At 72.4% G+C, this 57,671-nt stretch carries 45 protein-coding genes and 1 pseudogene (1 of these 46 running past the window's edge); 29 read left to right on the forward strand and 17 right to left on the reverse strand.

What is annotated here, in order from left to right; genetic code table 11:
• Positions 1–141 precede the first annotated feature (141 nt).
• Complete coding sequence (locus tag ACIDOF_RS18800) at positions 142–1,488, forward strand: FAD-binding oxidoreductase (protein ID WP_409007078.1); 1,347 nt, start codon at positions 142–144, stop codon at positions 1,486–1,488.
• Positions 1,489–1,620: 132 nt separating this feature from the next.
• Here ACIDOF_RS18800 and ACIDOF_RS18805 read toward each other — a convergent pair whose 3' ends face one another.
• The gene (locus ACIDOF_RS18805; RefSeq protein WP_409007079.1) at positions 1,621–2,205 is read right to left on the reverse strand and encodes a biotin transporter BioY; all 585 of its coding nucleotides are present in this window, start codon (positions 2,203–2,205) and stop codon (positions 1,621–1,623) included.
• 282 nt (positions 2,206–2,487) lie between these two features.
• Here ACIDOF_RS18805 and ACIDOF_RS18810 point away from each other — a divergent pair, with 282 nt between their 5' ends.
• The 3 genes and pseudogenes from ACIDOF_RS18810 (at position 2,488) to ACIDOF_RS18820 (ending at position 6,591) form a co-directional block, all read left to right on the forward strand.
• A complete protein-coding gene (locus ACIDOF_RS18810) occupies positions 2,488–3,909 on the forward strand; it encodes an amino acid permease (RefSeq protein WP_409007080.1) in 1,422 nt (473 codons plus the stop codon).
• A 121-nt stretch (positions 3,910–4,030) separates the two neighbouring features.
• A pseudogene (locus ACIDOF_RS18815) lies at positions 4,031–5,416 on the forward strand (amino acid permease); the annotation flags it as partial.
• A 530-nt stretch (positions 5,417–5,946) separates the two neighbouring features.
• On the forward strand, positions 5,947–6,591 hold the full coding sequence (locus tag ACIDOF_RS18820) for a superoxide dismutase (RefSeq protein ID WP_409007081.1): 645 nt from the start codon (positions 5,947–5,949) through the stop codon (positions 6,589–6,591).
• 140 nt (positions 6,592–6,731) lie between these two features.
• Here ACIDOF_RS18820 and ACIDOF_RS18825 read toward each other — a convergent pair whose 3' ends face one another.
• The gene (locus ACIDOF_RS18825) at positions 6,732–7,394 is read right to left on the reverse strand and encodes a DsbA family protein (protein ID WP_409007082.1); all 663 of its coding nucleotides are present in this window, start codon (positions 7,392–7,394) and stop codon (positions 6,732–6,734) included.
• Positions 7,395–7,537: 143 nt separating this feature from the next.
• On the opposite strand from ACIDOF_RS18825, the gene pepN (ACIDOF_RS18830) reads away from it, so the two are divergent.
• Complete coding sequence (gene pepN, locus ACIDOF_RS18830) at positions 7,538–10,108, forward strand: aminopeptidase N (protein ID WP_409007083.1); 2,571 nt, start codon at positions 7,538–7,540, stop codon at positions 10,106–10,108.
• 224 nt (positions 10,109–10,332) lie between these two features.
• A complete protein-coding gene (locus tag ACIDOF_RS18835; RefSeq protein WP_409007084.1) occupies positions 10,333–11,385 on the forward strand; it encodes a hypothetical protein in 1,053 nt (350 codons plus the stop codon).
• Between the two features lie 132 nt (positions 11,386–11,517).
• On the opposite strand, the gene ACIDOF_RS18840 is transcribed toward ACIDOF_RS18835, so the two are convergent.
• From ACIDOF_RS18840 to ACIDOF_RS18865, 6 genes are all read right to left on the reverse strand, one after another.
• Complete coding sequence (locus ACIDOF_RS18840; protein ID WP_409007085.1) at positions 11,518–12,672, reverse strand: serine hydrolase domain-containing protein; 1,155 nt, start codon at positions 12,670–12,672, stop codon at positions 11,518–11,520.
• An 89-nt stretch (positions 12,673–12,761) separates the two neighbouring features.
• The gene (locus ACIDOF_RS18845) at positions 12,762–14,513 is read right to left on the reverse strand and encodes a TIGR03767 family metallophosphoesterase (RefSeq protein WP_409007086.1); all 1,752 of its coding nucleotides are present in this window, start codon (positions 14,511–14,513) and stop codon (positions 12,762–12,764) included.
• 290 nt (positions 14,514–14,803) lie between these two features.
• Positions 14,804–15,241 carry an NUDIX hydrolase gene (locus ACIDOF_RS18850; RefSeq protein ID WP_409007087.1) on the reverse strand — a complete coding sequence of 146 codons (438 nt, stop codon included), beginning with the start codon at positions 15,239–15,241 and terminating at the stop codon, positions 14,804–14,806.
• A gap of 20 nt (positions 15,242–15,261) precedes the next feature.
• Positions 15,262–15,783, reverse strand: coding sequence for an HPP family protein (locus ACIDOF_RS18855; protein ID WP_409007088.1), 522 nt, complete (start codon positions 15,781–15,783; stop codon positions 15,262–15,264).
• Between the two features lie 2 nt (positions 15,784–15,785).
• Positions 15,786–16,703, reverse strand: coding sequence for a pyridoxamine 5'-phosphate oxidase family protein (locus tag ACIDOF_RS18860; protein WP_409007089.1), 918 nt, complete (start codon positions 16,701–16,703; stop codon positions 15,786–15,788).
• 48 nt (positions 16,704–16,751) lie between these two features.
• The gene (locus ACIDOF_RS18865; RefSeq protein ID WP_409007090.1) at positions 16,752–17,207 is read right to left on the reverse strand and encodes a VOC family protein; all 456 of its coding nucleotides are present in this window, start codon (positions 17,205–17,207) and stop codon (positions 16,752–16,754) included.
• Between the two features lie 193 nt (positions 17,208–17,400).
• Here ACIDOF_RS18865 and ACIDOF_RS18870 point away from each other — a divergent pair, with 193 nt between their 5' ends.
• From ACIDOF_RS18870 to ACIDOF_RS18880, 3 genes are all read left to right on the forward strand, one after another.
• Positions 17,401–17,964, forward strand: coding sequence for a CGNR zinc finger domain-containing protein (locus ACIDOF_RS18870; protein WP_409007091.1), 564 nt, complete (start codon positions 17,401–17,403; stop codon positions 17,962–17,964).
• 231 nt (positions 17,965–18,195) lie between these two features.
• On the forward strand, positions 18,196–21,429 hold the full coding sequence (locus ACIDOF_RS18875) for a S8 family serine peptidase (RefSeq protein ID WP_409007092.1): 3,234 nt from the start codon (positions 18,196–18,198) through the stop codon (positions 21,427–21,429).
• 171 nt (positions 21,430–21,600) lie between these two features.
• Complete coding sequence (locus tag ACIDOF_RS18880) at positions 21,601–22,617, forward strand: aspartate-semialdehyde dehydrogenase (RefSeq protein ID WP_409007093.1); 1,017 nt, start codon at positions 21,601–21,603, stop codon at positions 22,615–22,617.
• Between the two features lie 180 nt (positions 22,618–22,797).
• Here ACIDOF_RS18880 and ACIDOF_RS18885 read toward each other — a convergent pair whose 3' ends face one another.
• Positions 22,798–23,973 (reverse strand): MFS transporter, encoded by a 1,176-nt coding sequence (locus ACIDOF_RS18885; protein WP_409007094.1) that lies wholly within the window; start codon positions 23,971–23,973, stop codon positions 22,798–22,800.
• Positions 23,974–24,062: 89 nt separating this feature from the next.
• Between ACIDOF_RS18885 and ACIDOF_RS18890 the strand changes: the two genes are divergently transcribed.
• A complete protein-coding gene (locus ACIDOF_RS18890) occupies positions 24,063–24,941 on the forward strand; it encodes a LysR family transcriptional regulator (RefSeq protein WP_409007095.1) in 879 nt (292 codons plus the stop codon).
• A 9-nt stretch (positions 24,942–24,950) separates the two neighbouring features.
• Here the strand turns inward: ACIDOF_RS18890 and ACIDOF_RS18895 are convergent, their stop codons facing one another.
• Complete coding sequence (locus ACIDOF_RS18895; RefSeq protein WP_409007096.1) at positions 24,951–25,451, reverse strand: DUF1203 domain-containing protein; 501 nt, start codon at positions 25,449–25,451, stop codon at positions 24,951–24,953.
• 49 nt (positions 25,452–25,500) lie between these two features.
• The gene (locus ACIDOF_RS18900) at positions 25,501–26,250 is read right to left on the reverse strand and encodes an ABC transporter ATP-binding protein (protein ID WP_409007097.1); all 750 of its coding nucleotides are present in this window, start codon (positions 26,248–26,250) and stop codon (positions 25,501–25,503) included.
• A 135-nt stretch (positions 26,251–26,385) separates the two neighbouring features.
• Here ACIDOF_RS18900 and pepN (ACIDOF_RS18905) point away from each other — a divergent pair, with 135 nt between their 5' ends.
• From pepN (ACIDOF_RS18905) to ACIDOF_RS18935, 7 genes are all read left to right on the forward strand, one after another.
• Entirely contained in the window at positions 26,386–28,956 is a 2,571-nt protein-coding gene (gene pepN, locus ACIDOF_RS18905) for an aminopeptidase N (protein ID WP_409007098.1), read from the forward strand.
• 274 nt (positions 28,957–29,230) lie between these two features.
• Complete coding sequence (locus ACIDOF_RS18910; protein WP_409007099.1) at positions 29,231–30,892, forward strand: ATP-binding protein; 1,662 nt, start codon at positions 29,231–29,233, stop codon at positions 30,890–30,892.
• A gap of 35 nt (positions 30,893–30,927) precedes the next feature.
• Positions 30,928–31,314 (forward strand): roadblock/LC7 domain-containing protein, encoded by a 387-nt coding sequence (locus ACIDOF_RS18915; RefSeq protein ID WP_409007288.1) that lies wholly within the window; start codon positions 30,928–30,930, stop codon positions 31,312–31,314.
• Positions 31,311–31,670, forward strand: coding sequence for a DUF742 domain-containing protein (locus ACIDOF_RS18920; RefSeq protein ID WP_409007100.1), 360 nt, complete (start codon positions 31,311–31,313; stop codon positions 31,668–31,670). The genes ACIDOF_RS18915 and ACIDOF_RS18920 overlap by 4 nt, the downstream gene beginning before the upstream one ends.
• Positions 31,651–32,289 carry a GTP-binding protein gene (locus ACIDOF_RS18925; protein ID WP_409007101.1) on the forward strand — a complete coding sequence of 213 codons (639 nt, stop codon included), beginning with the start codon at positions 31,651–31,653 and terminating at the stop codon, positions 32,287–32,289. The genes ACIDOF_RS18920 and ACIDOF_RS18925 overlap by 20 nt, the downstream gene beginning before the upstream one ends.
• The gene (locus ACIDOF_RS18930; protein ID WP_409007102.1) at positions 32,286–33,623 is read left to right on the forward strand and encodes a cytochrome P450; all 1,338 of its coding nucleotides are present in this window, start codon (positions 32,286–32,288) and stop codon (positions 33,621–33,623) included. The genes ACIDOF_RS18925 and ACIDOF_RS18930 overlap by 4 nt, the downstream gene beginning before the upstream one ends.
• A 57-nt stretch (positions 33,624–33,680) precedes the next feature.
• Positions 33,681–34,997 carry a cytochrome P450 gene (locus tag ACIDOF_RS18935; RefSeq protein ID WP_409007103.1) on the forward strand — a complete coding sequence of 439 codons (1,317 nt, stop codon included), beginning with the start codon at positions 33,681–33,683 and terminating at the stop codon, positions 34,995–34,997.
• A gap of 172 nt (positions 34,998–35,169) precedes the next feature.
• Here ACIDOF_RS18935 and ACIDOF_RS18940 read toward each other — a convergent pair whose 3' ends face one another.
• The 5 genes from ACIDOF_RS18940 to ACIDOF_RS18960 all read right to left on the reverse strand — a co-directional run bounded on the left by ACIDOF_RS18940 (position 35,170) and on the right by ACIDOF_RS18960 (position 39,157).
• Positions 35,170–36,219, reverse strand: a complete 1,050-nt coding sequence (locus tag ACIDOF_RS18940; RefSeq protein WP_409007104.1) for a selina-4(15),7(11)-diene synthase — start codon at positions 36,217–36,219, stop codon at positions 35,170–35,172.
• 221 nt (positions 36,220–36,440) lie between these two features.
• Positions 36,441–37,361: a LysR family transcriptional regulator gene (locus ACIDOF_RS18945; protein ID WP_409007105.1), complete on the reverse strand. Its 921-nt coding sequence runs from the start codon at positions 37,359–37,361 to the stop codon at positions 36,441–36,443.
• 53 nt (positions 37,362–37,414) lie between these two features.
• Positions 37,415–38,359 (reverse strand): DMT family transporter, encoded by a 945-nt coding sequence (locus ACIDOF_RS18950; RefSeq protein ID WP_409007106.1) that lies wholly within the window; start codon positions 38,357–38,359, stop codon positions 37,415–37,417.
• 199 nt (positions 38,360–38,558) lie between these two features.
• Positions 38,559–38,798: a hypothetical protein gene (locus ACIDOF_RS18955; RefSeq protein WP_409007107.1), complete on the reverse strand. Its 240-nt coding sequence runs from the start codon at positions 38,796–38,798 to the stop codon at positions 38,559–38,561.
• 92 nt (positions 38,799–38,890) lie between these two features.
• Positions 38,891–39,157 carry a hypothetical protein gene (locus ACIDOF_RS18960; RefSeq protein ID WP_409007108.1) on the reverse strand — a complete coding sequence of 89 codons (267 nt, stop codon included), beginning with the start codon at positions 39,155–39,157 and terminating at the stop codon, positions 38,891–38,893.
• 306 nt (positions 39,158–39,463) lie between these two features.
• Between ACIDOF_RS18960 and ACIDOF_RS18965 the strand changes: the two genes are divergently transcribed.
• Positions 39,464–42,424, forward strand: coding sequence for a beta-N-acetylglucosaminidase domain-containing protein (locus ACIDOF_RS18965; RefSeq protein ID WP_409007109.1), 2,961 nt, complete (start codon positions 39,464–39,466; stop codon positions 42,422–42,424).
• A gap of 219 nt (positions 42,425–42,643) precedes the next feature.
• Here ACIDOF_RS18965 and ACIDOF_RS18970 read toward each other — a convergent pair whose 3' ends face one another.
• Positions 42,644–43,180 (reverse strand): HNH endonuclease, encoded by a 537-nt coding sequence (locus ACIDOF_RS18970; RefSeq protein ID WP_409007110.1) that lies wholly within the window; start codon positions 43,178–43,180, stop codon positions 42,644–42,646.
• A gap of 269 nt (positions 43,181–43,449) precedes the next feature.
• Between ACIDOF_RS18970 and ACIDOF_RS18975 the strand changes: the two genes are divergently transcribed.
• The 11 genes from ACIDOF_RS18975 to ACIDOF_RS19025 form a co-directional block, all read left to right on the forward strand.
• Positions 43,450–44,523 (forward strand): mechanosensitive ion channel family protein, encoded by a 1,074-nt coding sequence (locus tag ACIDOF_RS18975; protein ID WP_409007111.1) that lies wholly within the window; start codon positions 43,450–43,452, stop codon positions 44,521–44,523.
• Between the two features lie 178 nt (positions 44,524–44,701).
• Positions 44,702–45,955, forward strand: coding sequence for an ROK family transcriptional regulator (locus ACIDOF_RS18980; protein WP_409007112.1), 1,254 nt, complete (start codon positions 44,702–44,704; stop codon positions 45,953–45,955).
• An 84-nt stretch (positions 45,956–46,039) separates the two neighbouring features.
• Positions 46,040–47,368 carry an ABC transporter substrate-binding protein gene (locus tag ACIDOF_RS18985; RefSeq protein ID WP_409007113.1) on the forward strand — a complete coding sequence of 443 codons (1,329 nt, stop codon included), beginning with the start codon at positions 46,040–46,042 and terminating at the stop codon, positions 47,366–47,368.
• A 17-nt stretch (positions 47,369–47,385) separates the two neighbouring features.
• Positions 47,386–48,330 (forward strand): carbohydrate ABC transporter permease, encoded by a 945-nt coding sequence (locus ACIDOF_RS18990; RefSeq protein WP_409007114.1) that lies wholly within the window; start codon positions 47,386–47,388, stop codon positions 48,328–48,330.
• Positions 48,327–49,157, forward strand: a complete 831-nt coding sequence (locus ACIDOF_RS18995) for a carbohydrate ABC transporter permease (protein ID WP_409007115.1) — start codon at positions 48,327–48,329, stop codon at positions 49,155–49,157. Before ACIDOF_RS18990 ends, ACIDOF_RS18995 begins: the two co-directional genes overlap by 4 nt.
• 59 nt (positions 49,158–49,216) lie before the next feature.
• Positions 49,217–50,482, forward strand: coding sequence for a 6-phospho-beta-glucosidase (locus tag ACIDOF_RS19000; protein ID WP_409007116.1), 1,266 nt, complete (start codon positions 49,217–49,219; stop codon positions 50,480–50,482).
• Positions 50,473–51,465: an N-acetylglucosamine kinase gene (locus tag ACIDOF_RS19005; RefSeq protein ID WP_409007117.1), complete on the forward strand. Its 993-nt coding sequence runs from the start codon at positions 50,473–50,475 to the stop codon at positions 51,463–51,465. The genes ACIDOF_RS19000 and ACIDOF_RS19005 overlap by 10 nt, the downstream gene beginning before the upstream one ends.
• A 317-nt stretch (positions 51,466–51,782) precedes the next feature.
• A complete protein-coding gene (locus tag ACIDOF_RS19010; protein WP_409007118.1) occupies positions 51,783–53,165 on the forward strand; it encodes a hypothetical protein in 1,383 nt (460 codons plus the stop codon).
• 76 nt (positions 53,166–53,241) lie between these two features.
• Entirely contained in the window at positions 53,242–54,399 is a 1,158-nt protein-coding gene (locus ACIDOF_RS19015) for a glutamate ABC transporter substrate-binding protein (RefSeq protein WP_409007119.1), read from the forward strand.
• A 64-nt stretch (positions 54,400–54,463) separates the two neighbouring features.
• Entirely contained in the window at positions 54,464–55,828 is a 1,365-nt protein-coding gene (locus tag ACIDOF_RS19020) for a hypothetical protein (RefSeq protein ID WP_409007120.1), read from the forward strand.
• Positions 55,825–57,671 carry the 5' portion of a tetratricopeptide repeat protein gene (locus ACIDOF_RS19025; RefSeq protein WP_409007121.1) on the forward strand. The gene runs 742 nt beyond the window's last position, so 1,847 of the gene's 2,589 nt are visible here — the first part of the coding sequence; the start codon lies at positions 55,825–55,827; its stop codon lies beyond the right edge, outside the window. Before ACIDOF_RS19020 ends, ACIDOF_RS19025 begins: the two co-directional genes overlap by 4 nt.

The raw sequence follows: 57,671 nt of genomic DNA on the forward strand, positions 1-57,671 counted from the left end.
GCGGTCCCCTGAGCAGTCCCCGTACGCGCGCCCCCTCCGGTGAACCTCACCGCAGGGGGCGCCGTCGTACGTACGACAGGTCTCGCGGTCCGTCGGAAAAGTTGACGGAACTTGTCAGGTAATGCGGTGACAGTGGCCCGCATGAACGAGACCAGCAGCAGCACAGCATCCGTCGACCTCGACCTCCAGGGCCCGGTCCTCCTCCCCGGCGACGCCGGGTTCGACGAGGAGCGGCAGGGCTTCCAGACCGCGTACGCCCACCGGCCCGCGCTCGCGGTGGGCGCCGCGAGCGCCGACGACGTACGGGCCGCGGTGCGGTACGCCCGTACCCGTGGGCTCCGCGTCGCCGTGCAGTCCACCGGGCACGGGCTCTCCGTGCCGAGCGACGGCGGCGTGCTCGTCTCCACCGGCCGGATGAAGGGCCTGACCGTCGACCCGGCCGCCCGCACCGCACGCGCCGAGGCCGGGGTCGTCTGGGCCGAGGTGATCGAGGCGGCGGCGGAGCACGGACTCGCCCCGCTGAACGGCTCGGCGCCGGGCGTGGGCGTCGTCGGGTACCTCACCGGCGGCGGACTCGGCATCCTGGGGCGGCAGTTCGGCTGGGCCGCCGACCACGTCCACGCCTTCGACCTGGTCACCGCCGACGGCGAGCTCCGGCACGTCACGGCGGAGGACGAGCCCGAACTGTTCTGGGCGCTGCGCGGGGGCGGCGGCGGACTCGGGGTCGTCACGGCGGTGGAGTTCGGCCTGGAACCGCTCGCCGAGCTGTACGGGGGCGTGCTCGCCTTCGCCGACGAGCAGGTGCCGGGCGCGCTCGCCGCCTACCTGGAGTGGACGGCGGACCTGCCGGACGAGCTGACCTCGTCGGCGGCCCTGATGACGTGGCCGGACGCGCCCTTCGCGCCGGAGGCGTACCGGGGGCGGTACGTGCTCGCGGTGCGGGTGGCGTACACGGGGAGCGCGGCCGAGGGCGGGCGACTGGTCGCTCCGCTGCGGGAGTTGGGGCCGGTCGTCGACGACCTGCGGACGATGCCGTACGCCGAGAGCCACACGATCCACAGCGATCCGCCGTTCCCGCACCCGTACGACGGGGACAACGCGCTCGTCACCGCCGTACCGGAGGCCGCGCTCGGAGCGCTCACCGCGGAGGGCGTGCGGGCCGGGGTCGTCGTGCAGATCAAGCACTTGGGCGGCGCGCTCGGCCGCGAGCCGGAAGTGCCGAACGCGGTGGGGTGGAGGGGGGCGCGGTACTTGGTGACGGCGCTGTCGGGGCTGTTCGACCTCGACCGGGAGGCGGCGCGGGCGCTGCACGCGGAGGCGCTCGCACCGCTCGGGGGCGTCCGGCTGGGCCGGAACCTGAACCATCTGTTCGGGGAGCATCCGGTGGAGGTGGTACGCGAGGCGTACGAGCCGGGTGCGCTGCGGAGGTTGGGAGCCGTACGGGAGGCGTACGACCCTCAGGGGGTGTTCGGCTCGGGGCGGGTTTGATCCCCTCCCCGCCCCTTCCCGAAAGCCTCCGGCGGTGTCCGTTCGTCTGCGGCGCCGCTGGGGCTGGTCGCGCAGTTCCCCGCGCCCCTTTTCAGGGGCGCGGGGTCCGGGGGCCCAACCCCCGGGGAGGGCTCAGCTCTTACGGCCCGCGAGCTTCCACGCCGTGGGAAGCGCGCCCATCGCCAGCGCAGCCTTCAGCGCGTCGCCGACGAGGAACGGGACGACGCCCGCCGCGAGGGCGGCCGTGAGGGACAGGCCCGTCGACGCCATCAGCCACGGCACGCCGACCGCGTAGATCACGAGCGAGCCGAACGCCATCGTGCTGGCCATCCGCAGCGCGGACCGGTCGCCGCCGCGGCGGGCCAGCTCGCCGACCATCGTCGCGGCGAGCAGCATGCCGAGGATGTAGCCGAAGGACGCGCCGCCCCAGCCTGCGGTGCCGTCCTGGAACCACGGGACGCCCGCGATGCCGGCGAGCGCGTACACCGCGAGCGCGGCGAACCCGCGGCGGGCGCCGAGGGCGGTGCCGACGAGGAGGGCGGCGAAGGTCTGGCCGGTGACCGGGACCGGGGAGCCCGGCACCGGGACGACCACCTGGGCGGCGAGCCCGGTGAGCACGGCGCCGCCGACGACCAGCGCGGCGTCGCGGGTGCGCGAGGCGGGCAGCAGGTCGGCGAGGACCTGGCCGGGACGGGTGGTGACGGCTGCAGTGGCCATGGGGACTCCCTGGCAGGACGTGGTGCGACGGTGGTGGTACGGGACTGTGCGACGTTAGCCCACCGCCGTACGCGTGTTCACCATGAGGCGCTCACAAAGCGGCGGTTGGGGAGTTGGTGTGATCCACACAAAGACCGGAGCGCACACCCCGAACCGGCGTGACCCGCATCACGGGAGGCCAGCACAGACACGGCTGCTTTTGCGGAAAGCGGGCAGCCGGGGAGAGACTGTGGGGTCCCGCCAAATCGCGGAAGAGCCCCCATCGCGGAAGAGCGCCACCACATGCACGACTCCCAGGCCCGCGCGGCCGCGCCGCAGGACCCGAAGCCGCCCCTTCAGGAGTCGGAGCCGCTCTCCCACGCCCTGAAGCAGCGGCATCTGACGATGCTGGGCCTCGGCGGCGTCATCGGTGCGGGGCTGTTCGTCGGCTCCGGCGCGGGGATCGCCGTGGCCGGGCCCGGGATCGTTCTCTCGTATCTGATCGCGGGCGCGCTCGCGATGCTGGTGATGCGGATGCTCGGCGAGATGTCCGCGGCGATGCCGGCCTCCGGCTCGTTCTCGGTGCACGCGGAGCGGGCGATCGGGCGCTGGGCCGGGTTCAGCGTGGGCTGGCTTTACTGGATGATGCTCGTCGTCGTCCTCGCCGTGGAGGCGACCGCCGCCGCGCAGATCGCCCACGGGTGGGTGACCTCCGTCCCGCAGTGGGCGTGGGTGCTGATCTTCATGCTGTTCTTCACCGGCGCGAACCTGGCCGCGGTGCGGAACTTCGGCGAGTTCGAGTTCTGGTTCGCCGCGCTCAAGGTCGCGGCGATCGTGCTGTTCCTCGCCCTCGGCACGCTCGCGGTGTTCGGTCTCCTTCCGGACACGGACCCGGTCGGCCTGACGAACCTCAGCGGCGCGGGCGGCTTCCTGCCGAACGGCTGGGCGGGTGTGATCTCCGGGGTCCTCGCGGTCGTGTTCGCGTTCGGCGGTCTGGAGGTCGTGACGATCGCGGCCGCCGAGTCCGCCGACCCGGCCCGCTCGGTGGCCCGCGCGGTGCGCAGCGCGGTCTGGCGGATCCTGTTCTTCTACGTCGGCTCGATGCTGGTGATCGTGACGGTGCTGCCGTGGACCGCGCAGCAGCCGGGGCTCAGCCCGTACGTCAAGGTGCTCGACTCGATCGGGGTGCCGTCGGCCGGGCAGATCATGAACATCGTGGTGTTCGTGGCGCTGCTGTCGGCGCTCAACGCCAACCTGTACGGCTCGTCGCGGATGATCTTCTCGCTCGCCGAGCGCGGGGAGGCCCCGAAGTCGCTGCTCCAGGTGTCGGGCGGCGGGGTGCCGCGGCTCGCGGTGCTCGCGTCGGTGGCGTTCGGCTTCGTCTCCGTACTGCTCAACCTGAAGTGGCCGGACTCCGTCTTCAAGTACCTGCTCAACTCGGTCGGTGCGGTACTGCTGTTCGTGTGGGCGCTGATCGCCGTGTCCCAGCTGCGGCTGCGGCGGATGATCGAGCGGGAGGCGCCGGAGCGGCTCGTCCTGAGGATGTGGGGCTTCCCGTGGCTGACGTGGGCGGCGCTCGCCGCGATCGCCGCGGTCGTCGGCCTGATGCTGACGGACGCGTCGGCGCGGCCGCAGCTGCTGTGGTCGACGGGTGCGACGGCCGCCGTGATGGCGCTCGCGGGCCTGCGCGAGTGGCGAGAGCGACGGAACCACAACGCGCGGTAACCGACCGCACACTTCAGGTCAAAGAATTGTCCGGATAGCGAGCCAGATCTTCTGCTGAGCGGAGACGGCACTCACACTGGCGGGGCCTTCTACCGTCTCACGTACTGGACTCCCCTCGACCATGTCTCGGACAACTCTGGATAAAGAGCAAGATTCGGGTACCGCGACCGAAGCACGTCTCGGCAACGGCCTGAAGCAGCGCCACCTCTCCATGATCGCCCTCGGCGGTGTGATCGGTGCCGGACTGTTCGTGGGCTCCGGTGCCGCGATCTCCGCGGCCGGGCCGTCGATCATCATCGCGTACGCGATCTCCGGCGCCCTGGTCATGCTCGTCATGCGCATGCTCGGCGAGATGGCCGCCGCCAACCCGGCCTCCGGTTCCTTCTCGGTGCACGCCGAGCGGGCGATCGGACCCTGGGCGGGCTTCACCGCCGGCTGGTCGTTCTGGTTCCTGCTCTGCGTGGCCGTGGGCCTCGAAGGCATTGGCGCCGCGAAGATCGCGCACGGCTGGGTGCCGAGCGTGCCCGAGTGGGCCTTCGTCGCCCTGTTCATGCTGCTCTTCTGCATCACGAACCTGATCTCGGTGAAGAACTTCGGTGAGTTCGAGTTCTGGTTCGCCGCGCTGAAGGTCGGCGCGATCGTGCTGTTCCTCGGCATCGGCGTCGCCGCCATCGCGGGCGTCCTGCCGGACCACGAGCCGCCGGGCCTGTCCAACCTCACCGGTGAGGGCGGCTTCTTCCCGAACGGCAGCGAGGGCCTGATCGTCGGCCTGCTCGCCTCGGTCTTCGCGTACGGCGGTCTGGAGACGGTCACCATCGCGGCGGCCGAGTCGGAGCACCCGGTCAAGGGCGTGGCGAAGGCCGTGCGCACCGCGATGTGGCGCATCGCGATCTTCTACGTCGGCTCGATGGCGGTCATCGCCACCCTCGTCCCGTGGAACGACCCGCAGCTGCCCAACCCGGACAAGGGCTCGTACGTCGTGACCCTGGAGGCGCTCGGGCTTCCGGCCGCCGGCCAGATCATGAACGTGGTCGTCTTCGTGGCGCTGCTCTCCGCGATGAACGCCAACATCTACGGCGCCTCCCGCATGGCCGGCTCGCTCGTCGCCCGCGGCCAGGGCCCGAAGGCGCTCGGCAAGATCTCCGGCGGCGTCCCGCGCATCGCCGTGCTGACGTCCAGCGTCTTCGGGTTCGTCTGCGTGCTGCTCAGCTACTGGTACCCGGACACGCTGTTCGCCTGGCTCCTGAACATCATCGGCGCGATCATCCTCGTCGTCTGGTTCTTCATCGCCGCCTCCCAGCTGCGCATGCGCAAGAAGCTGCAGCGCGAGGCGCCGGAGAAGCTGGTCGTGAAGATGTGGCTCTACCCGTACCTGACGTGGGTGGCGCTCGCCGGCATGGCCGCGGTGTTCGTGCTGATGGCCCGCGAGGAGGGCACGCGGATCCAGCTGTACTACACGGGCGGTCTGACGCTCGTCCTGATGGTCGTCGGCTACATCCTGCAGCAGTACAACTCCGTGAAGGCCGCGCACGCCAAGGTCGACGGCCTGGCCGCCGAGCTGGAGCAGCTGAAGGCCGGCAACCTCCCGCCCGCCCCGGCGGGCGGCGACGCCGCGGCGGAGCCGGAGGCCCCCGAGGCCGCGGACAAGGCCGAGGCTTCCGAGGCTTCCGAGGCTTCCGAGGCGAAGGCCGAGCCGGCCGCCGACGCGAAGGCCGACAAGGCCGGCAAGGCCGAGAAGGCCGGCAAGTCCGACGAGGACGCCGAGCCGAAGGCCGACGCCGAGCCCGAGTCCAAGGACGAGGACAAGGCCGAAGCCGACGCCGAGGAAGAGCCCAAGGCCGAAGACGAGGACAAGGCCAAGGACAAGGCCGACGTGAAGGGCTGATCCCGCCCGACCCGCCTGTCGCACACACCGAAGGCCCCCGCCCGGACATCCGGGTGGGGGCCTTCGTCGTACGGGTCCGCCGCGCCCCGACGATCTCTTGCTGCTAACCTGCACTTGCAAGTTGATTGCAATAAGCGCCGGAGGGGACCACGATGGCCGTCTACACACTTCCTGAACTCCCGTACGACTACTCCGCGTTGGCGCCCGTGATCAGTCCGGAGATCATCGAGCTGCACCACGACAAGCACCACGCGGCGTACGTGAAGGGCGCGAACGACACTCTGGAGCAGCTGGCGGAGGCGCGGGACAAGGAGGCGTGGGGGTCGATCAACGGCCTGGAGAAGAACCTGGCCTTCCACTTGTCCGGCCACATCCTGCACTCGATCTACTGGCAGAACATGACGGGCGACGGCGGCGGCGGCGAGCCGCTCGCGGCCGACGGCGTGGGCGACCTGGCGGACGCGATCGCCGAGTCCTTCGGCTCGTTCGCCGGGTTCAAGGCGCAGCTGACCAAGGCCGCGGCGACCACCCAGGGCTCGGGCTGGGGCGTGCTCGCGTACGAGCCGGTGAGCGGGCGGCTGATCGTGGAGCAGATCTACGACCACCAGGGCAACGTCGGCCAGGGCTCCACGCCGATCCTGGTCTTCGACGCCTGGGAGCACGCCTTCTATCTGCAGTACAAGAACCAGAAGGTCGACTTCATCGACGCCATGTGGGCGGTCGTCAACTGGCAGGACGTGGCGCGGCGTTACGCCGCCGCCAAGGAGCGCTCGTACAACCTGCTGCTCGCCCCCTGAGGGCGGGACCTCCCGGAGAACGCCCCGCTCGTGATCGTCTTCTCAACCTTCACCGGGCGGGCGGATGAGAAAACGGAAGGCCCCCCGCGAGAACGTGACTCGCGGGGGGCCTTCCTGTGCTGTGCCGCCGGGCCGGGGCCTCAGTCGAGGTTGGAGAAGTCCGGGTCCTCGGTGCGCGTGCGCTTGATCTCGTAGAAGCCCGGGGTCGAGGCGACCAGGAGGGTGCCGTCCCAGAGCTTCGCGGCCGCCTCGCCCTTCGGGGCCGGGGTGACGACCGGGCCGAAGAAGGCGATCTGCTCGCCGTCCGCGCCGGGGACCGCGATGACCGGCGTGCCGACCTCCTGGCCGACCTTGTCGATGCCCTCCTTGTGGGAGGCGCGCAGCTCCTCGTCGTACTTGTCCGAGTCCGCGAAGTCGAGCAGCGAGGCCGGGAGGCCCACGTCCTGCAGGGCGCCGGCGATCGCCTCGCGCGTCGCGCCCTCGCCGCGGTTGTGGAAGCGGGTGCCCAGCGCGGTGTAGAGCTCGCCGACGACCTCGTCGCCGTGCAGCTGCTGCGCCGCCGTCACCACCCGGACCGGGGCCCAGCCGGTGGCGAGCAATTCGCGGTACTGCTCGGGCAGTTCGTCCAGGCGGTTCTCGTTCAGGACGCTGAGGCTCATCACGTGCCAGCGGACCTCGACCGGGCGGACCTTCTCCACTTCGAGCATCCAGCGCGACGTCATCCAGGCCCAGGGGCACAGGGGGTCGAACCAGAAGTCGGCGATGACCTTGTCCTGGGACTCGTGCGACGCCTTGGTCGTCATGTCTCTCCTCGTACGGAATCCGGTGGCCGTCATGACCGTCCGCAGCGCACAACAGCGGCCCGGGCCCGGGCATTCCCGGATGTTCCGGTGAGCGGGCACATGGCAGGATCGGGGGCAAATCGAGTGAGCCCAGAGGAGTGCCTGTGCCCGGTGAGAACCTGTCCCGCGACGAGGCCCGCGAGCGGGCCGCCCTGCTGTCCGTCGACGGGTACGACGTCGCCCTCGACCTGCGGTCGGCCGTCGGCGGCGACGAGACCGGGACGCGGACGTTCCGGTCGGTCACGACCATCAGGTTCCGCTGCAACGAGCCGGGGGCCGCGACCTTCGCCGACCTGATCGCGCCGTCCGTCACCGCCGTCTCCCTGAACGGCACGGACCTCGACCCGTCCGAGGTGTTCGACGGCTCCCGCATCCGCCTGGAGGACCTGCGCGCCGACAACGAGCTGGTCGTCGACGCGCAGTGCGCCTACAGCCGCACCGGCGAGGGCATGCACCGCTTCGTCGACCCCGAGGACGGCGAGGTCTACCTCTACACGCAGTACGAGCCGGCCGACTCGCGCCGGGTCTTCGCCAACTTCGAGCAGCCCGACCTGAAGGCCCCGTACCGGATGGAGGTCACGGCGCCCGAAGGCTGGACGGCGTGGTCCAACGGTGTCGGCGAACTCGTCGACGGGGTCTGGAAGTTCGCCGAGACCAAGCCGATCTCCACGTACATCACGGCGTTCGTGGCCGGCCCGTACCACTACGTCACGGACAGCTACGAGCGGACCTTCGAGGACGGTACGCGGCTGACGATCCCGCTGGGCGCGATGTGCCGCAAGGGCCTCGCCCCGTACTTCGACGCCGACGACGTCTTCCTCGTCACCAAGCAGGGCCTGGACTTCTTCCACGACCACTTCGACTACCCGTACCCGTTCGGGAAGTACGACCAGGCGTTCGTGCCGGAGTACAACCTCGGCGCGATGGAGAACCCGGGGCTCGTCACGTTCCGCGAGGAGTTCATCTTCCGCGGCAAGGTGACGCAGGCGTCGTACGAGCGGCGGGCCAACGTCATCCTGCACGAGATGGCGCACATGTGGTTCGGCGACCTCGTCACCATGCAGTGGTGGGACGACCTGTGGCTCAAGGAGTCCTTCGCGGACTTCATGGGCTCCTTCTCGATGGTCGGCGCGACCCGTTTCACCGACGGCTGGATCACCTTCGCCAACAACCGCAAGTCCTGGGCGTACCGCGCCGACCAGCTGCCCTCCACGCACCCGATCACGGCCGACATCCGCGACCTGGAGGCGGCCAAGCTCAACTTCGACGGGATCACCTACGCCAAGGGCGCGTCCGTCCTCAAGCAGCTCGTCGCGTACGTGGGGCAGGACGCGTTCCTGGAGGGCGCCCGGCGCTACTTCAAGCGGCACGCGTACGGGAACACCGAGCTCGGCGACCTGCTGTCCGCCCTGGAGGAGACCTCCGGCCGGGACATGGGCGAGTGGGCGCGGGCCTGGCTGCAGACCGCCGGCGTCAACTCCCTCACCCCGCTGGCCACGTACGACGCCGAGGGGCGGATCACCGAACTCGCCGTACTCCAGGAGGCGGCCGAGTCGCACCCCGAACTGCGGCCGCACCGCGTGGCCGTGGGCCTGTACCGCCGCAACGCCGAGGGCGAGCTCGTGCGGTACGCGCGTGCGGAGACCGATGTGCACGGGCCGCGCACCGTCGTCGCCGAACTCGCCGGTGAGGAGCGGCCGGAGCTGATCCTCGTCAACGACGACGACCTCACGTACTGCAAGATCCGCTTCGACGAGGGCTCGCTCGACACGCTCCGCGCCCACCTCGGCGACCTGACCGACCCCCTCGCCCGCGCCCTGTGCTGGTCGGCGCTGTGGAACCTGACGCGGGACGCGCTCATGCCCGCGCGGGACTTCGTCGGGCTCGTGCTGCGGTTCGCCGGGCAGGAGAGCGACATCGGCGTGCTGCAGATGCTGCATGCCTGGGCCCGCTCGGCGCTCACCCACTACGCCGCCCCCGACTGGCGCGCGGAGGGCGGCCGGCTCGTCGCCGAGGGCGCCCTGCGCGAGCTGCGGCTCGCCGAGCCGGGCAGCCAGCACCAGCTGACCTGGGCCCGGTTCTTCGCCTCGGTCGCGGCGTCCGACCACGACCTGCAGCTGCTCCAGGGGCTGCTCGACGGCACCGCGAAGATCGACGGCCTGGACGTCGACCAGGAGCTGCGCTGGGCCTTCCTCGAACCGCTCGCCGCGCACGGGAAGGCCGACGAGGCCGCCCTCGCCGCCGAGTTGGCGCGCGACGACACCGCGTCCGGCAAGCGGCACCAGGTGCGGTGCCTGGCCGCGCGGCCGTCGGCGGCCGTCAAGGCGCAGGCGTGGGCGCAGGTCGTGGAGTCGGACGCGCTGTCCAACGCGCTGGTCGAGGCGACCATCGCCGGGTTCCAGCAGTCCTCGCAGCGGGAGCTGATCGCGCCGTACGCGCCGAAGTACTTCGAGGCGATCGAGCGGGTGTGGCAGGAGCGGTCGATCCAGATCGGCATGCACGTGGTGCGTGGGATGTTCCCGGCGCTCCTCGACTCCCCGGCGACGCTGGCCGATACGGATGCGTGGCTGGCGGCGCACTCGGATGCCGCTCCTGCGCTGCGGCGGCTCGTGCTCGAAGCGCGGGACGACCTCGCGCGGGTGCTGCGCGGGCAGGCGTGCGACGCGGGGGCGTGACCCCGCCGGGAGTGCGCGCGGGCCGAGGCGGGGTGGGCGTTCCCACCCCGCCTCGGCCCGATCTGAAACTGTGACAAGTCAGGTGAACGGCTGCCCGTAACCCCCGAATGGACCTGCGCCTTTCGGTTCGCCACACCTCCGGCTTTAGGGCGAGCTTGTCCGCGTTTGTCGACGAGCCTGTAACAGCGGTTAGAGCGCGGGAAAAGACCGGGAATCTGCCAGTCATGAACCACAACTCCCCCGTCTCGCCCTGCCCGTTGACCCACCCCGGCTCCCCTCTCCCCCTCGCCTCCTCCCGCCGAGTCCTGACCGCCACGCAACTGCGCGCGCACGGTGTCGGGGCCGCGCAGATCGAGGAGCAGTGCGGGCCGGGCGGGGCGTGGCAGCAGCTGCTGCCCGGGGTGTTCCTGCTGCACCCGGGGCCGCCGACCAGCGAGGAACGGCTGCACGCCGTCCTGCTGTACGCACGCCGACCACCGGGCCCCGGGGCCGTGCCGCAGCAGGCGCCGCGGCCGGCCGGCGACGACGCGGACCTGCCGTACGAGGAGGCCATGATCACGGGGCTTGCGGCGCTGACGCTGCACGGCTTCCCGTCCGCTCCCCCGCTGCTCGCCCTCGACCGGATCGACGTGCTCGTGCCGCGCACCCGGCGGCTGCGGTCCACCGGCTGCGCCCGGATCGTACGCAGCGCCGCGCTGCCCCGGCCGCGGCAGATCACCGGAGTGCACGTGGCGCCGGTGCCGCGGGCCCTCGCGGACGCGGTGGCGCAGCTGAACGACGCGGGCTCGGTGCGCCTGCTGCTCACCGACGCGGTGCGCGGCGGGCACTGCGAACCCACCGCGATCCTCCGGGAGTTGGACCAGGCGCGGCTGCTGCCCAGGCCGTACGTGGCGGACGCCGTGGAGTCGCTGCTCGCCGAGGGGCGGGCGGTCGCGGAGGACCGGCTGTTCCGGATGGTGCGGGAGTTCGGCCTGCCGGACCCGGTGTGGAACGTGGACCTGCGCCTGCCCGGCGGCCCGCACCTCGGGGGCGTCGACGCGTACTGGCCGGACCAGGCGGTGGCGGTCGAGCTGGACATGCGGGCGGGTGGGGACGCGGAGTGGTCCGAGGCGGTGCGCAGGCGGGAGCACCTGGAGCAGCTGGGGATCACGGTCGTCCACGTCACGCCGCGGAAGCTGCGCGAGGGGCTCGACCAGCAGGCGACGGTGGTGCGTACGGCGTTGATGGCGGCGGTGGACCGGGAGCCGGCGGCGTATGTGGTGGTGCTGCCTCGGTAGGCGCTTCGCGCCTTTGAAATCCCCTCCCCGCCCCTTCCCGAAAGCCTGCGGCGCTGTTCGTTCGGCTGCTGCGCCGTCGTGGCGGGTCGCGCAGTTCCCCGCGCCCCTTTCGGGGCGCGGGGAAAACGGGACCTACGCCCCGCAGTACTCCGCCTCCACGATCGGGCCCGCCTCGCCCGACCAGTCGCCGTTGAAGTTGAACGCGAAGGTGTGGTCACCGGACTCGTTCGTCAGGCCGTAGGTCGCCGAGCCGTTGATGCCGCCGCTGTGGCCCCAGACCTCCTTGCCGCAGCTGAGGCCGCCGAGCTTCATCAGGCCGAGGCCGTACGACAGGTTCGGGGAGTCCTCGCCGGTCGGGACCGTCGTCTTCATCTCCTTCAACTCCCGCTCGGGCAGCAGCTTTCCGCGCAGCAGGGCCGAGTAGAAGCGGTTGACGTCGGCCGAGTCGGAGATCATGGCGCCGGCCGCGCCCGCCACCGACGGGTTCATCTCCGTGACGTCGTACACGGGGCCGTCCGAGTCCGGCGGGGCCAGCTTCGAGTAGGCGCGGCTGCTCGGCTCGGCGACCGTCGGGTCCGTGCCGGGCACGGTCGTGGCGTCCAGGCCGAGGGGGCCGGTGATCCGGTCCTCGATCTCCTCTGCGTACGGCCGGCCCGTGACCTTCTCGACGATCATTCCGGCCAGGGCGTAGTTGGTGTTGGAGTAGCCCCAGTCCGTGCCCGGCGCGAAGTCCGGCTCGTGGCTCATGGCGATGTCGACGACCTGCCCGGCGGTGTAGGTGTCGTAGCGGTGCTGCAGGAAGGCCGTCGTGTTGGACTTGCGGGCCAGCTCGGGGTCGGCGGTGTAGTTGAAGATTCCGCTGGTGTGGTTGAGGAGTTGGCGTACGGATATGTTCCGGCCGTCGTGGCCGTTGCCGCGGACGACGCCGGGCAGCCACTTCTCCACCGGGTCGTCCAGGTCGATCCGGTCCTCCGCCTGGAGCTGCAGCAGCACCGTCGCCACGAAGGTCTTGGTGAGCGAGCCGATCCGGTAGCGGTCGTGGGCGCCGCGCGGTGCGCCCGTCTCGCGGTCGCCGACGCCGGACGTGCCCTTCCAGACGCCGCGCGCGTCCCTCGCCTGCGCCGCGACGCCGGGCACGCCCGACGCGACGGCCGCATCGATCGCCTGCTGCGTCGCCCGGTGCCCCCTGCCGGAGTCGGCCAGGGCGGGCGTCGTGAACGCGGTCGCCGTGAGCGCCACCGCCGTCGCGAGTCCCAGCAGGCCGGTCCGCACCGTACGTACTGCCATGGGTGTGCCTCTCCCTCGTCACGTCGTGTGCGGGGGAGGACTCCGGGCGCGGTGCGGCGGTTGAGCGGGCGGCGCGGGTTGAGCGGTAATCAGCCCTTGCGCAGGACCAGTTCGGTGTTGCGGTCGTCCAGGTCGCCGCCGAGGTCGGGCTTGCGGCCGGGCGCGTTGAAGGCCAGCTCGCGGTAGAGGGCGGCCAGGCCGGGCTGCGAGAGATCGGCGAAATCCGTGCGGTGCGGGGCGGACGACTCGATGAGCGTGGTGAGCACGGACAGGGTGCCGTCGCGGTTGTCGACCAGCTCGACGACGCGGGCGAGCTGCGGGTGGTCGATGTGCGAGGCGGTGGTGATCTCCCAGAACGAGCCGTGCGGGGTGACCTTGTTGCGGTGGCTGTGGCCGTTGATCCACGCGAGGACCCTGCTGTGCCGGCCGAGCAGCGCCAATACCTCCTCGCCGCCGTGCCGGGCCTCGCGCGGCCGGTCCGGGTCGGGGCGCAGGTTGCGCATGCTGCTGCTGGTGTGGTGGCTGAAGACGATCACGTACGAGCCGTTCCGCTCGGCCTCGGCCAACTCCCGCTTCAGCCAGTCGAGTTGGGCCGTGCCGAGGGAGCCCTCGTAGTGGCCGGCCGGGTCGGTGGTGTCGAGGCTGATGCCGAGCACGTCGTCGGCGATGCGGAACGCGTAGTACTGCGTGCCCGCGTCCACGTTGTCCTGCGTGTAGCCGTGCCCGGCCGGGCCGACGCCCGCGTACGCCGGGTCGAGGTGGGCGCGCACGTACTCGGCGGGTGTGAACGGGGCGCGGGAGGCGTCGGGGGTGACGGAGCGGAGGTGCCTGCGCTCGGTGCGCATCAGCTCGCGGAACTGCGCGCCCTTCGGGTCGAGGCCCTTCTTGACGCTCTTCCAGAACGCGGCGGCGCGGTCCTCGGGCAGCGACATCAGCTTCTTGCCGCCGACCGCGAACTCGTGGAACCACGAGTCGCCGGAGGCGTAGCAGCCGCCGGGCAGGGAGTCGTGGTTGCCGACGGTCGAGTACCAGGGCAGGTTCAGTCCCGGGCTGCGGACCTCGCGGACGGCCGCCTCCAGGAAACCGGGGATCGCGGGGAAGCCGAGCTGCTTGTCGGCGTCCCGGAAGTCGGCGCGGTCGGGGTGCCAGTACTCCTTGAGGCCGCTGTCCTGGACGCCTTCGTAGCGGCGCGGGTCGCCGGTGTTGGGCGTGATGCTGCCGCCGCTCATCGTCCGCAGGAACCAGTCGAGTTCGGCGCGCGAGTTGTTGTCGGTGTTGTCGCCGGTCGTCATGACGAAGCCGAGGGGCGCACCGGTGACGGGCGCGCCGCGCAGGGCGTTCACGCGCTCCACGAGCGCCACCGCGCCGGCCACGGACAGCGTCTCCTGCGGCCGCCAGGCGCTGGACGTCTCGCCGCGCACGTACTCGTACCGCAGCGGGTGCTGGGTGTCCACGATGTGCAGGTCGGTGAACTGCACGAACGCGGCCAGCGCGGTACGGCGGTCGGCGCGGCCCGACTTGGGCGCCGCCAGCTCGGAGCGTACGACCCGGTCCCAGGCCGGGCCCTCGCCGAGGCGCACGTAGCCCTGGCCGGGGCGGGGTGCGGAGGTGGTGTGCAGCGTGGTGCCCGCGGTGTACGGGGCGAGGGGCGCGGCGGGCGCCTTGCGGGAGCTGAGCGCGGTCGCGGCGGACGGGCGAGCCGCGGCCGGGCGGGCGGCGTTCGCCTCGCCGCCGCTGAGGCCCACGGCGAGGCCGATGCCCGTGGAGGCCGAGACGGCGCCCGCGGCGGCGAGGAAGGAACGGCGGTCGAGGCTGGCGGCGACAGAGCGGATGCGCGGCATGGCGCGGTCTCCCCGGGTGCGGTGCGTTCGCGGCTGCGGTCCTCTGGATGCTTGGCAGCGGGGGTGGCGTGTGCGTGAACGCGGGTGCAACGGGGGCGGCCGATCGGGGTACGGGGGTCCTGGGTGCGCCGAGCGGACATGGGGTGCTGGCCCCTGCGGGGGGCGGTGGACACGTGGGGTTCACTTCTGGGGGTAGGGGCGGCGCCTGCGGCGGGCTTCTCTCCCCGAAGGGGCGCGGGGAACTGCGCGACCAGCCGCGACGGAAGCCGCAGGTGAACAACGACCGGTGGTCAGCTCTCGTGGGCCCGGGTCCACAGGTTCAGCCCCGCCTCCACCAGGCCGACCGTCGGCAACTCCCCCACCGTGTCCAGGTCGTGCCACGCGGCCAGGTCGGTCGAGCCGTTCTCCTCGTGGCGGAGGGCGCCGCCGGTGACGCGGCCCTCGTAGACCAGGCGGAGGCCGTGGAAGTCGGCGTGGGTGCCGAACTTGCGGGGGTAGCGGCGGCGGATGGAGTCCACGCCGAGCAGGGCGACCGGCTCGACCGCGTACCCGGTCTCCTCCTCGGCCTCGCGGATCACCGTGTCGTACGGGTCCTCGCCGTGCTCCATGCCGCCGCCGGGCAGCGTCCAGCGGCCGGCCGCGCCGCCGGTGCCGGACAGGCGGGCGAGGAGCAGTCGTCGTTCTCGTATGCACACGGCGTAGGCCGCCACCCTCAACTCCTTCTGCATCCCCTGACGTTAGAGGGAAGTCAGCGCCAGTACACCGGGTATCGCCGTCCTGTCCGGCGGGACGTCAGGCGGTGGCCGGCCAGGCCGGTGGCGACGAGGAGTGCGCAGGCGAGGGCGAGGAGCGTGAGGAAGGGCAGGGCGGGCGGGGCCTGGAGGGCGACGATGACGGCGGTCGCGGCGGCCGGCGAGTGCGGCGTGCGGGCCGCCGCCATCACGCCGAACGCCAGGCCGCCCGCGAGCCCGGCCGACCAGAGCCCCGGCGGCAGCACGAGCAGCACCGCGAATCCGGTGAGCGCGGACAGGAGTTGACCGCCGAGCACACTGCGGGGCTGGGCCAGCGGCAGTTCGGGGGCGCCCGCGACCAGGGCCATGGACGCGGCCAGGGGCGGGATGAGCAGGGGTTGGTCGAGCAGGGCGCCCACGGCGACGAGGCCGAGCAGGGCGGTCACCGCGAGGGCGGTGCCGGTGAGGAGGACGTGGAGGGCCGGTCTGGGCGGCGGGGCCGGGCGTGGGGTGAGGGGCGCGGATGCGGTGGTCGTCACGCTCAACTCCCCTGCTCCACCGGCGGGTTGGCGGGGGAAGGTTCGGGTGGGGACCAGCGCAGCGGGCTCGCCGACTCCGTGCGGACGGCGCGGTCGAGGGTGAAGTGGACCCTGCGTTGCCCTTTGGGGCGGTGCACGGTGCGGGCCGTGCCGGTGAGTTGGAGGGTCGTGCCGGTGGTCCAGTCGAGGAGGAGGATGCCGGCGCGCGGGTCGGTCTCCAGGTTGCCGAGGGTGAGGAACATGGCGTTGCCGGGATAGTCCGGCCAGGACAGCTCGCGCGCCGAGTCGACCCGTACGAAGCCGGGGTTGCCGCCACGGTGGCTGACGTCGGCGCCGTCCGGGCCGACCGTGGCCAGGAAGAACGTGTCGGCGGTGGCGATCAACTGCCGGTCGAGCGGGCCGAGTTCGGCGCTCGTGCGGGGCTCTGCGGGGGTGCGGCCGGGGACGGTGTCGTACGTCTCTCGGCGTTGCAGGTACTTCGGGCAGTTGGCGAACACCTCGTCCGACTCGACCGCGAGCCCGCGCGCCGTGGGCCGGGCGTGGCCGTTGAGCCGCATCCGGCGGCGGGTGCGCGGGTCGAGGGCGAGGGTGCCGACGGGGACGCCGGGTTCGGCGAGCGGCGCGGTCAGGGGGTCGGCGGGGTGCGGGGCGCCGGTGACGGAGATCTGCCGGGGCCCGGTGGCGCGTACGAAACCGGCAGGCCCGGTCAGCAGCGAGGCCCAGACCCGGCCGTCGGCGGCGGCCGCCCCGAGGACCAGCATCGGCTGCTGCTCCAGGAAGGCGGCCGCCACCGGGCGGATGCCGGGGCCGATGGACCGGCCGACGTGGTCGGCGAGCGCGCGCACGCCGACACGGTCCTGCACGGCGCGCGAGCCCCGGTGGTAGGGGCCGGCGGGGGCGGTGGGGTGCGCGGGGTTCACGGTCTGCTCCCTCGTGTCGGTACCGGCGGATCGGAAGAGTCGGGGGGATCAGAAGAAGCCGCAGGTCGGGGCCTCGGCGACGGGCGCGGGGGCGCCCTCGGCGCCGTCGGGCGCGTAGATCTCCAGGCGGACGCCGTCCGGGTCGCGGAAGAAGATCCCGCCGGACGCGGCGCCCTCGCCGTGCGGGACGACCCCGTCGTACGCGAACTCCACCCCGTACTCCTTCAGGTTCCGCTCGAAGCCGCGGACCTCGTCGAGGGAGTCGGCCTGCAGGGCGAGGTGGTGCAGGCCCGCGGCGGCGGGTGCGTACGTCCCCTCGGCCTGCTGCCAGAGGGTGACCTGCGGGCGGCCGTCCGTCCCGAAGAAGGCGAAGCGGCGGCCGTCCTCCTTGGACTCGCCGATCAGGGTGAGGCCGAGGACGTCGCGGTAGAAGGCGACGGAGCGGTCGAGGTCGGTGACGTTGAGGCCGACGTGGCCGGGGATGAGCGTGCGGGTCGCCGTCATGGCACACCTCTCTCAGGAGTTCGCGCAGGCTCGGCCGGGCAGAATTGCCTAACCGTTGAAAGTGACGTTACTGGTTAGAGAATGCACGCGTCAACCGGCGTCGTACCCTTGACCAGTTAGTCCGCCCCGCCCTGGCCCGCCCCGCCTCGGCCCGCCCGCCCGCCGCAGGGGCCCGTAGCGAAGGGAGCCGCAGATGGCCGCCGCCCCCGCGACCGACCCGCGACCGCTGACCGGCGAGCCGCTCTCCCTCGACCTGCTCAACACCCGCTGGATCCAGGACGGCGAGCGCCAGGACCTGCTGACCGGCCTCGACGGACTGCGGATCTGGCTGGCCGGCAACGGGCTCGACGCGGCGCACGACGGCCGCTTCACCGCCGACGACGCCACGCTCCGGCACCTGCTCACCGCCCGCGACGCACTCGCCGCCGTCGTCGACTCCCCCGCGTCGGCGGACGGCGTGCGGCGGGTCGACGCGGTCCTCGGGCACGGCCGCATCCGCGCCACGCTGCGCCCCGAAGGGCCGGGCGAGGAGCCGGAGTTCACGGACCCGGCGTGGGGCCCGGCCTGGCTCGCCGCCCGCGACTACCTCACGCTGCGCGCCACCGCGCCCGACCGCATCCGCGCCTGCGCGCACGACGCCTGCATCCTGCACTTCTTCGACACGTCACGGAACGGCACGCGCCGCTGGTGCTCGATGGCCCTGTGCGGCAACCGCGCCAAGGCGTCCCGGCATTACGCGCGCACGCGCACCGACTGACGGCACGCACCCGAGCAGCGCCCGCGGCACGCGCCGCACCTGCACAGCACCCGCGGGCCACCGCAACATCTCCCCCTGATCACTTTTTGGCGAACTCTCCCCAAAACCCGCCCAGTTGCGTCAAGCTATGCGGTCATCCGGTCCCGATTTACGGAATACGGACCAGCTCTTTCACATACAGGGATGCAGATGACCTCCAGACCAGGGGCTAGACGTGCTGCCCGGATAGCCATGGCCGCAGGGCTCGCGGCCGCGCTGACCGCCGCCGCGCCCGTGCCGGCCCTCGCCGCCGACACCCCGGCGGCCGGGCCCGCGGCCAAGGCCGACCCCTCCCCCGGCGACAAGCTCGGCGCCGCCGACGCCCGGCTGCTCGACGAGGCCGAGGCCGACGGGGACAGGACCGTCACGATGATGGTCGCCACCGCGCCCGGCGCCACCGAACAGGTCGCCGCCCAGCTCGACTCGGTCGAGGGCGGCACCGTCGGCCGCACCTACGACAAGCTCGGGTACGTGCGCGCCACCGTGCCGACGGCGAAGGCCGACGCGGCGATCGACCGGGCGGCGAAGCTGTCGTCCGTGCACGGCATCGACCTGCGGCACGAGGTGAAGCTCGACGACCCGACGCCCGCCGCCGACCGCGCGAAGGGCGCCGAGACCGCCGCGGAGCAGGCGAGTTACCCGGCGCCCGGCAAGGACACCCCGGCGAAGAACCCGTACAACCCGTCGTTCGAGACCGGGGCCGTCGACTTCGTGAAGGAGCACCCGAAGGCGGACGGGCGGGGCGTCACCATCGGCATCCTGGACTCCGGCGTGGACCTCGGGCACCCCGCGCTGCAGAAGACCACCACCGGCGAGCGGAAGATCGTCGACTGGGTCACCGCCACCGACCCGGTGATCGACGGCGACGGCACCTGGCGCCGGATGAACACCCCCGCGGCCGGGCCCACGTTCACCTTCGACGGGCGGACCTGGACCGCACCGGAGGGCTCGTACCAGGTCAACTGGTTCCGCGAGTCCGCCTCCACGGGCGGCGACGCGAACGGCGACCTGAACCGGGACGGCGACACCACCGACAAGTGGGGCGTCCTGTACGACGCCAAGTCGGGGACCGTGCGCGTCGATCTGAACGACGACGCGGACTTCACGAACGACGAGGCCATGAAGCCGTACAAGGACGGCTTCCAGGTCGGCTACTTCGGTACGGACAAGCCGGAGACGGACGTCGTCGAGCGGGTGCCGTTCGTGGTCGAGATCCGCAAGGACGTCACGTACAACTCCGCGGGCGCCAAGGCCGATTACGTCAACATCGGCATCATCGAGTCCGAGCACGGCACGCATGTCGCGGGCATCACCGCCGCCAACTCCCTGTTCGGCGGCCGGATGAACGGTGCGGCGCCCGGCGCGAAGCTGGTCTCCTCGCGGGCCTGCACCTGGAGCGGCGGCTGCACCAACGTCGCGCTCACCGAGGGCATGATCGACCTCGTCACCAAGCGCGGCGTCGACATCGTCAACATGTCCATCGGCGGCCTCCCCGCGCTCAACGACGGCAACAACGCCCGGGCCGAGCTGTACAACCGGCTCATCGACACGTACGGCGTGCAGCTCGTCATCTCCGCGGGCAACAGCGGCCCGGGCACGAACACCATCGGCGACCCGTCGCTGGCCGACAAGGTGATCTCCGTCGGCGCCTCCATCTCCCGCGAGACCTGGGCGGCCAACTACGGCTCGGCGGTGGAGCAGCCGTACTCGATGCTGCCGTTCTCCTCCCGCGGCCCGCGCGAGGACGGCGGGTTCACGCCGACGATCGCCGCGCCCGGCGCCTCGATCAACACCACGCAGACCTGGCTGCCCGGCGGCCCGGTCGCCGAGGCGGGCTACCGACTGCCCGCCGGCTACTCGATGCTGCAGGGCACCTCGATGGCCTCGCCGCAGGCCGCGGGCGCCTCGGCGCTGCTGATCTCGGCCGCCAAGCAGCAGGGCGACGAGCTCACCCCGAACGAGCTGCGCACCGCGCTCACCTCCACCGCGCACCACATCCGCGGCTTCCAGCCGCACCAGGAGGGCGCGGGCCTGATCGACGTCGTCGACGCCTGGGACGCCATCGAGGACGGCGCCAAGTCGCACGCGTACGGCGTGAAGGCGCCCGTCGACACGGCCCTGGAGCAGGAGCTGAAGAAGCCCGGCACCGGCATCTACGACCGCGAGGGCGGCCTGAAGACCGGCCAGTCGAAGACGTACGAGGTCACCGTCACCCGCACCAGCGGCCCGGACCGCGCCGTCGCGCACGAGGTCGAACTCGCCCGCAACGACGGCACGTTCCGGCTCGCGAGCCCCGAGTGGGTGTCGCTGCCGCTGAACAAGCCGGTCACCGTGAAGGTCACGGCGAAGCCGCGCAGCGCCGGAGTGCACTCGGCGATCCTGGAGCTGGACGACCCGCGCACCGAGGGCACCGACAAGCAGATCATGTCGACCGTCGTCGTCGCGCACGACCTGAAGAAGCCCGAGTTCACGTACTCGGCGAGCGGCACGGTGCAGCGCAACAGCACCACGTCGTACTTCATCACCGTGCCGGAGGGCGCCAAGTCCCTGGAGGTCGCGCTCGGCGGCCTCGCGAAGGGCAGCCAGACCCGCTTCGTCTCGCTGCACCCGTACGGCGTCCCGGTCGACCCGACCTCCACGGTCAACTGCTACGCCAACTACCCCAACCCGGCCAACACCTGCCGCCCCGACCTGCGTTCGTACGCGGACCCGCAGCCGGGCGTCTGGGAGCTGGAGGTCGAGTCCCGGCGTACGTCGCCGCTGCTCGACAACCCGTACAAGCTGGACGTGTCGGTGCTCGGCGTCGCCTTCGACCCGGCCGTGCAGGTCGTGTCCGAGGCGAAGGTCGGCACGGCCACGCCGGTCGAGTGGCAGGTCACCAACGGGTACGCGGCGGTCGACGGCAAGCTGAAGGGCGGCTCGCTCGGCTCGTCCAAGTCGGCCCGCCCGACGATCGCGCACGGCGCCTCGCAGGAGACCACCGTCGTCGTGCCGGAGGGCGCCGAGAAGCTGGACGTCGTCATCGGCAACCCGGCCGACAAGACCACCGACCTCGACCTGACCGTGCTGAAGGACGGCAAGGTCGTCGGCTCGGCCGCGGACGGCGACTCCGAGGAGGCCGTGCGGATCGCCAAGCCCACGCCCGGCGAGTACACGGTCGTCGTCGACGGCTACTCGGTCCCGTCCGGGTCCACGGCCTACGACTACCTCGACGTGTTCTTCGCCCCGTCGCTCGGCGAGGTGAAGGTCGACGGCTCCGCGCCGCTGAAGCTGGCCAACGGGGCGAGCGCGAAGGTCGGGGCCGAGGTCCTGGTCGCCGGTGCGGCGCCGGAGGGCCGGCAGTTCTTCGGCGAGGTGCAGGTCCTGAACGCCCGCGGCACGGTCGCGGGGGCGGGGTCGGTACGGATCGAGAAGGTCGTTCCGTAACGCGTCGTACGCGCTGAGTGAGGGGCGGGCGCCCGGTCGGGTACCCGCCCCTCGGTGTGTCGTCTTGCACGTCGGACAATGGATTGGACAAGCCGGACCTGGACAGACGCATCATGGATGCCAGACGGCATGTACGGATGACGTCATGTACGGAATTGCGGAGGAATCCCAGTGAAGGTCGGAATCGTCGGAGCCACCGGTCAGGTCGGCACGGTCATGCGCAAGATCCTCGCCGAGCGGAAGTTCCCGATCGACGAACTGCGCCTGTTCGCCTCGGCCCGCAGCGCCGGCACGGTGCTGGACGGTGTGACCGTCGAGGACGCCTCCACCGCGGACTACACCGGCCTGGACATCGTGCTGTTCTCCGCCGGCGGCGCCACGTCCAAGGCCCTCGCCGAGAAGGTCGCCTCCCAGGGCGCCGTAGTCATCGACAACTCCTCGGCCTGGCGCCGCGACCCCGAGGTCCCGCTCGTCGTGTCCGAGGTCAACCCGCACGCGATCAAGGACCGCCCGAAGGGCATCATCGCCAACCCGAACTGCACGACGATGGCCGCGATGCCGGTCCTGAAGCCGCTGCACGCCGAGGCCGGCCTGACCGCGCTCGTCGTCGCCACCTACCAGGCCGTGTCCGGCTCCGGCCTCGCCGGTGTGGACGAGCTGTACTCGCAGGTCGAGAAGGTCGGCGCGGACGCCCCGAAGCTGACCCACGACGGCTCGGCGGTCGAGTTCCCGCAGCCCGACAAGTACGTCGCGCCGATCGCGTACAACGTCCTGCCGATGGCCGGTTCCATCGTGGACGACGGCCTCAACGAGACGGACGAGGAGCAGAAGCTCCGCCACGAGTCCCGCAAGATCCTGGAGATCCCCGAGCTGAAGGTCTCCGGTACCTGCGTCCGCGTCCCCGTCTTCTCCGGCCACTCGCTGCAGGTCAACGCCCGCTTCGAGCGCCCGATCACCCCCGAGCGCGCCACGGAGATCCTCGCGGGCGCGGAGGGCGTGGAGCTGTCCGACGTCCCGACGCCGCTGCAGGCCGCGGGCAAGGACGCCTCGTACGTGGGCCGCATCCGCGGCGACGAGACGGTCGAGAACGGCCTCTCGCTGTTCCTCTCCAACGACAACCTCCGCAAGGGCGCGGCGCTGAACGCGGTCCAGATCGCGGAGCTGGTGGCGGCGGAGCTTCGGGGCTGACCTGGGCTTACGTCGACGGTTCGCGCGGGTCGGCCGCGGCACCGTCGATCGCCTGACGGCTCGTCCTCAAACGCCGGACGGGCTGGTTTTGCCCCGCCGGACAGGCTGGATGCAAGCCCCTGCCGGGCTGGATGTGACCCGGCTGGGACGAGATGTGCCGTACGCCGGGCGGGCTGAGTTTCAGCCCGCCCGGCGTTTGCCGTACGTGGCTGCCGCCGCCAGCGCCGCCAGCGTTCCGCCCAGCCACAGGGCCCCGTCCGCGCCGAACGTGTCCGCCGCGCGGCCTCCCAGGAGGGCGCCCAGGGCGATGGCGATGTTGAAGACGCCCGCGTAGAGCGCGGACACCGACTCCCCGGCGGCGGGCGCGGCGGCCGCCATCCAGTTCTGCGTCGACACGGAGACACCGCCGTACGCGAGCCCCCACAGCAGGAGCAGCCCCGCCGACAGGAGCAGTGAGCCGCCCGCCGCGAGCAGGGCGAGGACGACCGCCGCGAGCAGCGCGGAGATCCACAGGAGGGTGCGGCGCGGGTCGCGCGGGGCGAGGGCGCCGCCGACGAAGTTCCCGGCGATCCCCGCGACCCCGTACGCGAGCAGCAGCCCGCTGACCAGGCCGGCGGCGAGCCCGTCGACCCGCTCCAGGACGGGACGTACATACGTGTACGCGGCGAAGTGGCCGGCGACCAGGAGCAGCACGATCAGCAGCCCGGCCCGTACCGCGGGCAGCCGGGCCGCGCCGAGGACCGTACGCAGTCCGCCCGCGCCGCGCTCGGCGGGAAGCGGCGGCAGCGCGCACGCGAGGAGCAGGCCGACGGCCGCGGCGAGCAGCGCGGCGGCACCGAACGCCCAGCGCCAGCCGAGGAGTTCGCCGAGGAACGTGCCGGCGGGCACCCCGACGACGGACGCGACGGCGATCCCGCTGAACACCACCGCGGTGGCCCGCCCCACCGCCGCCTGAGGCACGAGCCGCGGCGCGATGCCCGCCGCGATCGCCCACACCCCGCCGATGGCCACGCCGACCAGGACCCGTGCGGCGAGCAGCACGGCGAAGTGCGGGGCGAGCGCGGAGACCACACCCGCGGCGGCGAGCAGCGCGAGCAGCGCGACGAGGACGGTGCGCCGGTCGACGGCGCGGGCGGCGGCGGGAAGGAGCGGGGCGGCGAGCGCGGCGACGAAGCCGGGCAGGGTCACGGCGAGCCCGGCCGTGCCCGGGGAGACGCCGAGCCCGGCGGCGAGCGGGGTGAGCAGCCCGACGGGCAGCATCTCGGCGGTGACGACGGTGAAGGTGGCGGCCGCGGCGGCGAGCACGGGGAGCGTCAACGCCCGTGCGGGCCCGGCGAGTTGATGAGCGGTGGACATGCCCTCAGCCAACGCCGTGCGGGCGCCGGGAACAACACCGAAGATCTCACCCTTGAATGAGCGAGGCTCATCGATCGGAGGGACGACGCATGACCGGGGACGGCGGCGGCCTGGAGGCGCGGGAGCTGGAGTGCTTCCTGATCCTGGCCGAGGAGCTGCACTTCGGCCGGGCGGGCGAACGCCTCCGGGTCTCGCAGAGCCGGGTGAGCCAGCTGGTCCGGGCCCTTGAACGCCGGGTCGGGGCACGGCTGTTCACGCGGACGAGCCGCAGCGTCCGGCTCACCCCGCTCGGCGAGCGTTTCCTGACCCGGCTGCGCCCGGCGTACGCGGAGCTGCGCGCGGCCGTCGCGGAGGCGCGGTCGGCGGCGCGGGGCGTGGAGGGCGTGCTGCGGCTCGGATTCCAGGGCACGGCGGACGACCGCCTCATGGCGGCGGTCGCGGCGTTCCGGGAGGCGCATCCGGGGTGCGGGACGGAGATCGTGGAGCTGCCGTTCTCGGACCCGTTCGGGGCGGTGCGGGCCGGGTCGGTGGACGCGGCGGTCGTCCTCCTGCCGGTCGCCGAGCCGGACCTGGTGCTCGGGCCGCGGTTCGCGGAGCAGCGGCAGAACGTCGCGGTCTCCGCCCGCCACCCGCTCGCGTCCCGTACGTCCCTGACGGCCGCCGAGGTGGAGGCGACCCCGCTGGTCGCCCCCGCTCCCCCGGCCCCCGCGTACTGGCGCACCGCCCAGGCCCCCTCCGCCCGCCCCGGCCCGGCCGTCCGCACACTGCAGGAGGGCCTGACCCTGGTGGCCTCCGGCCAGGCCGCGATGCTGCTGTGCGACCCGACGGCCGACTACCACGCCCGCAGGGACGTCACCCACATCCCGACCACGGGCCTCCCGCCGTCGACCCTCGGCCTGATCTGGCACAGGGACGGCGAGACGGAACGGGTACGGGAGTTCGCGCGGGCGGTCGGAGCGACGGCTTGAGTCCGGGGGTCACGGCCTGCGGACCTCGAAGTGGAAGCAGCCGTACTCCACCGCCCGAACGTGCACGAGGGCGACCTCCGGGTCCGTGAACGCCTCCTTCAGGGACGTGTCCAGGTCGGCGTCCGGGGCCGTCGTCAGTTCGAGCAGGCGACCGCCCACGATGCGGCCCTCGGCGTCGTAGCGGCGCAGGGCGCGCAGGGCGCCGGGGCGGGTGAAGGGGTAGCCGTCCCGGGCGGCCGGGCCCGCGCACTCCTCGGCGTGGATGAAGACCGGGCCCTGCTCGTCGTACGCGCCCGGGTCCGCGCCCGTCTCGGCGGCCCAGCGGCGCAGCGGCGCGTACGAGACGAGGGCGACGCGCTCGCCCCGTTCGACCGGGCGCAGGCAGCAGCGCAGCGGGTCGCCGCCGGTCGGCTCGGTGAAGGGGGCGCAGGGGCGGCCCGCGTCGTCACGCTCACGGAGCTCCGCGAGCGCGGCCGGGGGGATGGGGCGGGGCGGGTACGTCGTCGTCATAGGGCCACCGTGCCCGCCCGTCCGCGCAACGGCTGGCGGAATCCGGACGTCACGCTCGCCGCACCGCCCGCCCCACCTCCGCCCGGAGCGAGACGAACTCCGGCGACTCCCGCGTGCCGATCTGGTCGCGCGGGGACGGCAGGTCGACCCGCAGGTCCGCGTGCACGCGGCCGGGGCTGCCCGTGAGGACCACGACGCGGTCGCCCACGTACACGCTCTCGTCGATGTCGTGCGTGACGACCAGGACCGTCGTGCCGGTGCCGGCGCGGACGCGCAGCAGCAGGTCCTCCAGGTCCTCCCGGGTCTGCGCGTCGACCGATCCGAAGGGCTCGTCCATGAGGAGCAGCGCCGGCTCGTACGCCAACGCCCTTGCGATCGCGGCACGTTGCTGCATGCCGCCGCTGAGCTGCCAGGGGTACTTGCGGGCCGCCGCGGACAGCCCCACCTCTTCGAGGGCCGCCTCCGCCGCCGCCCTGCGCTCCGCCCGCGCGAGACCCCGGCGGCGCAGCGGCAGGGCCACGTTGTCGCGGACCGTCAGCCACGGGAAGAGCGAGCGCGTGTAGTCCTGGAAGACCACGGCCAGGCCCGCGGGCACGTCCGAGACCGGCTCGCCGCCCACCGTCACCGTGCCCTCGGTCGGCCGGACGAGCCCCGCCACGCACCGCAGCAGCGTCGACTTGCCGCAGCCGGACGGGCCGACGAGCGAGACCAGTTCGCCGCGGTCCACGGACAGGTCGACCCCGTCCACCGCCCGATGCCCGTCGTCGTACGTGTGCCCAAGCCCCTCGATCTCCAGCACGTGCCCTCCCCGCGGTGTCCGGTACACCCCCAGCATGCCCGCCGGACGTGCAAGGATTGCCGAAAAGTCCATACCGGGACGCAACCCGAGTCCCGGGCGAGACCCACCCGAGTCCCACCCCGAGGAGATGACCGCGTGCCTGGCACCAATCTCACCCGCGAAGAGGCGCAGGAGCGGGCGCGCCTGCTCACCGTGGACGCGTACGAGATCGATCTGGATCTCGCCGGCGCGCAGGAGGGCGGCACGTACCGCTCGGTGACCACGGTGCGGTTCGACAGTGCCGAGGCGGGCGCCGAGACCTTCATCGACCTGGTCGCGCCGACCGTGCACGAGATCACCCTGAACGGCGCCCCGCTCGACCCGGCCACCGCGTTCGCGGACTCCCGCATCGCGCTGCCGGGCCTGCTCGCGGGCCGCAACGAACTGAAGGTCGTCGCCGACTGCGCGTACACCAACACCGGTGAGGGGCTGCACCGGTTCGTGGACCCGGTCGACGACCAGGCCTATCTGTACACGCAGTTCGAGGTGCCGGACGCCCGGCGCGTCTTCGCCAGCTTCGAGCAGCCCGACCTGAAGGCCACCTTCCAGTTCACCGTGAAGGCGCCCGAGGGCTGGACGGTGATCTCCAACTCCCCCACCCCCGAGCCCCGCGACAACGTCTGGGTCTTCGAGCCGACCCCGCGGATCTCCACGTACATCACGGCCCTGATCGTCGGCCCGTACCACGCGGTGCACTCCTCGTACGAGGGCCCGGACGGGCAGAGCGTCCCGCTCGGCATCTACTGCCGGCCCTCGCTCGCCGAGTACCTGGACGCGGACGCGATCTTCGACGTGACCCGGCAGGGCTTCGACTGGTTCCAGGAGAAGTTCGACTACCCGTACCCGTTCGCCAAGTACGACCAGCTGTTCGTGCCGGAGTTCAACGCGGGCGCGATGGAGAACGCGGGCGCGGTCACGATCCGCGACCAGTACGTGTTCCGCTCGAAGGTGACGGACGCGGCGTACGAGGTGCGGGCCGCGACGATCCTGCACGAGCTGGCGCACATGTGGTTCGGCGACCTCGTCACCATGGAGTGGTGGAACGACCTCTGGCTGAACGAGTCGTTCGCGACCTACGCCGAGGCCGCCTGCCAGGCGTACGCCCCCGGCTCGAAGTGGCCGCACTCCTGGACCACGTTCGCCAACTCCATGAAGACCTGGGCGTACCGGCAGGACCAACTGCCGTCCACGCACCCGATCATGGCCGAGATCAACGACCTCGACGACGTCCTCGTCAACTTCGACGGCATCACCTACGCCAAGGGCGCGAGTGTCCTGAAGCAGCTCGTGGCGTACGTCGGCATGGACGAGTTCTTCCGCGGCGTGCAGGCCTACTTCAAGCGGCACGCGTACGGGAACACCCGCCTCACCGACCTGCTCGGCGCCCTGGAGGAGACCAGCGGGCGCGACCTGAAGACCTGGTCGAAGAAGTGGCTGGAAACGGCCGGGATCAACGTGCTCCGGCCGGAGATCGAGACGGACGCGAACGGCGTCATCACCGCGTTCGCCGTCCGCCAGGAGGCCCCCGCGCTGCCCGCCGGCGCGAAGGGCGAGTCGACGCTCCGCCCGCACCGCATCGCGATCGGCCTGTACGAGCTGCAGGGCGGCAAGCTGGTCCGCACCGACCGCGTCGAGCTGGACGTCGACGGCGAACTCACCGCCGTACCGGCCCTCGTGGGCAAGGAGCGGCCCGCGGTGATCCTGCTCAACGACGACGACCTGTCGTACGCGAAGGTCCGGCTCGACGAGGAGTCCCTGAAGGTCGTCACCGAGCACCTCGGGGACTTCACCGAGTCGCTGCCGCGCGCCCTGTCCTGGGCCTCCGCCTGGGACATGACCCGCGACGGCGAGCTGGCCACGCGCGACTACCTGTCGCTCGTCCTGTCCGGCATCGGCAAGGAGTCCGACATCGGCGTCGTGCAGTCCCTGCACCGCCAGGTCAAGCTGGCCCTGGAGCTGTACGCGGCCCCGGACTGGCGCGAGACCGGCCTGGCCCGCTGGACGGACGCGGCCCTCACCCACCTGAAGGCCGCCGAGCCGGGCAGCGACCACCAGCTGGCCTGGGCCCGCGCGTTCGCCGCCGCGGCCCGCACGCCGGAGCAACTCGACCTGCTCGCCGCCCTGTTGGCCGGCACGGAGACGGTCGAGGGTCTGGCCGTCGACACCGAGCTGCGCTGGGCGTTCCTGGAGCGGCTCGCCGCGACCGGCCGCGCGGGCGAGAAGGAGATCGCCGCCGAGTACGAGCGGGACAAGACGGCGGCGGGCGAGCGGCACGCGGCCACCGCGCGTGCGGCCCGGCCGACCCCGGAGGCCAAGGCGGAGGCGTGGGCATCGGTCGTGGAGAGCGACAAGCTGCCGAACGCCGTGCAGGAGGCGGTGATCGCGGGCTTCGTCCAGGTCGACCAGCGTGAACTCCTGGCCCCGTACACGGAGAAGTTCTTCGCTGCCGTGAAGGACGTGTGGGCGTCCCGTTCGCACGAGATGGCGCAGCAGATCGCGGTCGGCCTGTACCCGTCGCTCCAGGTGTCGCAGGCGACGCTCGACACGACGGACGCCTGGCTCGCCGTGGAGGAGCCGAACGCCGCGCTGCGCCGGCTGATCTCGGAGTCCCGCTCGGGTGTCGAGCGGGCCCTGAAGGCGCAGGCCGCGGACGCCGCGGCAGGCTGAACGACCCGTTTCCCGGGCGGCTGTTGACGCCCGGTCAGAGGGCCCGGTTCCGGGGCGTGGCACCCGCCAGAACTCCCGGAACCGGGCCCTTCGCGCATCCGCGTTGTCCCCGTACACGCAAGTTTTGTCCGGGACTTGACCCCTGGTCCTGAGGATTCACTCGAAGGCGTTACGCTACCGACCCGTCTGATGATCTTCGCGTACGTACGGGAGTAACGCAGTGCAGAGGGTTCGCGCGGGGGCATCCCCACGAAGTTCCAAGTCTCCCGTCCCGTTGTGGCTGTTGACCCCGCTGGCGCTCGCCGTCGGCACCACCGTCGCCGCGTTCCTCGTCCCCTCGTCCGCCCTGCTCCCGGTGATCGTCTCCGGCGCCGTCGCCACGCTCGTCGTGGGCGTCGCCTGCGCGGTGGCCGCGCGGCGCGGGCGGCGGATCGACGCGCTGAGCGCCGAGGCGGCCGCCCTGGAGGAGGCGCTGCGGCAGCAGGAGGCCGAGACGGTGCGCGTCGCCGACGTCCTGCTGCCGGACGTAGTGGCCCGGCTGCGCCGCGGCGAGTTCCCCGAGGACGTCCTGGCCTCGCTGTGCGCCCCGGCCACCCACACCAAGGTGCTGCAGTCCGTCATCGACGCGGTGACCGCCGAGGAGGACCTGCGCGACTCGGCGCAGCGCGCCTTCGTGAACATCGCCCGCCGCGTGCAGGCGATCGTGCACCAACAGGCCCAGGAACTGCGGGAGATGGAGGACCGGCACGGCCAGTCCCCGGACGTCTTCGGCGACCTCCTTCGCATCGACCACGGCACCGCCCTGATCGGCCGGCTGGCCGACTCCATCGCCGTGCTCGGCGGCGCCCGGCCCGGCCGCCAGTGGTCCCGGCCGGTGCCGCTGTACTCGGTGATGCGCGGCGCGATGTCGCGGATCATCGACTACCAGCGCGTCGAGCTGCACTCCGTCTCCGACATCGCCGTCGTCGGCACCGCCGTCGAGCCGCTGATCCACGCGCTCGCCGAGCTCCTCGACAACGCCACCCGCTACTCGCCGCCGCAGACCAAGGTCCACCTGACGGCCGTCGACGTGCAGACGGGCATCGCCGTGGAGATCGAGGACGGCGGCGTCTCGATGAGCGAGGAGGCCCGCGCGCGGGCCGAGCGCATGCTGAAGCAGGCGCAGCAGGGCATCGACGTCAACGACCTGGGCGAGAGCCCCCGCCTCGGCCTCGCCGTGGTCGGCCGCCTCTCGCAGGCGTACGGCTTCCAGGTGTCGCTGCGGCCGTCCGCGTACGGCGGTGTCCGCGCGGTCCTGATCGTGCCGCAGGAACTCATCACGACGGTGGCGCAGGCGACGGGCCTCGCCCACGGCATCGGCGCGGCGTCCGGCCCGCGCAAGACGGCGGCGGTGCCGTCGCAGCGGAGCGGGGCGGCGGGCCAGGTCTCGGGAGCGCCGGTCGCACCGGCCCCGGCTCAGGCACAGGCTCAGGCACAGGCACAGGCACAGGCTCAGGCCCCGGCTCAGACCTCGGCTCAGGCTTCGGCTCAGGTCCCGGCCGCGTCCGGCGCCGCGTCCCGTACCGGCCAGCACGCCGTGCCCGTGCCCGCGTCCGCGTCCGCCGAGCGCACGCCCGCAGCATCCCGAACGGAGCGCCCGGTGACCGGTCCCACGAACCTGGTGGACGACGACGTGCCCGTGGTCACCGAACGCACCGCGAACGGCCTGCCGCAGCGGCGCCGTCGGACCCCCGCGGCCCCGGCCCCCGAGCCCCGGCGCCCCGCCGCCGAGGAGGCCTCGGACGGGGTCCAGCCGGGCATGTGGCTGGCCGCGTTCCAGAGCGGCCTGTCCGGCGAGACCAGCGGCGCCGCCCCCGCGGCGACCGGCAACGGCCCCAGGGCCGCACAGGAACTCGACGCCCCTTCGGCGTCGGCTAGCAAGGGGAACGAGCAGTGATTCAGCAGCAGGGACACTCGGGCCAGTCCGCCAACATGGACTGGATGCTCAAGGACCTCGCCGAAGGAGTCCCGCAGACCCGGCAGGTCGTGGTCCTCTCCGCCGACGGCCTGCGGATGGCGCAGTACGGCGCCGACACCGACTCCGCCGACCGGCTCGCCGCCGCGTGCGCGGGACTGCAGAGCCTGGCCGGCGCGGTCGCGGCCGAACTCCCGTACAGCGAGGGCCGGATGCGGCTCGTCGTGATCGAGATGGACGGCGGCTTCTTCTACCTGATGGCGGCCGGGCAGGGCGCGTTCCTCGCCGTGCTCGCCGACGAGGGCGTGGACGCCGGCCTGATGGGCCAGCGCATGCGGGACCTGGTCCTGCGCATCGGCGAGCACCTCAGCAGCCCGCCGCGGCAGGACGTGGCCGCGAGGTGAACTCGGCCGAACCGCACTGGGACGGGGGCGGCCCCGAACGGCTCTATGTGATCACCGGTGGCCGCAGTGGTTCGTCCGTGTCGTCGGCGCTCGACCTGGTCACGCTGATCGTGGCCAAGTCGGCGCCCCGCCCGGGGATGCAGCCCGAGCAGGCGGCGATCGTCCGCATCTGTCAGCGGCCGCTCTCCGTCGCCGAGATCTCCGCGCACCTGAGCCTGCCGGTCAGCGTCGTCACGGTGCTGGTCGGCGATCTCATCGCGGCCGACCTGGTGTTCTCCCGACCGCCCGTACCGCCCGCAAAACTCCCCGACATCGCGTTGATTGAGGCAGTGATCGATGGACTTCAGAAGCTCTGAGAGCCCCGGCTCGGTCGAGGTTGCCGCCGGGCCGCGGAGCGAGGACGTGCTGCCCGAGACGGCCGCCGCGGCGGTCAAGGTCGTCATCGTCGGCGGCTTCGGCGTCGGCAAGACCACCCTGGTCGGCTCGGTCAGCGAGATCAGGCCGCTGACGACCGAGGAGACGATGACGCAGGCCGGCGTCGGCGTCGACGACACGGCGGGCGTGGAACGCAAGTCCACGACGACGGTCGCGATGGACTTCGGCCGCATCAGCATCAACGACGAGCTGGTCCTGTACCTGTTCGGCACCCCCGGCCAGGAGCGGTTCTGGTTCCTGTGGCGCGGCCTGTTCGAGGGCGCCCTCGGCGCGGTCGTCCTGGTCGACACCCGCCGCCTGGAGGTCAGCTTCGACGTCATCGGCCGCCTGGAGGAGCGCTCCGTGCCGTTCGTCGTCGCGGTCAACTCCTTCCCGGACGCGCCGAGTTACCCCATCGAGGAGCTCCGCGGCGCCCTCGACCTGCCGGACTCGGTCCCGATCGTGGAGTGCGACGCCCGCGTGCGGGGCTCCAGCAGGGATGTGCTGATGGCTCTGATGCGGTACCTGCAGTCCCTCGCCGTCGCCACGGAGGCGTCGTGACCCTGACCGAGGCCGCCGGCACGTCGGCCATACCTCGCGTACCGGGCGGGATCCCCCTGGCCGGGCACGCCGTGAAGCTGCTGCGCGACCCCTTCGGCTTCCTCAAGTCCCTTGCCGCGCACGGCGATCTGGTCCGCATCGACCTGGGCCGGATGCCGCTGTACGTGGCGACGACGGCCGAGCTGGTGCACGAGGTGACGGTCGGCCAGGCCCGCAGCTTCGAGAAGGGCCGCTTCTTCGACCGGCTGCGCCCGCTCGCCGGCAACGGCCTCGCCAACGCCAACGGCGAGGTGCACCGGGCGCACCGCCGGCTGATCCAGCCGATGTTCTCCAAGGAGCGCATCGCGCAGTACACGACGGTGATGAGCCGCAACGCGCAGTCCCTCGCCGACTCGTGGACCGACGGCCAGGAGGTGGAACTGGAGCACGAGATGGCCCAGTTCGCCATCGAGACGCTCGCCTCCACCCTGTTCTCCACCGACATCGGCCTGCCCGCGGTGGAGGCGATCCGCACCAACCTGCCGATCGCCCTGCGCAACCTGCTCGTACGGGCGGCCTCGCCGAAGTTCCTGGACCGGGTGCCGATCCGCCCGAACCGGGAGTTCGACACGGCCGCGGCCAACCTGCGCCGGGTCATCGACGAGGTCATCGCCACCGGCCGTGCGACCGGCCACACCGACGCGGGCGACCTGCTCTCGCTGCTGCTCGCCGAGCACGACCTGTCGGACGTGGAGGTGCGGGACGAGCTGAGCACCATTCTGTTCGCCGGCGCGGAGACCACGGCCGCCACGCTCGCCTGGACGTTCCACCACCTCGCCCTGCACCCGGAGTTCGACGCCCAGGTGGTCGCGGAGATCCGCGAGGTCGTCGGCGACCGCCCGGTGACCGTCGAGGACGTGCCGAAGCTGGTCGCGCTGCGCCGCGTCCTGGACGAGGTGATCCGGCTGCACGGCGTGACGATGCTGATGCGCCGGACCACGCAGGAGGTCGAACTCGGCGGCCACCGCCTCCCGGTGGGCGCGGAGGTCGGCTTCAGCCTGTACGCGCTCCACCGCGACCCGCGCTTCTTCCCCGACCCGGACGCCTTCGACCCCGACCGCTGGCTGCCCGAGCGGCAGGCCGAGGCGGGGCTGCAGCGCAACGCGTACATCCCGTTCGGTGCGGGCAACCGGAAGTGCATCGGCGACCAGTTCGCCTGGACGGAGGCGACCATCGCGCTGGCGACGCTGCTCGCGCGCTGGCGTCTGACGCCGTCGTCGGGGCACGCCCCCAAGGAGGTCGTCTCGGCCGTCCCGCACGCCGACCGCATCCCGATGACCGTGCACGCGCGCTGACCTGTCCGTCTTTCGGCGCCGCAGCACCCGTACGCCCTTGCCCTGGAGGCCGTTCCCATGACCACCGCCCCGGAATCCGCCGGTTCCCCCTCGCCGCAGCCGCCGCCCGGCTGCCCCGCGCACGCCGGCGGCGCGGGTCTGCCGCGACGGATCTACGGCCCGGACGCGGAGAGCGGACAGCAGCACCTGTACGAGCAGCTGCGCGCGGAGCACGGCTCGGTCGCACCGGTCCTGGTGCACGGCGACATCCCGGCCTGGCTGGTCCTCGGGCACCGGGAGAACCTGGACGTGATGCGCATGCCGTCCCGGTTCACCTGCGACTCCCGCGTCTGGAACCGCCAACTGGCCGCCGACTCCCCGCTGTTGCCGCTGACCGCCTGGCAGCCGCTGCTCGCCTTCGCGGACGGCGAGGAGCACGCCCGGCTGCGGCGCGCGGTCACGGACAGCCTGGACCTGTTCAACCGGCAGAGCCTGCGCCGCTATGTGACGCGGTACGCCAACCAGCTCGTCGACCGCGTCGCCGGGCAGGGCCGCGCGGACTTGGTCGAGGAGTTCGCGGAGCAGCTGCCGATGATGGTCCTGACCCGTCACTTCGGCATGACCGAGGACTACGGCCCGAAGCTGGTCGAGGCGGTCCGGGACATGACCCGCGGCAGCGCGACCGCGGTGGCGAGCAACCGGTTCGTGGTCGACACGATGAGCGAACTGGTGGCGCGGAAGCGGGAACGCCCGGGCAATGACTTCACCAGTTGGCTGATCGCCCACGAGTCGGGCCTGAGCGACGACGAGATCCGCGAGCACCTGCGCCTCACCCTGGTCGCCGGGTACGAGCCGACGGCGAACCTGATCGCCAACACCCTGCGGATGGTGCTCACCGACGCCCGCTTCCGCGGCAACCTGTCGGGCGGCCAGATGACGCTGCCGGACGCGCTGGAGCAGGTGCTCTGGGACCACCCGCCGATCTCGATGCTGCCCACGCGCTGGGCGATCGGCGACACTCAGCTCGGCGGCCGGTCGATCCGGGCGGGCGACATGCTGCTGCTCGGCCTGGAGGCGGGCAACGTGGACCCGGCGATCCGCCCCGACCTGACGGCGTCGATGCACGGCAACCGCTCGCACCTCGCGTTCAGCGCGGGCCCGCACGGCTGCCCCGGTCAGGACATCGGCCGCGCGATCGCGGACACGGGCGTGGAGACCCTGCTCGGCCGCCTGATCGACATCCGCCTCGACGTGCCCGAGGACGAGCTGCGGGTGGTCTCGGCGTGGATCTCCCGCCGCCTGGAGTCCCTCCCGGTCCGCTTCACCCCCACCCGCCCGACGGCCCCGACGACTCCCCCACCCCCGAAGTCGGTCCCCCTGCCTCCGCTCCGCTAGGGGGTCTTCAGGGGGGCGGGCCCCGTCAGGGGCGCGGGGAACTGCGCGAGCAACCACGACGGATCCGCAGCCGGACAGCGACCCGAAGGCCCCTGATCAGGGGCGCGGGGAACTGCGCAAAACCCACGGCCAACCCGCAGTTGAAGGACGACAGCCCCCCACCCCGTAAAGCTCAAACCAGCTCGAACCACCAGTCCACAGCCGCGATCCCCAACGGCCGCACGCTCGGGTCGACGGGGGTCTCGCGGAACGCGTCCGGGAAGCGGGCCGGGTCGTGGGGGGTGGTGTAGCGGACGGACGTGATGCCCCAGTCCTGCGCACCGCGGATGAAGCTGCCGAGGGAGTCCAGGTACTGCCGCAGCTGCGGGCTCGCGTCGGCGCGCAGCCGCTCGCAGAGCAGCAGGAACAGGTTGGTGGCCCGGTCCCGCTGGGAGATCGCGACGTCGAGGGCCGCCCCGGGCGTGACGCCCTGCTCGCGCTCGATGACCCGCAGGGCGTTGAGCCAGAAGTCGTCCTTCCCGCCCGCTTCCTTGTGGTACGAGAAGATGTCGTTGTCCCAGGTGATGATGAACGACGCCAGCTCGGCCGCGGCCCGCACGCGCCGGTCGTCCCGTTCGTGGGGCTGGAGTTCGTAGCCGTACCCCATCTCCAGGAGCGGCAGGACGACGGAGGTGGCGCCGTCGTAGAGCCGCATCAGGGTGTAGTCGTCGAGGTCGGGGACGGTGCCGGCGGTGCGGTGGGAGGACTCCCAGACGACGGAGAAGAAGTACTCGCGCAACGCGTCCACCCAGCGGGCGGCCTGGCCGGCGGTGCCGTAGCGGTCGACGCGGCGGCGCAGGTCGCGCAGGCCGTCGGCGAGCGGGTCGTCGAGGAGCAGCGGCGACTCGGGGTTCTGGGCGACGCGCAGGAGCCGGGAGAGGTAGCCGGACAACTCGCCGGGCTTGCGGCCGAGTTCGCCTTCCTCGCAGTGCCCGTCGTCGACGCCGAACAGCCAGAGGACGAAGTCGGAGAGGAGTGCGACGACCTCTTCGCGGCCCTCGGGCAGGATGCGCGCGGAGAATCCGCCGATGTCGTGCCGTACGAGTCGGCCGCGGAGCTCGTCGGAGCCTATCCGGAACTTTTCGGCCCAGAGCGCGGTCTGTTGGTCGATGTTCTGGTACCGCGGATGTATCGCTTCGGCGAACGGCGAATAGATGGGCGGAACTTCCAGGTCGGTCCCCACTGAGCACTCACTCTCTTCGCGGGGCATGACCCACGCCCCATGTTGATCAAGGCGCTCCGCATCGTAGCCGCTGATCGAAAGCGGAATATGATCAAGTTGTGAAGAACTGAACGAGTGGGTTGCAGATGGGCCGAGCTACCCCAAGTAAGCCCGTACCAACCGTGATTGACGTCTCCTCAGATCGGGTTTGAGCCCCGCTCGGGCCCGGCGCCGAGCCCAGCTCAGTTCGGGTTCGAGTCCCGTCCCAGCCCCTCCGCCGCCTCCCGCAGCGCCTCCACGACGCGGGCGAGGGCCGGGCTGTCCTCCGCGCCCCGGCGCAGCGCGGCGACCACATGCCGGCGGGGCTGGTCGGGGCCGAGGGTGCACATCGCGACGCCCGCCCGCCGCACCGCGGCCATCCGCGGTACGAGCGCGACGCCCATGCCTGCCTCGACCATCGCCAGGATCGCGGTCCAGCCGGCCGCGCTGTGCGCCTGCTCCGGCACGAACCCGGCCGCCTCGCAGGCCGCGAGGGTGATCTCCGACCAGGGCCCGCTGCCGCCGAAGATCCAGGCCTCCTCGGAGAGTTCGCCGAGCCCGAGTCGGTCGCGGCCCGCCAGCGGGTGCCCGACCGGCAGGGCCACGTCGAGCGGGTCGGCGAGCAGCGGCACCCGCGTGAACTTGGGGTCGCGCGCGGTCGGCGCGTGCGCGGCGAGCGACAGGGCGAGGTCGACCTCCCCGCCGGACAGCAGCTCGTACGCCTCCGCCGCCTCCGCCTCCCGTACCCGCACCTCGATGCCCGGCGCCGCCGCGCGCAGCTGGCGTACGGCGGGGACGACCAGGGCGGGGACCGCGGTGGAGAACGCGCCGACCCGCACCTCCCCGGCTTCGCCGCGCACATACCCGGCCAACTCGGCGTCCGCCCGCTCCAGTTGGGCGAAGACGGCCTCGGCGTGACGCAGCACGAGGTGGGCCGCGTCGGTGAGCCGGACCCGGCGGCCGTGCGCCTCCAGGAGCGGGACGCCCACCTGCTTGGCCAGGTTGGAGAGCTGCTGCGAGACCGCCGAGGGGGTCATGAGCAGGGCCTGCGCGGTGGCCGTGACGGTGCCGCGCTCGCTGAGGGTGCGCAGGATCTGCAGCTTCTTGATGTCCCACTCGGTCATGACCGGCAACCTATCCGGGCCGGTCCCCCGCCCGCCCGCGCCCGGTGCCGCGGTCACTTGGCGCCGCGGGCCGCGCCGAGGACGACGCCGCCCAGGATCAGCGCCATGCACAGCACCTGCATGGGCCCGGTGGGCTCGCCCAGGACCGCGAAGGAGAGCAGGGCGACGCAGACCGGCTGGAGGTAGTAGACGATCCCGGCGCGGGCGGCGCCGATCAGCGAGATCGCCTTGTTCCAGGCGAAGAAGGCGACGGCCGAGGAGACCACGCCGACGTACAGCAGCGGCGAGACGGTCGCGGGCGTCGCCTCGAACCCGCCCTGCAGCACGAGGCTCGCGACGTACACCGGCGACAGCATCAGGGCGCCGAGCACGAACGTGGTGAACAGGAAGGCGAGCCCGTCGATCTCCGCGGGCTTGCGCCGCAGCAGCGCGCTGTACGAGGCGAAGGAGAGCGCGGCGGCGAGCATCCACAGGTCGCCGGCGGCGAAGTCCAGGGCGAGCGAGCCCTTGCTGACGAGGAGCAGCACCCCGGCGCAGGCGATCAGCATGCCGGCGATGCGGCGGGCGCCGAGCCGGGTGCCGCCGAGGCGTTCGTAGAGCGCCATGACGACCGGTGACGCGGCCATGATCATGCCCATGTTCCCGGCGGTGGTGGAGATGCCGGCCTGGTTGACGAGGGTGTTGTAGACGGTCACGCCGAGCAGCGAGGCGAGCAGCAGATAGCGGAGGTGCGCCCGCAGCAGCGCCCGCTGCCGCCAGGTCGCGCGGACGGCGAAGGGCGCGACGGCGGCGAGCGCGATGATCCACCGCCAGAACGCGTGCTGGACCGGCGGTACGGAGTCGGCGAGCGCCCGCGAGGTGACGAAGCTGCCCGACCAGACCAGCGTCGCGAGCCCGGCGAGCAGCAGCCCGAGCGTGGCGGCCTTGCGGGCCCGCCCCGCCCCGCCCGGCTCGGCCGCCTCCGCCTTGCTGTCGTGCACCCGCTCCAGGACTGCCATCCGGTACCCCTTGCCTCTCTGCCCTCGCGGGCGGCTCGTCGACGTGACGCAGCCACCGTCGCACCGGCCGCTTACTTAGGTCCATCGAAAACTTTCGACGGATCTGTTCAGCAGAAGTGAAAGGTTGGGAGTTCCGGACAGACGACGAGGGCGCGCCCCACCGGTGCGGTGCGGCGCGCCCTCGCGAAGAGTGCGGGCGTCAGCCCTGCTTCTGGCCCTTGCGGGACTTGTCTCCGACCATGACGAGGCCGGCGATGACCACGAAGAGAACGATCGGCGCCACGACGTACAGGCCGAGGGTCTCCATCACGTTCAGGCCGGGACCGGGGTCGTCGCCGTCGTCGCGGGTCAGCGCGAGCGCGGGGGACGACATGAGCAGCATCATCAGCGTCGTACCGGCTGCTACGGCGCCGGTGCGCAGGGCGTTCTTCTTGTCCACGGTGCCAAACTAGCGGGTGCCGGATCGGGCCGCGCGCCCGGGGTGCCCGTACGGACCCGGAGGCGGGCGGCGCCTGCCGGTTCGGGGCGGGTTCAGTACCGGGAGGGGTCCTCGACCGCGGTGGCCTCGATCGCCGTGGACTCGCTGGTGAGGGGGGCCGGGTCGGCCAGTGGGGGTTCGCTGGTGAGAGGGGCGGCGTCGGCGAGCGGCGGTTCGCTCGTCAGGGGCGGTTCGACGCAGCAGGCGCAGGAGCCGAGCAACCCGGAATCCGGATCGGACACCAGCGAGATGTCCGGCAGGTCGCGCAGCTCCGAACGTTTGGAGAGAGCGTCGAGAAGAAGCTGAGCCGATGCGGCCACGAGGGCCTCCTTCAGTGGACAGCAGGGTCGGATGGGCTCCCCTACCCAGGGGAACCGATCGCATTCGACCAACGTGTCGGAGCCCACATTCGGTTCCCGGCACGGAAGTTGGGCCCGCACCCTTGCGGCCACAGGGCAGGGCGGCTCCGTAAGACCTCATACCCCTTTTCACGGGAAGTGAGGCACATCACAGCCGAGAAGGGCTGCCGGGGGCCTCTGTGTGACCGCACGGACACGGCCTAGGCTGACGCCCGACGCTGTGGGTGCGAGTTGTTGCGAGTTGTACGAAGAAGGGCGGGGACAGCCGTGCAGGTGCGGCGCAGGAAGCGGGCGGCGGCGATCGCGGCCGCCGTGATCGGCGGTCTCATCGGCGGCGCCCCCGGAGCCCTCGCGGCGCCACCGCAGCCCGCCGTCACCGAGCCCGACGTCCCCGCCGCGGGCGACCGCGAGAACGACGGCCCCGTCCCGCAGGTGTGGCCCCGCCCGCAGCAGGCCCAGGCCGGCGGCGCCGCCGTGCGCGTCGGCGAGCAGGCGTACGTGGTCACCGACGAGGACGCCGACCCGCGCGCCGTCGACGTGCTGCGCACGCTGCTGCGCGAGGCCGGCGCCCGGCGCGTCACCGAGGTCGAGGACCCGGCGCGGCTGCCCGCGGGCGCGCTCGTCGTGCGCGCGGGCGAGGCGGGCGGGAAGCAGTCCGGCGCGGCGGACGGGAAGCGGTCCGGCGCCGCCGCCGCGCTGCGCGCCCTGCGCGCCGCCGACCGCGCCGACCTGCCGCAGGGCGGGTACCGGCTCGCGGTCGGCGAGGTCGGGGGCCGGCCCACCGTCGCCCTCGAAGGGGTCGGCGCGGACGGCCTGTTCCACGGCGTGCAGACGCTGCGCCAACTCGTCGACGGCTCCGGCTCGGTGCCCGGCGTCCGCATCCGCGACTGGCCCGGCACCGCCGTGCGCGGCCTCGCCGAGAGCTTCTACGGCACGCCCTGGACCCGTGAACAGCGCCTGGAGCAGCTGGACTTCATGGGCCGCACCAAGCTCAACCGGTACGTCTACGCCCCCGGCGACGACCCGTACCGCCAGGCGCGCTGGCGTGAGCCCTACCCGGCCGCGCAGCGGGCCGACTTCCGCGCGCTTGCCGAGCGGGCCGACCGCAACCACACGACGCTGACCTGGGCGGTCTCCCCCGGCCAGGCCATGTGCCTGTCGTCGGACGACGACCTGAAGGCGCTGCTCCGCAAGGTCGACTCGATGTGGGCGCTCGGGGTGCGGGCCTTCCAACTCCAGTTCCAGGACGTGTCGTACAGCGAGTGGCACTGCGACGCGGACGCCGAGACGTTCGGCTCCGGGCCCGAGGCGGCGGCCGCCGCGCAGGCGAAGGTCGCGGGCGCGCTGGCCGCGCATCTGCGGGAGCGGCACCCGGGCTCGGCCCCGCTGACCCTCATGCCCACCGAGTACTTCCAGGACGGCGCCACCGAGTACCGCGAGGCGCTCGCCGGGAAGCTGGACGACCAGGTGCAGGTGGCGTGGACCGGCGTCGGCGTCGTGCCGAAGACCATCACCGGGCGCGAACTGGCCGGTGCGCGCGAGGCGTTCGGGCACCCGCTGGTCACGATGGACAACTACCCGGTCAACGACTACGCGCAGGACCGGATCTTCCTCGGCCCGTACATGGGCCGCGAGCCCGGTGTCGCCACCGGCTCGGCGGCGCTGCTCGCCAACGCCATGGAGCAGCCGGTCGCCTCCCGCATCCCGCTGTTCACGGCCGCCGACTTCGCCTGGAACCCGAAGGCGTACCGCCCGCAGGAGTCCTGGCGCGCCGCCGTCGACGACGCGGCGCGGTCCGCGGGCGGAGACGCGAAGCGGCGCGCGGCGGTACGGGCCCTGGCGGGCAACACCGCGTCGTCGGTGCTCGGCGCCGACGAGTCCGCGTATCTGCGGCCGCTGATGGACGCGTTCTGGCGGGAGCGCGCGGGCGGCGACCGCAGGCGCGTCGAGGCCGCGGGCGAGCGTCTGCGGGACGCGTTCACCGTGCTGCGCGAGACCCCGCGGCGGCTGCGCGACACCGAGCTCGGGGCCGAAGTCGGGCCCTGGTCCGAGCAGTTGGGGCACTACGGCGCCGCCGGTGAGGCCGCCGTCGACATGCTGCTCGCGCAGGCCCGCGGCGACGGCGCCCGCGCCTGGCGGCACCGCGAGGACCTGGACGCGGCGCGCGCGGACGTGCGGGCGGGCCGGGCCACCGTCGGCAAGGGCGTGCTCGGGCCGTTCCTCGACAAGGCCGAGAAGGAGTCCGAGCGCTGGTCCGGCACCGCCGAGGAGCGCGGGCAGGTCGCCGAGGACGACGCCTCGTACACGGTGCGGCTGCCGCGGCCCCGGCCCATCGCGGCCGTGACGGCGGTGACGGAGCCCGGCGAGCGCGGCACGGTGCAGGCCCATGTGCCCGGCGAGGGCTGGCGCACGCTCGGCCGGCTCACCGACAAGGGCTGGACGGAGACCGCCGCGAAGGGCCTGAAGGCGGACGCGGTACGGACGACGGTGCCGGCGCAGCATGTCGTGCCGTGGTTCGCCGACGGCGCGGACGCGGCGTTCGAGCTGTCCCGTACGGAGACGGACGCGGAGATCGGCGGCCCGGCGCAACGCGTCACGGCGAAGCTGACCGCCAAGCGGCCGGCGGACGTGAAGGGCCGGCTGACGGCTCGGGCGCCGAAGGGCGTCGAGGTGCGGGTGCCGCGCGAGGCGACGGTGCCGCGCGGCACGGACGTCACGGTCCCCGTCGAGATCACCGTGCCCGAGGGCACCCCGGCGGGCAGCTACACGGTCCCCGTCTCGTACGGCGGCCAGACCCGTACGCTCACGGTCCGCGCGCACGCCCGCACCGGTGGGCCCGATCTGGTGCGCGGGGCGAAGGCGTCCTCGTCGGGCGACGAGACCCGGGACTTCCCGGCGAAGGCCGCGGCCGACGGCGACCCGGAGACCCGCTGGTCCTCACCGGCCCGGGACGACGCCTGGTGGCAGGCGGAGTTCGACCGTCCGGTCCACCTCGGGAAGGTGGCGCTGCACTGGCAGGACGCGTACGCCGCCGCGTACCGGGTGCGGGTCTCCGAGGACGGCGAGTCCTGGCGTACGGCCGCGACGGTCGAGAAGGGCCGCGGGGGCCGCGAGACGGTCCACATGAACGAACCCGACGTCCGGTTCGTCCGCATCGAGGGCGAGAAGCGGGGCACGCAGTACGGGTACTCGTTGTGGTCGGTGGAGGCCTACGCGGTCCGCGACTGATTTTTCCCCTACCCGCCCCTTCCCGAAGTCCTGCCGGACGGGCCTCCTCAATGGCCGGAGGGGCTCATTCTTGAGCCCCTCCGGCGATTGAGGAGCGGGGTCTGGGGCGGAGCCCCAGTTTCGGGAAGGGGCGGGTCAGGGGATGAAGACAGGCCGACCGGGCCCGGCACCCCGTACACGCGCGGGGACGACCGGCCCGGTCGTACAAAAACCCGGACCTCAGGCAGAGATGCCGTCGATCCGGGCCATCACATCATCCGCGCCGAACGGCTGCAGATACGGCAGCCAGCGCGGATCCCTATGCCCGGTGCCGATGATGCGCCAGGCGAGCCCGGTGGGCGGCGCAGGCTTGTGCCGCAACCTCCACCCCAGCTCCAACAGATGACGGTCGGCCTTCACATGGTTGCAGCGGCGGCATGACGCCACCACGTTCTCCCACGCGTGCTGACCTCCCCGGCTCTTGGGGATGACGTGGTCGACGCTGGTTGCGACGCCACCGCAGTACATGCAGCGGCCCCCGTCGCGGGCGAAGAGGGCTCGCCGGGTCAGCGGAACGGGCCCCCGGTAGGGGACCCGCACGAAGCGCTTGAGCCGGACCACGCTGGGTGCGGGGATGGTGCGGGTAGCGCTGTGCATGAAGGCGCCGGACTCCTCGAGGCACTGAGCCTTGTTCTCGAGGACGAGGACGAGCGCGCGGCGGAGCGGTACGACGCCGAGCGGCTCGTACGACGCGTTGAGGACCAGGACATGCGGCACGGATGCCTCCTTGTACGCCGGCGGCGCGTGGCTCGCGCCGGGACGATCTGTACTCAGTCTCCCCTCATGCCTGGTCGAAGCGCCACCATGCGCCGGTAACGGGCTTGCAGTGTTTTCGACCACACAGGAGTGAAGAGCCCGCCCCGACGTGAGCACTGTCTCTCCTTCGAACATCACAACGATCCACACACGATGCCCCGTTAGTGTGGTTGGTCTGCCCGCTTCTCTCCCTATGTGCGGTCAGGCCGCTACACCCGGAGGTGCCCGCCGTGTTTCTGTCCGTCGTGTCGACGCTGTCGTCCGCCGGTTCCGCGAAGGACCCGGTGAACCAGCTCGACGAGGCCCAGCAGAAGGCGACCAACGCCGCGGGGTGGATCGAGGAGAACTGGTCCGCGTGGCTCGGCATCGGCCTGCGGGTCGTGCTGATCATCGTGATCGCGACGGTCCTCCGGCATGTGATCCGCCGCACGATCACCAAGCTCATAGAGCGGATGAACCGCGGCGCGCAGGCCGTCGACGGCACCGCGCTGGGCGGGCTGCTCGTCAACGCCGAGCGGCGCAGGCAGCGCTCCGAGGCGATCGGTTCGGTGCTGCGGTCCGTGGCCTCGTTCCTGATCCTGGGCACGGCCGCGCTGATGATCCTCGGCATCTTCGAGATCAACCTGGCGCCGCTGCTCGCCAGCGCCGGTGTGGCCGGTGTGGCGCTCGGCTTCGGCGCCCGCAACCTCGTCACGGACTTCCTGTCCGGCGTGTTCATGATCCTGGAGGACCAGTACGGCGTCGGTGACTCGATCGACGCGGGCGTCGCCTCCGGCGAGGTCATCGAGGTCGGCCTGCGTGTGACCAAGCTTCGCGGCGACAACGGCGAGATCTGGTACGTGCGCAACGGCGAGGTCAAGCGCATCGGCAACCTCTCCCAGGGCTGGGCGACGGCCGGCGTCGACGTCACGGTCCGCTCGGACGAGAACCTGGCCAAGGTGCGCGAGCTGCTCACCGAGGTGGGCGCCGAGATGAGCAAGGACGAGCCGTGGAACGAGCGGCTGTGGGGCCCGGTCGAGGTGCTCGGCCTCGACGCCGTCTACCTGGACCAGATGGTCATCCGGGTCAGCGCGAAGACCATGCCGGGCAAGGCGCTGGGCGTGGAGCGCGAGCTGCGCTGGCGGATCAAGGAGGCCTTCGACGCCGCCGGCATCCTGATCGTCGGCCGCATGGTGCTCGCCGCCGAGGAGGACGAGGACGGCAACCCGGCCCCGGCGGTCGCGGCCCCGTCGGCGTACGCGTCGAACACGTCGCCGCAGTCCCTCGCGGCCTCCCCGATCCCGCCGCCCAACCTGAGCAAGTAGCCCGGCCCGCCCCCGCACCCCCGTCGATCTCCGGCGGGGGTGCGGCGCGTTCGGGGTGGGTACGCCGTGTCTTCGTACGACCTGACCCTTGACGGCACCCGGACGCCCGCTGCTAGGTTCCTCACACCCAATAGGAAACCTTCCTAACAGTACGGTCCTGCGTACGGAGGAGCACGGCATGGCGGGGACTCCCCCCACGACACCCGGGACGCCGGGAACCCCGCGGGTGCTGCGGGCCATGAACGACCGGGCGGCGCTCGACCTGCTGCTCGCGCACGGCCCGCTGTCCCGCACCCGGATCGGCAAGCTGACCGGGCTCTCCAAGCCGACCGCGTCCCAGCTGCTCGCCCGCCTGGAGGCCGCCGGACTCGTCGTCGCCACCGGCACGAGCGAGGGCAGGCCCGGTCCGAACGCCCAGCTGTACGCGGTGAACGCCGCCGCCGCGCACGTCGCCGCCCTCGACGTCACGCCCGAGCGGATCCTCGCCGCCGTCGCCGACGTCACCGGCGCCGAGGCCGGCCGCTTCGAGCTCCGCACCCCGGGCCGCGGCGGCCACGACGTCGTACGCCAGGTGCTCGCCGCGCTCGACGGCGCCGTGAAGGAGGCCGGGCTGACCCGCGCCGAGCTGCACCGGGTGGTGATCGGCACGCCGGGCGCCTTCGACCCGAACACGGGGCGGCTGCGGTACGCGAGCCATCTGCCCGGCTGGCACTCCCCCACGCTCCTCGACGAGCTGGCCGCGGCCCTGCCGATGCCGGTCGAGTACGAGAACGACGTGAACCTCGCCGCGGTCGCCGAGCAGCGCGTCGGCGCCGCCCGCGACGACCAGGACTTCGTCCTCCTCTGGAACCAGGAGGGCATCGGCGCCGCCCTCGTCATCGGCGGCCGGCTGCACCGCGGCTGGACCGGCGGCGCGGGCGAGATCGGCTTCCTGCCGGTGCCGGGCACCCCGCTCGTACGGCAGGTCGCGAAGGCGAACAGCGGCGGCTTCCAGGAACTGGCGGGCGCGCAGGCCGTGCCCCGGATCGCCAGGTCCCTCGGCATCGACACCCCGGAGCAGCCGTACGCCGAGACCGCAGCCGCCCTCCTGCAGCGCGCCGCCGAGGCCGCCGGGCGGGCCGAGGAGGGCGCGCCGGACGACGGCGACGAGGCGCTGCTCGACCTGCTCGGGCAGACCGCGCACCGGATCGCGACCGGCCTTGCCTCGGTCGTGGCGGTGCTCGACCCGGGCCTCGTCGTGCTGTCCGGCGGCGTGACCTGCGCGGGCGGGGAGCCGCTGCGCGCCCTGATCCAGTCCGAGCTCGCCGACCTCGCGGCGTCCCGGCCCCGCCTCGTGCTCGGCGAGGTGATCGAACAGGCCGTGCTGCGCGGCGCGTTGGAGAGCGCGCTCGCCGTCACCCGCGACGAGGTCTTCGACACCTCGGCCCGCTGACCTCCGCACGAGCAGCACCACCGGTTCCACCCGCACGACAGCCCCGCAAGGTCCGCCCCCGCCCCCATCGAGGGAGACATCGTCATGCGCAGAAACAGGTTCACACTCGCCGTGCCCGTCGCCGCGATATCGGTTCTCGCGACCGCCTGCGTGGGCTCCACGGAAACGGGCGCGAGCGACGACCCGAAAGCGAAGGCCACCATCACGTTCTGGCACGGCTGGACCGCGCCGTCCGAGGTGAAGGCCATCGACGAGAACATCGCCCGGTTCGAGAAGAAGCACCCGAACATCACCGTGAAGACGGTCGGCGGGATCAACGACGAGAAACTCAACCAGGCGCTGCGCGCGGGCGGTTCGAAAGGGCCGGACGTGGTGTCGTCGTTCACCACGGCCAACGTCGGGAAGTTCTGCTCGTCCGGCGCTTTCGCCGACCTGGGCCCGTTCATCGAGAAGTCGGGCCTCGACCTGGAGAAGACGTTCTCGAAACCGCTGCTCGACTACACCCAGTTCGAGGGCAGACGCTGCGCCCTGCCGCTGCTCAGCGATGCGTACGGGCTCTACTACAACAAGGACGCGTTCAAGGAGGCCGGAATCGAGCAACCGCCCAAGACCTGGGAGGAGTTCGACGAGGTCGCCGAGAAACTCACCAAGCACAAGGGCGGCAGCTACGAACAGCTCGGCTTCATGCCGAACTACCACGGCTACGAGACCGTCCCCTCGCACTATCTCTCGCAGTGGAGCCCCACGTACTTCACGAAGGACGGCAAGTCCAACATCGCGAAGGACCCGGCGTTCGCGGCGATGTACACGTGGCAGCGGAACCTCGTGAAGAGGCTCGGCGGGTACGCCAAGCTGGAGAGGTACCAGAAGACCTTCGGTGACGAATGGGGCGCCAAGCACCCCTTCCACACCGGCCAGGTCGCGATGCAGCTCGACGGCGAATGGCGGCTCGGCATGGCCGAGGCGACGAAGCCCGGATTCGAGATCGGCGTGGCCCCGCTGCCCGTCCCCAAGGACCAGATCGACAGCTACGGCAAGGGCTATCTCTCCGGCACGATCATGGGCATCGCCCCGGCGAGCGAGAAGCAGAACGCCGCCTGGGAACTCGTGAAGTACCTGACCACGGACACCGACGCGGTCGTGCAGTTCGCCAACGCCATCAAGAACGTGCCGTCCACCAAGGCGGCGCTGAATTCCCCGGACCTGAAGTTCGACCCGCGGTTCAAGACGTTCCTCGACATCGCACGGCACCCCGACTCCAACACCAGTGACGGCGCGATCAACGGCATCACGTACCAGATGTCGCTGCAGAACTTCGGATACCAGGTCGAGAAGGGCGCGGTGCGGGACATCCGGGCCGGCCTGGAGAAGACCGCGCGGGAGATCGACACCGATATCGCGCAGGCCAAGTAGCCCGGGGAACACGGCACATGACCACGTACACGCTGCGCGCCAAGCGCAGGAGGGCGGCGCTGCGCACGGCCGCTTTCCTGTCGCCGTGGCTGATCGGCTTCGCCGTCTTCTTCGCCTATCCGCTGGTGTCGACCGTCTATTTCTCGTTCATGAAGTACGACGGTTTCGGTGCGCCCGTCTGGAACTCGACCGCCAACTGGTCCTATGTCTTCGGCAGTTACACCATGTTCTGGCCGGCCCTGCGCAACACGCTGTGGCTGGTCGTGGTGATGGTGACGTGCCGGGTGGCGTTCGGGCTCGGCGTCGGGCTGCTCATCACGAAGATCAGGACGGGCGCCGGGGTGTTCCGCACCCTTTTCTATCTGCCGTATCTGGCGCCGCCGGTGGCCGCGACGCTGGCCTTCGTCTTTCTGCTCAATCCGGGGACCGGGCCGGTGAACAGCGCCCTGGAGGGAATCGGCCTCGCCGCGCCCGGCTGGTTCACGGATCCGGGCTGGTCCAAACCGGCCCTGACGATGCTCGCGGTGTGGGGCGTCGGCGACCTCATGGTCATCTTCATGGCGGCGCTCCTCGACGTGCCGAAAGAGCAGTACGAGGCGGCCGAGTTGGACGGGGCGAACGCCTGGCAGCGGTTCCGCTTCGTGACACTGCCGAACATCTCGCCGATCGTGCTCTTCGCCGTCGTCACCGGGGTGATCCAGACGATGCAGTACTACACGCAGCCGATCGTCGCCTCCAAGGTGGCCTCGGGGATCATCGGCGGCAGCGGCCAGCAGTTCGAGCCCGGATATCCGGAGAAATCCACGCTCACCCTTCCGCAGACCGTCTACAACCTCGGCTTCCAGCGTTTCGACTACGGCTCCGCCTGTGTCGTCGCCCTGGTCCTCTTCGCCCTCGCCATGGCCTGCACCGCGCTCCTCATGCGGCGCCGCGGCGGGCTCGTCGGGGCAGGTGAGCGATGAACCGGACCGGCCTCCTCCGCTGGGTCGGGGTGCACGCGCTCGGAGTCGCCGCCGCCCTGTTCTTCCTGCTGCCGTTCGTCTTCGTCCTGCTGACCTCGCTGATGAGCGACCAGCAGGCCCTGACCCGCGATCTCACCCCGGACACCTGGGAGTTCGGCAATTACGTCAAGGTCTTCGAGACCCCCGGATTCCTCACCTGGTGGAAGAACTCGCTGCTGTACGCGGGCCTCGGCACGCTGCTCACCGTGCTCAGCTCGATTCCCGTCGCGTACGCCCTCGCCCGGTTCCGCTTCCGCGGCCGGCGGCTCTCCCTGATGCTGGTCGTCTCGATGATGATGCTGCCGCCGCAGGTCGTCATCATCCCCATGTACCTGTTCTGGGTGAAACAGCTCGATCTCGGCGGGACGCTCTGGCCGCTCATCATTCCGATGGCCTTCGGGGACGCCTTCTCCATCTTCCTGCTCCGGCAGTTCCTGCTGACCATCCCGGAGGAATACCTGGACGCGGCCCGCGTCGACGGCTGCGGCGAACTCCGTACGCTCCTCAGGGTCGTGCTGCCGATGGCGAAGCCGGGCATCGCGGCCGTCGCCCTCTTCCAGTTCTTCTACTGCTGGAACGACTACTTCGGACCGCAGATCTACGCCTCCGAGAACCCCGCCGCCTGGACGCTCAGTTACGGGCTCGAATCGTTCAAGGGCGCCCACCACACCGACTGGAATCTCACGATGGCCGCCACCGTCCTCGTCATGGCCCCGGTCATCGCCCTGTTCTTCTTCGCCCAGAAGGCGTTCGTCGAGGGCGTCACCCTGACCGGCGTCAAAGGCTGAGCCGTTTCCCGGCCGATCCCCCGACCGTTTTCCCGTACGCCCGAGAAAGGTCAACTCCCATGAAACTCGCAGTAGTCGGCGGCGGCTCCACCTACACCCCCGAACTCGTCGACGGCTTCGCCCGGCTGCACGACGTGCTGCCCGTCGACGAACTCGTCCTCGTCGACCCGGCCGCCGACCGCCTCGACCTGGTCGGAGGGCTCGCCCGCCGCATCCTCGCCAAGCAGGGGCACGGCGCCCGCGTCACCACCACCGCCGACCTCGACGCGGCCGTCGACGGCGCCGACGCCGTGCTGCTGCAGCTCCGCGTCGGCGGCCAGGCGGCCCGCGAGCAGGACGAGACCTGGCCGCTCGACTGCGGCTGCGTCGGGCAGGAGACGACCGGCGCGGGCGGCCTCGCCAAGGCGCTGCGCACCGTGCCGGTCGTCCTCGACATCGCCGAACGGGTCCGCCGCGCCAACCCGGACGCGTGGATCGTCGACTTCACCAACCCCGTCGGCATCGTCACCCGGGCGCTGCTGCAGGCCGGGCACAAGGCGGTCGGCCTGTGCAACGTCGCGATCGGCTTCCAGCGCCGCTTCGCCGCGGCCCTCGGCGTCGAGCCGGCGCAGATCTTCCTCGACCACGTCGGCCTCAACCATCTGACCTGGGAGAACGGCGTCCGCCTCGGCGGCCCCGACGGCGCGGACGTGCTCCCCCGGCTGCTCGCCGAGAGCGGCGACGAGATCGCCGACAGCCTCCGCCTCCCCCGCGCCGCCCTCGACCGCCTCGGCGTCATCCCCTCGTACTACCTGCGTTACTACTACGCGCACGACGAGGTCGTACGGGAACTCGGCACCAAGCCGTCCCGCGCCGCCGAAGTGGCCGCCATGGAGCGGGAGTTGCTGGAGCTGTACGCGGACCCGGCGCTCGACGAGAAGCCCGCGCTGCTCGCGAAGCGGGGCGGCGCGTTCTACTCGGAGGCCGCCGTCGACCTCACCGCGTCCCTGATCGGCACCGGGGGAAGCCCGTACCAGGTGGTCAACGTGCGCAACGGCGGCACGCTGCCGTTCCTGCCGGACGACGCGGTGATCGAGGTGCAGGCCCGCGTGGACGCGCACGGCGCCGCACCCCTGCCGGTGCCCGAACTCGACCCGCTGCAACGGGGGTTGATCGCCCATGTCACCGCGTACGAGGAGCTGGCCCTGGAGGCGGCGCTGCGCGGCGGGCGCGACCGGGTCTTCAAGGCCCTGCTGTCCCACCCGCTGATCGGCCAGTACGAGTACGCCGAGGCGCTCACCGACCGGCTGCTCGCGCACAACCGGGAGCACCTCGCGTGGGCCTGACCGCGAAGGACGCCAGGGGGACCGTGCTCGCGATCGACGCGGGCAACAGCAAGACCGACGTGGCGGTGGTCGCGGCCGACGGCCGGGTGCTCGGCAGGGCGCGCGGTGCCGGCTTCCAGCCCCCGCGCGTGGGCGTGCCCCGCGCCGTCGACACGCTCGCGGAGGCGGTCGTACGGGCGCTCGCCGAGGCGGGGCTCGACGCGGTGGCGCATGTGTCGGCGTGCCTGGCCAACGCCGATCTGCCGGTCGAGGAACGGGAGTTGGCGGCGGCCCTGGAGGCGCGGGGGTGGGGGCGCACGGTCGACGTACGCAATGACACCTTCGCGATTCTGCGCGCCGGTCTGCCCGCCGGTGCGCGGCCGCTCGGGGTGGCCGTGGTGTGCGGGGCGGGCATCAACTGCGTCGGGATGACACCGGACGGCCGGACCGCGCGCTTCCCCGCCGTGGGCCGCATCTCCGGTGACTGGGGCGGGGGCTGGGGCCTGGCGGAGGAGGCCCTGTGGCACGCGGCCCGCGCGGCGGACGGCCGGGGCGGGCCCACGGAACTGGCCCGCACACTGCCCGGACACTTCGGGCTGCCCGACATGGCCGCGCTGATCGAGGCCCTGCACCTGGGGCGGATCGAGTCGGTACGGCGGCACGAGCTGGCGCCGGTGCTGTTCGCCACGGCTGCGGGCGGGGACGCGGTGGCCCGCTCGCTCGTCGACCGGCTCGCGGACGAGGTGGTCGCCATGGCCACGGTCGCCCTCGACCGGCTCGACCTGCTGGACGAGGAGGTTCCGGTGCTGCTCGGCGGTTCGGTCCTCGCGGCCACCCACACCGACCTCGACACCGGCATCCGCACCCGCCTCGCGGCCCGCGCCCCGAAGGCGGTCCCCCTGGTCGTCACGGCAAGCCCGGTCCTCGGCGCGGCGCTGCTCGGGTTGGACCGGGTGGGGGCGGAGAGGTCGGCGTACGCGCGGGTGCGGGAGGAGTACGCGTAGCCGGAGCACAGCAGGTGCGCCCCGACAGGGGCGCGGGGAACTGCGCGAGCGGCCACGGCGGCGGGAAAGCCGGACGAAAACCGCCGGAGGCTTTCGGGAGGGGCAGGGCGGGGGACAACTCCCCTGCCCCGCCCGCCACTTGTCACCCCCGGAACCAACCCACCCCCTGACACGTGTACAAGGACAGGGGGTGGCGCGCAGGTTCCGGCTGGGCTATGAACAAGATCCGGAAACGCAGGCGCCGTTGTCGGTCCCCACGGTCATACTGGACGGCCGGGGAGCGGTGACCGTCGGATGACCACGGGGGAGGTCGAGAGGTGACAGAACCGCACAGCGGCAGCGCCGTGCTGCCACGGCGCCGCACGGCCTTCGTCGAGGGCGCCGAACAACTCCGCGCCGCGGCGACGACCGAGCCGGGCCGGCTGCGGATCATCGGCGCCGTGCTCGCCCTCCTCGTCGTCGCGTTCGGCGCGGTCACCGCCTGGCAGACCTCGCAGCGCGCGGCCGCCGCCGACGACGTCATCGAGCGCAGCCAGCCCCTCACCGCCGACGCCGCCGCGATCTACGTCTCGCTCGCCGACGCCAACACCGCCGCCGCGAGCGGCTTCCTCGCGGGCGGCCAGGAACCCCCGGCGGTCCGCGAGCGGTACGAGAAGGACATCGCCGGGGCCGCCCGCAAACTCGCCGGCGCCGCCGCCAACAGCAAGGGCTCGGGCACCGCGAGCGCCGAGATAGCCAAGCTCAACGCCCTCCTCCCGAAGTACGCGGAACGCATCGAGACGGCCCGTACGTACAACCGCCAGGGGCTCCCCCTCGGCGGGGCGTATCTGCGCAACGCCAACGATCTGATGCAGACGGAGATGCTCCCCGCCGCCAAGGAGCTCTACGACGCGGAGAAGGCCCGCCTGGGCGCCGACTACGACGCGGCGAAGTCGTACCCGTGGGCGGCGATCGGCCTCGGGCTGCTCGCGCTCGCCGCGCTGGTGTGGGCGCAGCGCCGCAACTACCGCCGGACGAACCGGGTGTTCAACCTCGGCCTGCTCACCGCGACGGGCACGGCGGCCGCCGTCCTGCTGTGGCTGGTCGCCGGGCACACGGTCGCGTTCGCGGCGCTCGGCGACTCGTACGACAACGGCGTGCGCTCGCTGAACGTGCTCAACGACGCCCGGATCAGCACCCTCCAGGCCCGCAGCAACGAGAACCTCACGCTGGTCGCGCGCGGCGCGGTCACGGTCCCGGACGGCCCGGACGAGGGCGAGGACCAGTACGACGTGGACTACCGCGCGCTGATGCGGGAACTCGGCGACGGCGGCGCCGACCGCGCCGGCATGGGCACCCTCGGCGCGGCCCTGCATCTCGCCGACGACGCGGTGGGGCGCCAGCCCGTGCAGGACGCGATGGCCGCCGTCGAGGAGTGGCAGGAGCGCCACGAGGCGGCCCGCGAGGCGGACACGCAGGGCGACTACGAGAAGGCGCTCGACCGCGTCATAGGCGACGACGAGGCGACCGGCGAGTCCTTCGACCGGGCCGACAAGGCCCTGGAGCAGGCCGTGACACATGAACAGCAGGACTTCAGGGGCGCCGCCGAGGACGGCCGCGGCGCGATGACGGGGCTGCCGGTCGGCGCCGCGGTGGTCGCGGTGCTCGGCGCGGCGGGCGCGGTCCTCGGCATCGGCCGCAGGCTGTCGGAGTACCGATGAGGCGGACGAGACCAGCACGACCGGCGAGCGCGACGAGCCCGCCGGTACCGAGGCGCAACCGACGCGAGGGGGCGAGATGACCGGCGACCGCAGCACGACGCCCGGCAGGCGCGACACCCCGCACGACCGGGGCGACACCCCGCGCACCCCCTTCAGCCGGGTCGGCACCCCGCGCACCCCGCACCACCGCACCGGCTTCCCGCGCGCCCCGCGTGCCGTGCGTGCCCTGCGCGGCTGGGGCGGTGTGGCCGCGATGGCGCTGGCCTGCGTCCTCACCGCGCTGGTGACGCTGCTCCCGCTGTCCCGCTCGGGCCCGGACGGCATCGGCGGGGACGGCCCCGCCGGCACCGGCGGCACGGGCGGCCCCGGCGTCGGCGTCACCCGCCCCGCCGCGGCCGACGACTGCACGCCCGAGTCGGCGGTGCGCAGCCTCCGCCCGAGCAAGGACGAGGGCCCGACGGTCGAGGAGATCAAGAACCGCAAGGACAAGCCGAACAAGCTGATCGTCGGCGTCGACCAGAACAGCTACCGCTGGGGCTACCGCAACCCGTCCACCGGCGACCTGGAGGGCTTCGACATCGACCTGGTGCGGGCCATCGCGGACGCCCTGCTCGGCGACCCGGACGCGGTGGTCTACCGCGCGGTGCCCACCAACCAGCGGGTGCAGGCGATCCGGTCCGGGCAGGTCGACATGGTGGTGCGGACCATGACGATCACCTGCGACCGCGTCCGGGAAGTCGCGTTCTCCACGGCGTACTTCGAGACCGGCCAGCAGCTCCTCGTCCCCAACGACTCGAAGATCACCGGGTACGACGCGTCCTTGAAGGGCAAGCGGCTGTGCGCGGCCGCGGGTTCGACGGCCGAGACCGAGCTCAAGCGGAAGTCGTTCGGCGCCGATGTCTCCACCACGGTGCCCAACCAACTCGACTGCCTGGTGCGGCTTCAGCTGGGCGAGGTGGACGCGGTGGTCACCGACAGCGCGCTCGCCGCGGGCCAGGCCGCGCAGGACCCGACGGTCGAACTGGTCGGCGAGCCCTTCACCACCGAGTACTACGGGGTGGCGATGAGCAAGGAGTCCCCCGACCTCGTCCGCCAGGTCAACCAGGTCCTGGTGGACTACCGCAAGGACGGCTCGGACGACAAGAGCGACTGGGACAGAGCGTACGAGGACTGGCTCGCGGACGACCTGAAGAACGTCGACGGACCACCGAAGCCGCAGTACCGCGAGGACTGACCGCGGCATACGCGTGAGCGGCGCACGAAGAAGCGGAACGAACCGGCACAGCGAGAGGTGATCGATGGGCGTCGCGGGACCAGCAGGACCCGGACCCGAACCCGAGCCCGGCCCCGTACCGGTCATGGACCGGGACGAGGTCGACCGCGCCCTGGCCCGGCTCGGCGCCGAGCACGAGGCCGTCGAGACGTCCCTGCTCGCCCTGCAGGACCACGCGGGCCGCAGACTCCTGGAGGGCGCCCAGCTCACCGGTGTCACCGCGGACCGCTGGGCGGCCGCCGACCGGGCGATCACCCGCCTGTGGGCGTACTTCGACGCGTACACGGCGGCGTTGGCGCACGCCCGTGAGCTGCGCGCCCGCAGACGCTGGTCGAGCCGGGAGGACCTCGTCGCGCTCAGCGAACTGCTGCGCGGCCGCTCCGTCACCGTGTCGGCGGGCCCGCCCGCCACCGGCGCCCCCGAGTCGCTGACCGGTCCGGCCCGGCTCACCGAGGAGTTCACGCTGCCCGAACTGGTCGAGCGGATGAACGAGTTGTACGCCTCGTCCCTCGACGTGGTCGTGGCCGCCGACGCCGTCTGGTCGGCGCTGCCCGCCCGCATAGACCTCCTGGCGGCCGAGCTGCACCGCACCCGCGGACTCGCCGCCTCCGTCGGCGTGCGCCCGGGCGAGCACCCGGCGGGCGACGATCTGGAGCGCATCACCCGGGAGTTGACGGAACTCCGCGCCCAGGTGATCTCCGACCCGCTGGCCTTCTGGCGCCCCCAGGAGGGCAGTTCGGCCCCCGGCGGCGGCCGCCCGGACACCGAGCGGTACGACCGCGAGGCGCGCGCCCTCGAAGACGTGCGCCGCGAGATCGACGCCGTGCTCACCGTCCGCCAGGACGCCGAACTCCGCCTCGGCCGCCTGCGGGACGTCCTCTCCCGCGCCGACCGCACCCTCGCCGAGGCGCGGACGGCCCGCGGCGAGGTGCTCGCCAAGATCGCCGCGACGGAGGTGCCCGCGGTGAGCGGCCCGCCGACCGTGCTGCACGAACAGCTCGCGGCCGCCGCCGAGTACCGCAGGCACGGCCAGTGGCACCGGCTGTCGCCGCTCCTGGAGGCCCTGGAGCAGAAGGCGGAGGACGAACTCCTGCGCGCCCGCGAGTCGTTGACGGCCGTCACGGCCCCGCTCGCCGTCCGCGCGGAGCTCCGCGGCCGCCTCGACGCGTACAAGGCGAAGGTCGCCCGGCACGGTGCCGCGGAGGACCCGCTGCTGATCGAGCGGTACGACGCGGCCCGCCGGATGCTGTGGAGCGCCCCCTGCGACCTGCGGGTGGCCGAGGAGGCGGTGCTGCGCTACCAGCACGCCGCCGCCGAGGTCCTCTCCGGCCGCGCGACCGGTGCCGTACCGCAGCAGCACACGCCCGACGACGGCGGAGGGGAACGATGACCGCCGGCGAGGAGACCAGCGAGGAGGCCGCGGTGAGCGCGCAGGAGCGCAGATCCTGTCAGCGCCCGGACTGCGAGGGCGCCTACGAGGACATGGGCGGCGGCGAACTGTACTGCGACGTGTGCGGCCTCGCCCCGGTCGTCGCGCCCGGGGGCCTGCTCGCGTCCGCGCCGACGGGGCTGACCACGCCCGCCCGCGGCAGCGCGTCCGCACGCTCGTCCCGCTCGTCGCGCTCCTCCCGGTCGTCGGCGTCGCGCCGCTCGGTGTCCGGCCGGCTGACCCGCTCGCTGTCAGGCCCGGCCTCCAACCGCTCGGTCTCCGTGCGCAGTTCGGGCTCCCCGTCCGGCCCGTCCGGGCGCGGGCGGCTCGGCGTGGGCCTGGTCGAGGTGCCGGAGGTGCCACGCCCGGACCCGCGTGCGATGGTGCAGCAGCACCCGGAGGTCCCCGAGCGGAAGCGGTTCTGCTCCCGCTCGGACTGCGGGGCGCCGGTGGGCCGCGCGCGCGGCGACCGCCCGGGGCGCACGGAGGGCTTCTGCACGAAGTGCGGCCACCCGTACTCCTTCGTCCCGAAGCTCCGCTCCGGCGACATCGTGCACGGGCAGTACGAGGTGGTGGGCTGCCTCGCGCACGGCGGGCTCGGCTGGGTCTATCTCGCCATCGACCGTGCGGTGTCCGACCGTTGGGTGGTCCTGAAGGGCCTGCTCGACACGGGCGACCAGGACGCGATGGCCGCCGCGATCTCGGAGCGCCGCTTCCTCGCCGAGATCGAGCACTCCAACATCGTGCGCATCTACAACTTCGTCGAACACCTCGACCAGCGCACCGGCTCCCTCGACGGCTACATAGTGATGGAGTACGTCGGCGGCAAGTCCCTCAAGGAGATCGCCAACGAGCGGCGTACGCCGGAGGGCCGCCGCGACCCGCTGCCCGTCGAGCAGGCCTGCGCGTACGGCATCGAGGCCCTGGAGGCGCTCGGCCACCTGCACAGCCGCAACCTCCTGTACTGCGACTTCAAGGTCGACAACGCGATCCAGCAGCAGGACCAGCTGAAGCTGATCGACATGGGCGCGGTGCGCCGCATCGACGACCACGAGTCGGCGATCTACGGCACGGTCGGGTACCAGGCGCCCGAGGTCGCCGAGGCGGGCCCGTCCGTCGCGTCCGACCTGTACACGGTCGCGCGGACGCTCGCGGTCCTCACCTTCGACTTCCAGGGGTACACGAACGTGTTCGTGGACTCCCTGCCCGACCCCGCCCACATCGAGGTCTTCCAGCGGTACGAATCGTTCTACCGCCTCCTGGTCCGCGCCACCGACCCCGACCCGGCGCGCCGGTTCGCCTCCGCGCAGGAGATGGCCGAGCAGCTCACGGGCGTGCTCCGCGAGGTCGTCGCCGTGCAGTCGGGCCGCCCGCGCCCGGCGCTCTCCACCCTGTTCGGGCCCGAAGTGCGGGTCACGGACACGGAGTTGTTCGCGGAGCGGGACGGCGAGGTGTCCCGCCTCGGGGCACGCGCGGTGCCGGGGCGTGCGATTCCGGGGCGTACGGTTCCGGGGCGTACGGTTCCGGGGCGCGGGGTGCCCGTGCCTGGGCGGGCGATTCCGAGGCAGACGTCGTCCCCCGCCGGTGCGCCCGCGCCGGAGCGGCTCGTACGGCCCCTGGACGCCGCCGCCACCGCGCTCGCCCTGCCCGTCCCGCTGGTCGACGCGGGCGATCCCAACGCCGGGTTCCTCGCGGGCCTGATGGGCTCCGCGCCCGCCGAGCTGATCGCCGCGCTCGACGCCGCGCCCGGGCCGTCGGTCGAGCTGCGCCTGCGGGAGCTGCGGGCGCGCCTGGAGACGGGCGA

This window comes from Streptomyces sp. Da 82-17 (genome assembly GCF_046098215.1).
Lineage (GTDB): Bacteria > Actinomycetota > Actinomycetes > Streptomycetales > Streptomycetaceae > Streptomyces.

Excerpts from the sequence above, each read along its gene's own strand:
- ACIDOF_RS18925 (WP_409007101.1), top strand. The coding sequence starts at position 31,651 with ATGGACTTCAGAAGCTCTGAGAGCCCCGGCTCGGTCGAGGTTGCCGCC.
- ACIDOF_RS18945 (WP_409007105.1), bottom strand. The coding sequence starts at position 37,361 with ATGACCGAGTGGGACATCAAGAAGCTGCAGATCCTGCGCACCCTCAGC.
- ACIDOF_RS18865 (WP_409007090.1), bottom strand. The coding sequence starts at position 17,207 with ATGACGGCGACCCGCACGCTCATCCCCGGCCACGTCGGCCTCAACGTC.
- ACIDOF_RS18810 (WP_409007080.1), top strand. The coding sequence starts at position 2,488 with ATGCACGACTCCCAGGCCCGCGCGGCCGCGCCGCAGGACCCGAAGCCG.
- ACIDOF_RS18845 (WP_409007086.1), bottom strand. The coding sequence starts at position 14,513 with ATGCCGCGCATCCGCTCTGTCGCCGCCAGCCTCGACCGCCGTTCCTTC.
- ACIDOF_RS18820 (WP_409007081.1), top strand. The coding sequence starts at position 5,947 with ATGGCCGTCTACACACTTCCTGAACTCCCGTACGACTACTCCGCGTTG.
- ACIDOF_RS18990 (WP_409007114.1), top strand. The coding sequence starts at position 47,386 with ATGACCACGTACACGCTGCGCGCCAAGCGCAGGAGGGCGGCGCTGCGC.
- ACIDOF_RS18840 (WP_409007085.1), bottom strand. The coding sequence starts at position 12,672 with ATGGCAGTACGTACGGTGCGGACCGGCCTGCTGGGACTCGCGACGGCG.
- ACIDOF_RS18835 (WP_409007084.1), top strand. The coding sequence starts at position 10,333 with ATGAACCACAACTCCCCCGTCTCGCCCTGCCCGTTGACCCACCCCGGC.
- ACIDOF_RS18800 (WP_409007078.1), top strand. The coding sequence starts at position 142 with ATGAACGAGACCAGCAGCAGCACAGCATCCGTCGACCTCGACCTCCAG.
- ACIDOF_RS18895 (WP_409007096.1), bottom strand. The coding sequence starts at position 25,451 with ATGACGACGACGTACCCGCCCCGCCCCATCCCCCCGGCCGCGCTCGCG.
- ACIDOF_RS18950 (WP_409007106.1), bottom strand. The coding sequence starts at position 38,359 with ATGGCAGTCCTGGAGCGGGTGCACGACAGCAAGGCGGAGGCGGCCGAG.
- ACIDOF_RS18870 (WP_409007091.1), top strand. The coding sequence starts at position 17,401 with ATGGCCGCCGCCCCCGCGACCGACCCGCGACCGCTGACCGGCGAGCCG.
- ACIDOF_RS18995 (WP_409007115.1), top strand. The coding sequence starts at position 48,327 with ATGAACCGGACCGGCCTCCTCCGCTGGGTCGGGGTGCACGCGCTCGGA.
- ACIDOF_RS18935 (WP_409007103.1), top strand. The coding sequence starts at position 33,681 with ATGACCACCGCCCCGGAATCCGCCGGTTCCCCCTCGCCGCAGCCGCCG.
- ACIDOF_RS19020 (WP_409007120.1), top strand. The coding sequence starts at position 54,464 with ATGGGCGTCGCGGGACCAGCAGGACCCGGACCCGAACCCGAGCCCGGC.
- ACIDOF_RS19000 (WP_409007116.1), top strand. The coding sequence starts at position 49,217 with ATGAAACTCGCAGTAGTCGGCGGCGGCTCCACCTACACCCCCGAACTC.
- ACIDOF_RS18805 (WP_409007079.1), bottom strand. The coding sequence starts at position 2,205 with ATGGCCACTGCAGCCGTCACCACCCGTCCCGGCCAGGTCCTCGCCGAC.
- ACIDOF_RS18890 (WP_409007095.1), top strand. The coding sequence starts at position 24,063 with ATGACCGGGGACGGCGGCGGCCTGGAGGCGCGGGAGCTGGAGTGCTTC.
- ACIDOF_RS18885 (WP_409007094.1), bottom strand. The coding sequence starts at position 23,973 with ATGTCCACCGCTCATCAACTCGCCGGGCCCGCACGGGCGTTGACGCTC.
- ACIDOF_RS18875 (WP_409007092.1), top strand. The coding sequence starts at position 18,196 with ATGGCCGCAGGGCTCGCGGCCGCGCTGACCGCCGCCGCGCCCGTGCCG.
- ACIDOF_RS18825 (WP_409007082.1), bottom strand. The coding sequence starts at position 7,394 with ATGACGACCAAGGCGTCGCACGAGTCCCAGGACAAGGTCATCGCCGAC.
- ACIDOF_RS18980 (WP_409007112.1), top strand. The coding sequence starts at position 44,702 with ATGGCGGGGACTCCCCCCACGACACCCGGGACGCCGGGAACCCCGCGG.
- ACIDOF_RS18985 (WP_409007113.1), top strand. The coding sequence starts at position 46,040 with ATGCGCAGAAACAGGTTCACACTCGCCGTGCCCGTCGCCGCGATATCG.
- ACIDOF_RS18850 (WP_409007087.1), bottom strand. The coding sequence starts at position 15,241 with ATGCAGAAGGAGTTGAGGGTGGCGGCCTACGCCGTGTGCATACGAGAA.
- ACIDOF_RS19015 (WP_409007119.1), top strand. The coding sequence starts at position 53,242 with ATGACCGGCGACCGCAGCACGACGCCCGGCAGGCGCGACACCCCGCAC.
- ACIDOF_RS18915 (WP_409007288.1), top strand. The coding sequence starts at position 30,928 with ATGGACTGGATGCTCAAGGACCTCGCCGAAGGAGTCCCGCAGACCCGG.